At 63.8% G+C, this 56,570-nt stretch carries 52 protein-coding genes and 1 riboswitch (1 of these 53 running past the window's edge); of the genes, 28 read left to right on the top strand and 24 right to left on the bottom strand.

The window, feature by feature from the left end; translation table 11 throughout:
* The coding region (locus B4L76_RS00215; RefSeq protein WP_296229704.1) for a thiamine pyrophosphate-binding protein at nt 1-604 on the bottom strand (604 nt) is incomplete at its 3' end.
* A gap of 181 nt (nt 605-785) precedes the next feature.
* Between B4L76_RS00215 and B4L76_RS00220 the strand changes: the two genes are divergently transcribed.
* Together B4L76_RS00220 and B4L76_RS00225 are read left to right on the top strand one after the other, a co-directional pair.
* The gene (locus tag B4L76_RS00220) at nt 786-1,667 is read left to right on the top strand and encodes a LysR family transcriptional regulator (RefSeq protein WP_186676900.1); all 882 of its coding nucleotides are present in this window, start codon (nt 786-788) and stop codon (nt 1,665-1,667) included.
* Between the two features lie 129 nt (nt 1,668-1,796).
* On the top strand, nt 1,797-2,762 hold the full coding sequence (locus tag B4L76_RS00225) for an endonuclease (RefSeq protein WP_296229705.1): 966 nt from the start codon (nt 1,797-1,799) through the stop codon (nt 2,760-2,762).
* Between the two features lie 77 nt (nt 2,763-2,839).
* Here the strand turns inward: B4L76_RS00225 and B4L76_RS00230 are convergent, their stop codons facing one another.
* The 6 genes from B4L76_RS00230 to B4L76_RS00255 form a co-directional block, all read right to left on the bottom strand.
* Nucleotides 2,840-3,814, bottom strand: coding sequence for a 2-hydroxyacid dehydrogenase (locus B4L76_RS00230; RefSeq protein WP_296229707.1), 975 nt, complete (start codon nt 3,812-3,814; stop codon nt 2,840-2,842).
* A gap of 10 nt (nt 3,815-3,824) precedes the next feature.
* Entirely contained in the window at nt 3,825-5,117 is a 1,293-nt protein-coding gene (locus B4L76_RS00235; RefSeq protein WP_296229708.1) for an MFS transporter, read from the bottom strand.
* Between the two features lie 59 nt (nt 5,118-5,176).
* Nucleotides 5,177-6,127 carry a sugar kinase gene (locus B4L76_RS00240; RefSeq protein ID WP_296229709.1) on the bottom strand — a complete coding sequence of 317 codons (951 nt, stop codon included), beginning with the start codon at nt 6,125-6,127 and terminating at the stop codon, nt 5,177-5,179.
* Nucleotides 6,120-6,911, bottom strand: coding sequence for an AP endonuclease (locus B4L76_RS00245; RefSeq protein ID WP_296229710.1), 792 nt, complete (start codon nt 6,909-6,911; stop codon nt 6,120-6,122). Before B4L76_RS00245 ends, B4L76_RS00240 begins: the two co-directional genes overlap by 8 nt.
* A 66-nt stretch (nt 6,912-6,977) precedes the next feature.
* Nucleotides 6,978-7,997 carry a transcriptional regulator PtxS gene (gene ptxS / locus B4L76_RS00250; RefSeq protein WP_296229711.1) on the bottom strand — a complete coding sequence of 340 codons (1,020 nt, stop codon included), beginning with the start codon at nt 7,995-7,997 and terminating at the stop codon, nt 6,978-6,980.
* Between the two features lie 174 nt (nt 7,998-8,171).
* A complete protein-coding gene (locus B4L76_RS00255) occupies nt 8,172-8,498 on the bottom strand; it encodes a hypothetical protein (RefSeq protein ID WP_296229712.1) in 327 nt (108 codons plus the stop codon).
* A gap of 473 nt (nt 8,499-8,971) precedes the next feature.
* On the opposite strand from B4L76_RS00255, the gene alkB reads away from it, so the two are divergent.
* The 3 genes from alkB to B4L76_RS00270 all read left to right on the top strand — a co-directional run bounded on the left by alkB (nt 8,972) and on the right by B4L76_RS00270 (nt 10,759).
* Entirely contained in the window at nt 8,972-9,619 is a 648-nt protein-coding gene (gene alkB / locus B4L76_RS00260; RefSeq protein ID WP_296229713.1) for a DNA oxidative demethylase AlkB, read from the top strand.
* A gap of 152 nt (nt 9,620-9,771) precedes the next feature.
* Nucleotides 9,772-10,059, top strand: a complete 288-nt coding sequence (locus B4L76_RS00265; protein WP_225777660.1) for a hypothetical protein — start codon at nt 9,772-9,774, stop codon at nt 10,057-10,059.
* A gap of 85 nt (nt 10,060-10,144) precedes the next feature.
* On the top strand, nt 10,145-10,759 hold the full coding sequence (locus tag B4L76_RS00270) for a Yip1 family protein (protein WP_296229715.1): 615 nt from the start codon (nt 10,145-10,147) through the stop codon (nt 10,757-10,759).
* A 20-nt stretch (nt 10,760-10,779) separates the two neighbouring features.
* Here B4L76_RS00270 and B4L76_RS00275 read toward each other — a convergent pair whose 3' ends face one another.
* The 6 genes from B4L76_RS00275 to B4L76_RS00300 all read right to left on the bottom strand — a co-directional run bounded on the left by B4L76_RS00275 (nt 10,780) and on the right by B4L76_RS00300 (nt 15,770).
* Nucleotides 10,780-11,040, bottom strand: coding sequence for a DUF1652 domain-containing protein (locus B4L76_RS00275; protein WP_296229716.1), 261 nt, complete (start codon nt 11,038-11,040; stop codon nt 10,780-10,782).
* A 183-nt stretch (nt 11,041-11,223) separates the two neighbouring features.
* Nucleotides 11,224-12,153 (bottom strand): DNA-3-methyladenine glycosylase family protein, encoded by a 930-nt coding sequence (locus B4L76_RS00280; protein ID WP_296229717.1) that lies wholly within the window; start codon nt 12,151-12,153, stop codon nt 11,224-11,226.
* A gap of 60 nt (nt 12,154-12,213) precedes the next feature.
* Nucleotides 12,214-13,101 carry a pirin family protein gene (locus tag B4L76_RS00285; protein ID WP_296229718.1) on the bottom strand — a complete coding sequence of 296 codons (888 nt, stop codon included), beginning with the start codon at nt 13,099-13,101 and terminating at the stop codon, nt 12,214-12,216.
* A gap of 95 nt (nt 13,102-13,196) precedes the next feature.
* Nucleotides 13,197-14,171 (bottom strand): hypothetical protein, encoded by a 975-nt coding sequence (locus B4L76_RS00290; RefSeq protein WP_296229719.1) that lies wholly within the window; start codon nt 14,169-14,171, stop codon nt 13,197-13,199.
* Nucleotides 14,172-14,234: 63 nt separating this feature from the next.
* The gene (locus B4L76_RS00295; RefSeq protein ID WP_296229720.1) at nt 14,235-15,119 is read right to left on the bottom strand and encodes an alpha/beta fold hydrolase; all 885 of its coding nucleotides are present in this window, start codon (nt 15,117-15,119) and stop codon (nt 14,235-14,237) included.
* A gap of 21 nt (nt 15,120-15,140) precedes the next feature.
* Nucleotides 15,141-15,770, bottom strand: coding sequence for a LysE family translocator (locus B4L76_RS00300; RefSeq protein WP_296229721.1), 630 nt, complete (start codon nt 15,768-15,770; stop codon nt 15,141-15,143).
* A gap of 123 nt (nt 15,771-15,893) precedes the next feature.
* Between B4L76_RS00300 and B4L76_RS00305 the strand changes: the two genes are divergently transcribed.
* The 8 genes from B4L76_RS00305 to B4L76_RS00340 all read left to right on the top strand — a co-directional run bounded on the left by B4L76_RS00305 (nt 15,894) and on the right by B4L76_RS00340 (nt 23,291).
* Nucleotides 15,894-16,373 carry a GNAT family N-acetyltransferase gene (locus tag B4L76_RS00305; protein WP_296229722.1) on the top strand — a complete coding sequence of 160 codons (480 nt, stop codon included), beginning with the start codon at nt 15,894-15,896 and terminating at the stop codon, nt 16,371-16,373.
* Between the two features lie 99 nt (nt 16,374-16,472).
* A riboswitch (cobalamin riboswitch) is annotated at nt 16,473-16,693 on the top strand.
* Nucleotides 16,694-16,785: 92 nt separating this feature from the next.
* A complete protein-coding gene (locus B4L76_RS00310; RefSeq protein ID WP_025339304.1) occupies nt 16,786-16,974 on the top strand; it encodes a CbtB domain-containing protein in 189 nt (62 codons plus the stop codon).
* A 9-nt stretch (nt 16,975-16,983) separates the two neighbouring features.
* The gene (locus tag B4L76_RS00315) at nt 16,984-17,670 is read left to right on the top strand and encodes a CbtA family protein (RefSeq protein ID WP_296229723.1); all 687 of its coding nucleotides are present in this window, start codon (nt 16,984-16,986) and stop codon (nt 17,668-17,670) included.
* A complete protein-coding gene (locus B4L76_RS00320; protein WP_296229724.1) occupies nt 17,670-18,056 on the top strand; it encodes a cobalamin biosynthesis protein in 387 nt (128 codons plus the stop codon). Before B4L76_RS00315 ends, B4L76_RS00320 begins: the two co-directional genes overlap by 1 nt.
* A gap of 32 nt (nt 18,057-18,088) precedes the next feature.
* Nucleotides 18,089-18,841, top strand: a complete 753-nt coding sequence (cobM, locus tag B4L76_RS00325) for a precorrin-4 C(11)-methyltransferase (RefSeq protein WP_296229725.1) — start codon at nt 18,089-18,091, stop codon at nt 18,839-18,841.
* 66 nt (nt 18,842-18,907) lie between these two features.
* On the top strand, nt 18,908-19,159 hold the full coding sequence (locus tag B4L76_RS00330; RefSeq protein WP_296229726.1) for a DUF1272 domain-containing protein: 252 nt from the start codon (nt 18,908-18,910) through the stop codon (nt 19,157-19,159).
* 210 nt (nt 19,160-19,369) lie between these two features.
* Entirely contained in the window at nt 19,370-19,984 is a 615-nt protein-coding gene (locus B4L76_RS00335; protein WP_296229727.1) for a response regulator transcription factor, read from the top strand.
* 13 nt (nt 19,985-19,997) lie between these two features.
* Nucleotides 19,998-23,291 carry a transporter substrate-binding domain-containing protein gene (locus tag B4L76_RS00340; RefSeq protein WP_296229728.1) on the top strand — a complete coding sequence of 1,098 codons (3,294 nt, stop codon included), beginning with the start codon at nt 19,998-20,000 and terminating at the stop codon, nt 23,289-23,291.
* Between the two features lie 122 nt (nt 23,292-23,413).
* Here the strand turns inward: B4L76_RS00340 and B4L76_RS00345 are convergent, their stop codons facing one another.
* Nucleotides 23,414-24,433 carry a LacI family DNA-binding transcriptional regulator gene (locus B4L76_RS00345; protein WP_296229729.1) on the bottom strand — a complete coding sequence of 340 codons (1,020 nt, stop codon included), beginning with the start codon at nt 24,431-24,433 and terminating at the stop codon, nt 23,414-23,416.
* 205 nt (nt 24,434-24,638) lie between these two features.
* On the opposite strand from B4L76_RS00345, the gene B4L76_RS00350 reads away from it, so the two are divergent.
* The 3 genes from B4L76_RS00350 to B4L76_RS00360 all read left to right on the top strand — a co-directional run bounded on the left by B4L76_RS00350 (nt 24,639) and on the right by B4L76_RS00360 (nt 27,014).
* Nucleotides 24,639-25,178: a gluconokinase gene (locus B4L76_RS00350; RefSeq protein ID WP_296229730.1), complete on the top strand. Its 540-nt coding sequence runs from the start codon at nt 24,639-24,641 to the stop codon at nt 25,176-25,178.
* A gap of 105 nt (nt 25,179-25,283) precedes the next feature.
* Complete coding sequence (locus B4L76_RS00355) at nt 25,284-26,636, top strand: GntP family permease (RefSeq protein WP_296229731.1); 1,353 nt, start codon at nt 25,284-25,286, stop codon at nt 26,634-26,636.
* An 84-nt stretch (nt 26,637-26,720) separates the two neighbouring features.
* Complete coding sequence (locus tag B4L76_RS00360; RefSeq protein WP_296229732.1) at nt 26,721-27,014, top strand: hypothetical protein; 294 nt, start codon at nt 26,721-26,723, stop codon at nt 27,012-27,014.
* A 39-nt stretch (nt 27,015-27,053) separates the two neighbouring features.
* Here B4L76_RS00360 and B4L76_RS00365 read toward each other — a convergent pair whose 3' ends face one another.
* From B4L76_RS00365 to B4L76_RS00380, 4 genes are all read right to left on the bottom strand, one after another.
* On the bottom strand, nt 27,054-28,481 hold the full coding sequence (locus B4L76_RS00365) for a sigma-54-dependent transcriptional regulator (protein ID WP_296229733.1): 1,428 nt from the start codon (nt 28,479-28,481) through the stop codon (nt 27,054-27,056).
* Complete coding sequence (locus B4L76_RS00370) at nt 28,450-29,940, bottom strand: sensor histidine kinase (RefSeq protein ID WP_296229734.1); 1,491 nt, start codon at nt 29,938-29,940, stop codon at nt 28,450-28,452. The genes B4L76_RS00365 and B4L76_RS00370 overlap by 32 nt, the downstream gene beginning before the upstream one ends.
* Nucleotides 29,941-30,156: 216 nt before the next feature.
* Complete coding sequence (locus B4L76_RS00375; RefSeq protein WP_296229735.1) at nt 30,157-31,626, bottom strand: sensor histidine kinase; 1,470 nt, start codon at nt 31,624-31,626, stop codon at nt 30,157-30,159.
* Between the two features lie 126 nt (nt 31,627-31,752).
* Entirely contained in the window at nt 31,753-32,343 is a 591-nt protein-coding gene (locus tag B4L76_RS00380) for a lytic transglycosylase domain-containing protein (protein ID WP_296229736.1), read from the bottom strand.
* A gap of 183 nt (nt 32,344-32,526) precedes the next feature.
* Here B4L76_RS00380 and gspG point away from each other — a divergent pair, with 183 nt between their 5' ends.
* From gspG to B4L76_RS00415, 7 genes are all read left to right on the top strand, one after another.
* Nucleotides 32,527-32,952 carry a type II secretion system major pseudopilin GspG gene (gene gspG / locus B4L76_RS00385; RefSeq protein WP_296229737.1) on the top strand — a complete coding sequence of 142 codons (426 nt, stop codon included), beginning with the start codon at nt 32,527-32,529 and terminating at the stop codon, nt 32,950-32,952.
* Between the two features lie 11 nt (nt 32,953-32,963).
* Complete coding sequence (locus B4L76_RS00390; RefSeq protein ID WP_296229738.1) at nt 32,964-34,154, top strand: type II secretion system F family protein; 1,191 nt, start codon at nt 32,964-32,966, stop codon at nt 34,152-34,154.
* Nucleotides 34,155-34,345: 191 nt separating this feature from the next.
* A complete protein-coding gene (gene mexE / locus B4L76_RS00395) occupies nt 34,346-35,587 on the top strand; it encodes a multidrug efflux RND transporter periplasmic adaptor subunit MexE (RefSeq protein ID WP_296229739.1) in 1,242 nt (413 codons plus the stop codon).
* A gap of 12 nt (nt 35,588-35,599) precedes the next feature.
* On the top strand, nt 35,600-38,779 hold the full coding sequence (locus tag B4L76_RS00400) for an efflux RND transporter permease subunit (protein WP_296229740.1): 3,180 nt from the start codon (nt 35,600-35,602) through the stop codon (nt 38,777-38,779).
* A complete protein-coding gene (locus B4L76_RS00405; protein WP_296229741.1) occupies nt 38,776-40,191 on the top strand; it encodes an efflux transporter outer membrane subunit in 1,416 nt (471 codons plus the stop codon). The genes B4L76_RS00400 and B4L76_RS00405 overlap by 4 nt, the downstream gene beginning before the upstream one ends.
* Before the next feature lie 266 nt (nt 40,192-40,457).
* Nucleotides 40,458-41,513: a tetratricopeptide repeat protein gene (locus B4L76_RS00410; RefSeq protein ID WP_296229742.1), complete on the top strand. Its 1,056-nt coding sequence runs from the start codon at nt 40,458-40,460 to the stop codon at nt 41,511-41,513.
* An 80-nt stretch (nt 41,514-41,593) separates the two neighbouring features.
* Entirely contained in the window at nt 41,594-43,207 is a 1,614-nt protein-coding gene (locus tag B4L76_RS00415; protein ID WP_296229743.1) for a response regulator, read from the top strand.
* A 5-nt stretch (nt 43,208-43,212) separates the two neighbouring features.
* Here B4L76_RS00415 and B4L76_RS00420 read toward each other — a convergent pair whose 3' ends face one another.
* Nucleotides 43,213-45,264: an ATP-binding protein gene (locus tag B4L76_RS00420; protein ID WP_296229744.1), complete on the bottom strand. Its 2,052-nt coding sequence runs from the start codon at nt 45,262-45,264 to the stop codon at nt 43,213-43,215.
* A 208-nt stretch (nt 45,265-45,472) separates the two neighbouring features.
* Between B4L76_RS00420 and B4L76_RS00425 the strand changes: the two genes are divergently transcribed.
* On the top strand, nt 45,473-46,159 hold the full coding sequence (locus B4L76_RS00425; RefSeq protein ID WP_296229745.1) for a type 1 glutamine amidotransferase domain-containing protein: 687 nt from the start codon (nt 45,473-45,475) through the stop codon (nt 46,157-46,159).
* Nucleotides 46,160-46,292: 133 nt separating this feature from the next.
* Entirely contained in the window at nt 46,293-47,099 is an 807-nt protein-coding gene (locus tag B4L76_RS00430) for a CSS-motif domain-containing protein (protein ID WP_296229746.1), read from the top strand.
* Nucleotides 47,100-47,118: 19 nt separating this feature from the next.
* Here the strand turns inward: B4L76_RS00430 and hppD are convergent, their stop codons facing one another.
* Nucleotides 47,119-48,195, bottom strand: coding sequence for a 4-hydroxyphenylpyruvate dioxygenase (hppD, locus tag B4L76_RS00435; protein ID WP_296229747.1), 1,077 nt, complete (start codon nt 48,193-48,195; stop codon nt 47,119-47,121).
* 299 nt (nt 48,196-48,494) lie between these two features.
* Here hppD and B4L76_RS00440 point away from each other — a divergent pair, with 299 nt between their 5' ends.
* Nucleotides 48,495-50,081 (top strand): EAL domain-containing protein, encoded by a 1,587-nt coding sequence (locus B4L76_RS00440; RefSeq protein WP_296229748.1) that lies wholly within the window; start codon nt 48,495-48,497, stop codon nt 50,079-50,081.
* Between the two features lie 32 nt (nt 50,082-50,113).
* Nucleotides 50,114-51,001 carry an EamA family transporter RarD gene (gene rarD / locus B4L76_RS00445; protein ID WP_296229749.1) on the top strand — a complete coding sequence of 296 codons (888 nt, stop codon included), beginning with the start codon at nt 50,114-50,116 and terminating at the stop codon, nt 50,999-51,001.
* Here rarD and B4L76_RS00450 read toward each other — a convergent pair.
* Nucleotides 50,964-52,535 (bottom strand): TerC family protein, encoded by a 1,572-nt coding sequence (locus B4L76_RS00450; RefSeq protein ID WP_296229750.1) that lies wholly within the window; start codon nt 52,533-52,535, stop codon nt 50,964-50,966. The genes rarD and B4L76_RS00450 overlap by 38 nt on opposite strands.
* 279 nt (nt 52,536-52,814) lie before the next feature.
* On the opposite strand from B4L76_RS00450, the gene B4L76_RS00455 reads away from it, so the two are divergent.
* The gene (locus tag B4L76_RS00455) at nt 52,815-53,423 is read left to right on the top strand and encodes a LysE family translocator (RefSeq protein WP_296229751.1); all 609 of its coding nucleotides are present in this window, start codon (nt 52,815-52,817) and stop codon (nt 53,421-53,423) included.
* On the opposite strand, the gene B4L76_RS00460 is transcribed toward B4L76_RS00455, so the two are convergent.
* The 3 genes from B4L76_RS00460 to B4L76_RS00470 all read right to left on the bottom strand — a co-directional run.
* The gene (locus B4L76_RS00460) at nt 53,399-54,187 is read right to left on the bottom strand and encodes an AraC family transcriptional regulator (RefSeq protein ID WP_296229752.1); all 789 of its coding nucleotides are present in this window, start codon (nt 54,185-54,187) and stop codon (nt 53,399-53,401) included. The genes B4L76_RS00455 and B4L76_RS00460 overlap by 25 nt on opposite strands.
* Before the next feature lie 36 nt (nt 54,188-54,223).
* Nucleotides 54,224-55,351: a glycosyltransferase 61 family protein gene (locus tag B4L76_RS00465; protein ID WP_296229753.1), complete on the bottom strand. Its 1,128-nt coding sequence runs from the start codon at nt 55,349-55,351 to the stop codon at nt 54,224-54,226.
* A gap of 72 nt (nt 55,352-55,423) precedes the next feature.
* Nucleotides 55,424-56,570, bottom strand: the 3' portion of a protein-coding gene (locus tag B4L76_RS00470; protein ID WP_296229754.1) for a hypothetical protein. 8 nt of this gene lie beyond the right edge of the window; the window shows 1,147 of its 1,155 coding nt (coding positions 9-1,155); its start codon lies off the right edge, out of view; its stop codon occupies nt 55,424-55,426.

The raw sequence follows: 56,570 nt of genomic DNA on the forward strand, positions 1-56,570 counted from the left end.
GGATCGGGTTGCGCGCGTTCACCAGCTTCTGCACGGCCGCCTCGATGGCCACGTGTTCGGCCAAGGGGCGGCGGTGCAGGCTTGGCGGGATCGGCAGTGCGTCGGTCTGCTCGGCGGCGATGTCCTCCGGCAGCTCCAGGTGCACCGCACCCGGCTTTTCTTCTTCAGCCAGGCGGAACGCTTCGCGCATGCGCGACGGAATGTTGTCGGCCGAGGCGAACTGGTGAGTGTACTTGGTGATGGGGTCCATCATGCCGCACACGTCGATGATCTGGAAACGGCCCTGCTTGGACTTCTTGATCGGTTTCTGGCCGGTGATCATCATCATCGGCATGCCGCCCAGGTAGGCGTAGGCGCTGGCGGTAACCAGGTTGGTCGCGCCGGGGCCGAGGGTGGACAGGCTGACGCCGGTCTTGCCGGTCAGGCGGCCGTAGGTGGCAGCCATGAAACCTGCGGACTGCTCGTGACGGGTCAGGACCAGCTTGATCTTCGACTTGCGCAGGGATTCCAGCAGGTCGAGGTTTTCCTCACCGGGAATGCCGAATACATACTCGACACCTTCGTTTTCCAGGCATTGCACAACGACATCGGCGGCCTTGGCCATTTAGGGTACTACCTCAAAATCTTCGTGGGATTGCAGCTTTATCAAGCTGCGTGACTGAGATGTTGCAGGATGTCTCAGTGGCGCGCATCGTAGGCCCTCCGGTTAATAATAAATATATTGTTATGATGCCTGACATCACAGTTCGTTATGAATTCACCCCTCTGATGAGTAGTCCGCGAGCATGAATCTCAAGGCATTGCGTTGCTGCGTCGAAATCGTTCGCCAAGGCAGCTTCACCAAAGCCGCGCAACACCTGCACATCGCCCAGCCGGCGCTGAGCATGGCCGTTACCCGCCTGGAGGAAGAACTGGGCGTGACCTTGTTCAACCGCACCACACGCAAAGTCATTCTCACCGCCGAGGGCGAGCGGTTCCTGCCGCGGATTGCCTCGGCCCTGCGCGAAATGGACGTGGCCCGCCAGGAACTGCGCGACATGGCCGACCTCAAGCGCGGCGAAGTCCGCCTGGGTATTCCACCCATGTTCGGCCTGCACTATGTGCCCGGGTTGATGAACGCCTTCCGCCGGCTCTACCCGGGCATCGCCATGACCGTATTCGAAGGCAGCGCCGAGGACATCGGCCATCGCCTGGAACAGCGGGAAATCGACCTGGCGCTACTGGAATCCAGGCGCGTACCGCCGGACAAGGAATCGATCCTGCTGGGCAGCGACGAAATGCTGGCGTGCATGCACCCCGATCACCCGTATGCCGACAAGGCCTTCCTCACCGCCGAGGACCTGCGCAACACCGACATGGTGGTATTCGACCGCACCTTCGTGCAGCGTCACCTGCTGGATGCGTTCTTCGCCGAACACGGCATCACTTACCAGGTGGCACTGCAGAGCAACTTCGTCTCGCTGGTGGTGCAGGCCGCACTGGACAACATGGGTGTGGCCACCCTGCTGCGCTCGGTGCAGCAGCGCACGCCAGGCATTGTCGGCGTGCCGTTCCGCCCAGCGCAGCTGATGAGCTTCCGCCTGTGCTGGCGGTCGGGGGAATACCTGTCGCTGGCCAGCAAGCGGTTCATCGACTTTGCCGCGCAAACCCATTACCTGGAACGCTGAGGCCAGCTCTTTCACCGCTGAAGCCGGTGGGCTTGCGCGACGCATGAAGGGCCGGCCGTCATTCAGCAGGCTGGCCAGTGTCGGCGAAACCATTACAATGCCTGCTCCTCATCGAAATATGTTTTTCCCATGAAATCACTGCTTTACGCCGCAACCCTACTGTTTTCCTTCACCCTTCCAGCTCTTGCAAGCCCTCCGGCGACCTTCGCCGAGGCCAAAGTGGTGGCCAAGCAGAAGGTGTACCTGGACCAGGCCAGCAGTGCCATGGGCGACCTGTACTGCGGTTGCAAATGGACCTGGGTGGGCAAGTCCGGCGGGCGTATCGACGCCGCCTCGTGCGGCTACCAGACGCGCAAACAGCAAAACCGCGCCGAGCGCACCGAGTGGGAGCACATCGTGCCCGCCTACACCTTCGGCAGCCAGCGCCAGTGCTGGAAGAACGGCGGCCGCGAGCATTGCGTGGACGATGACCCGGTGTTCCGCGCCATGGAAGCCGACCTGTTCAACCTCTACCCGGCGGTGGGCGAGGTCAACGGCGACCGCAGCAACTTCAACTACGCCATGGTGAATGGCAATGCCGGGCAATACGGGCAGTGCAGTACCAAGGTCGACTTCGTGCAGCGTGTCGCCGAACCGCGGGATGCAGTGAAGGGCCTGGTGGCGCGCACCACGTTCTACATGTACGACCGCTACAAGCTGAACATGTCGCGCCAGCAGCAGCAGGTGCTGATGGCCTGGGACCGGCAGTACCCGGTATCGGCCTGGGAGAAGGAGCGTGAGCGCCGCATTGCGGCGATCATGGGGCACGCCAACCCGTTCGTGACCGGCGAGCGCAAATGGACTGCCAACTACAAACCGGTAGGTAGCGGCGTGGTGCAAGCGGTTGCGGCGACGCCTGCCAAGAGCGAAGCCAGGCCGAGCCTGGCCCGCACCGGCCCGGTGGGGGCGGTGCTTGGCAACCGCAACAGCCACGTTTATCACCTGGCCAGCGGCTGCCCGGGGTATACCCAGGTTACCCCGAAGAACCAGGTCACCTTCGCCACCGAGGGTGAGGCGCAAGCGGCGGGTTATCGCAAGGCGGGCAACTGCCGGTAAGCCGGCTTGTATGGTGATACGCGAAGCAGTGGTCGATAGCACCGGCTATGCCGGTGTTCGCGAACATGCCCGCAACCTCAAGCCCTGCGTACCTCATTGACCAGGTTCGCCGGCCGTTCACCTGCCAGTGCGCTGAGCAGGTTATCCACCGCGCAACGTGCCATGGCCTCGCGGGTTTCCTCGGTCGCCGAGCCGATATGCGGGGTCGCCACCACGTTGTCGAGCTGCAGCAGTGGCGAGTCCAACGGTAACGGTTCCTGTACGAACACATCCAGCCCGGCGCCGCGTATGCGCCGCTCACGCAGCGCTTCGACCAGGGCGGCCTCATCCACCACCCGCCCTCGGGAAATGTTCACCAGGATCGCCTCAGGCTTCATCAACGCCAGCTCGCGCCCACCGATCAAGCCTTCTGTGCCGGCACTCAGCGGCACGCTCAGGCACACGAAATCCGCTTGCTGCAACAACGCATCCAGGCTGCACTGCCGCGCACCATGAAGCGCCTCCACTTCAGGCCTGGCACGCCGGCTGTGATACAGCACATGCATGCCGAAGCCGGCTGCGGCGCGTCTGGCCAAGGCCTCGCCGATACGGCCCATGCCGACGATTCCCAGCGTCTTGCCATGCACATCGCTACCGAAATGTGCCGGGCCAAGGCTGGCCTGCCAACGGCCATCGCGGACCCAGTTGGCCAGTTCCACAACCCGCCTGGCGGTAGCCAGGATCAAGGCAAAGCCGGTATCGGCGGTAGTTTCGGTCAACACGTCGGGAGTGTTGGTCAACATCACCCGGCGCCGGTTGAGCTCGGCGATGTCGTAGTTGTCCACACCAACCGAAACGCTGGCGACCACCTCCAGTTGTGGCGCCAGGTCGAGCAGGCTGGCGTCCAGCCGCAGGCTGGCGCCCAGCAGCCCGTGCGCCCCCGGCAAGGCGTCGCGCAGGCGCGCCAGGCCGTCGGGCTGGTTGATATCCACCCAGGTCACCTCGCCGTGCGCTTGCAGGCGCGCCATCAACTGGTCGGACAGGTGTTTGTACAGGACGATTCGCTTCTTCATTGCAGGTTTCCTATTGGCTCATGGCCAGACGTGAACCGCCGCGCTTGGCTCGGCCTGATGTCCGCGACGTATTGAGTGCGACGGTAAGCGCCACTGCGGCAAGCAGCGCGCCACACATGAACAGGTAAGAGGCACCGGGCCCACCGGTAGCGCCATTGAGGTATCCGACCAGCCACGAACCGCCGAACGACCCCAGCGCCCCCATGCTGTTGATCAGCGCCATGGCGCCGCCGGCGACATTGGCTGGCAGGATCTCGGGCACGATCGCGAAGAACGGCCCATAGGGGGCGTACATGCAGGCACCGGCGACCACCAGCAGCGTATACGACAGCCAGAAATGCTGGCTGCCCAGGGCGTACGAGCCATAGAAGGCGACAGCGGCGATCAGCAGCGGCGGCCAGACAAAGCGCTTGCGCTTCTGCAGGCGATCGGACGCCCACGACACACCAACCATGGCCAGTACCGCCGCCAGGTAAGGTACCGACGCCAGCCAGCCGGCCTGCACGATATCGACGTTCGCTGCTTGCTTGAGGATCGACGGCAGCCACAGCACGAAGCCGTACACGCCGATGCTCCAGCAGAAGTACTGCAGCGCAAGGATGATCACCTGTGGCGAGCGGAACGCCTCGCGGTAGTTTTTCACCGGCTTGATGCCTTGCTGTTCGGCAGCCAGCGCTTGCTGCAAGGCGTCCTTTTCCTGCGCACTCAGCCACTTCGCCTGCGCCGGGCGGTCGTCCACCAGGCGCCACCAGAACAACGCCCAGATCACCGCCGGCAAACCTTCGATGATGAACATCCAGCGCCAGTCGTAATGCTTGATCAGATATCCTGATACCACCGACATCCACAGGATGGTCACCGGGTTGCCAAGCATCAGGAAGGTGTTGGCACGCGATCGCTCGGCGCGGGTGAACCAGTGGCACAGGTACACAAGCATCGCCGGCATCACCGCCGCCTCCACCACCCCGAGCAGGAAGCGGATACCGACCAGCATGTAGACGTTGCTGACCATGCCGGTGAGCGTGGCCAGGCCGCCCCAGAGGATCAGGCAGACGAAGATCAGCTTCTTCACGCTGCGCTTCTCGGCGTAGATGGCGCCAGGTACCTGGAAGAAGAAGTAGCCGAGGAAGAACAGCGCCCCCAGCAACGAGGACAGCACAGGCGTGATTTGCAGGTCTTCGGCCATGCCGGAAGCGGCAGCGAAGCCGTAGTTGGCGCGGTCCAGGTAGGCCAGGCTATAGGTGATGAAGACGATCGGGATGAGGTACCACCAGCGGCGAGGTGCCAGGCTTTTCTTTTGCATGTGTGTTTCTCCTGAGCTTGTTGTTTTTGTTGCAACAGGTGATTCGGGGTATGCGCTGTTCACGCGCTGTTGCGCAGTTCGTGAACCTCCAGTTCATGGCGCAGCGGCAGCCCTTCCATGTCGCCCCGCGACTGCACGGCGCGGCTGCCGCACCAGTTGCCGCGTGCCACTGCCTCGGCCACGGGTCGACCTTCCAGCAGCGCGCTGAGCACGCCGACGGCGAAGGCATCGCCGGCGCCGACGGTGTCCACGACCCGGCTGACCGGTACTGGCGCGACCAGGCCTTGGCCTTCGGCGCTACGGAAGTAGGCCCCCGCTTCGCCCAGCTTTATCACCACCCGGGCGACCCCCAGGTCGAGGTAGAACGCGGCGATGTCCGCCGGGGTGTGCTGGCCGGTGAGTAAGCGGCCCTCCTCCAGGCCTGGCAACACCCAGTCAGCCTTGGCCGCCAGCGCATTGATTTCGCGCACCATGCTGGGCTGGTCAGGCCACAGCGAGGGACGCAGGTTGGGATCGAAGGAAATGCTGCGCCCGGCGGCGCGCATGCCATCAACCAGTGCATGGGACAGCGCCCGACAAGCTTCCGACAAGGCCAGCGGGATGCCGGTGGCGTGCAGGTGGCGAGCTTGCAGGCATCCCGGGCTGAGCAGCGCCGGCGACAGTCGGCTGGCCGCCGAGCCGCGCCGGAAGTATTCCACCGCCGGATCACTGCCATCGTCGCAGCGGCCCTTGAGCTGGAAGCCGGTGGGACAGCTGGCATCGACTTCCACGCCCGAGCAATCCAGGCCTTCGCGGCGCAGGCTGTCCAGCACGAAACGGCCAAGCGAGTCGTCGCCCACCCTGCTCAGCCAGCGGACCTTGAAGCCGAGCCGCGCCAGGCCGATGGCCACATTGCTGTCGGCACCAGCGATGCGCTTGCCGAACTGGCTGACACTGGCCAGGTCGCCGGCCTGTTCGGCGACGAACATGGCCATGGTCTCGCCGAAACACAGCACGTCATGTTCACGCATGGCCCGGCACCTCGCGCGATGCGGCACAGCGCCCCAGCGCCGCCAGGTTGCGCACCTGGGCGCCAGTCAGCGCCAGCAGGTCGTCGCTGACCAACGGGTATTCGACGGCGCGCACGACGCCGGGAGTGAACTCGGCCATGAGCGCAGCCCATTCCTGCAGGTCTGCGGCGTTGGGCGGTACGGCAGCCAGGCGGCCATCGGCCAGGCGCTGCACCGCTTTGCAATGGACGTAACGCACCCAGCGGCCCAGCTGGCGTGCGGCCTGTCGGGCAGGCTCGCCCTGCCACTGCCAGTTACCGATGTCGAACGTCATGCCCAGGCTCAGCCCCAAGTCTTCGGCGCGCTGGAGAAACGCCAGCAGCGGCTGGATTCTGCCACCCTGCACCGTCTGGTCGTTCTCGACCAGCAGCAGCGGCCCGGACCCGGACAACAACCGCGCCAGGGCGGCCATATCGCAGCTGTCGCGGTAGTACCCCAGGGAAACCTTCAACGCCATAGCGCCGAGAGCGTGGGCGGATGCCAGCTTGTCTGCGAGTTGCGGGTCAGGCAGGCCCTGCTCGGTCCACAGCTCAACGGGTGTGGAATACAGGCACTCCAGGCGCAACGCAGCCATTGCTGCAGACAGCGCTGCAGTGTCTGGCGCATGGCTGAACAACTCTTCTCGAAGTTCCACGCGGGTAGCGCCAGCGGCGGCCACCAGGTCGAGAAAGCGCGCTTGGCCGTGTCGCCTTACCAGCTCGGCACCATAGCTGGAAAGGCTGATGGAAACGGGGTTTGCGTACATTGTTGTTATCCTTTTGAAACCGGTTTCATTTTTTGCCAGTGTCCACCAGCGGTCGCTCGCCGCCAGTTAACGTGGCTGGGTTGAACCTCGGATGATCAGGTTGGCCTTGAAGTCGATGCGCCTGGCGGCGCCGCTGTCGCCGCGCAATCGGCCGAGCAGGCTCTCGAATGCCGCCACGCCGATACGTTCGGTGGGCTGGGCCAGCGCGGTGATGCCGCTACCGACCAAGGGGTACCAATCGAGGTCGTCGAGAGCGATCAGCCCGACTTCCGCGAACAGGTTGCGCCCGGCCTCGTGCAGCGCCCGGGTCACGGCAAGGGTGGCAATGCCGTTGAAGGTGAAGATGGCCTGCGGACCATGGCCATCGCCTGCGAGGAACGAGGCCAGCTGGCCATCCAGGCCGGAGTTGATTTCCAGCACTTGCTGGCGCATGCCGGGCCGACGGCCGATCGAAGCGCCGAACGCCTCGACCCGCTCCAGCCGCGAGCTGGTGCCATCGAGGGGCTCGGTGACCGCCAGGATATCGCGGTAGCCTTGCGCCTGCAGGTGATCAAGGGCCTGTTCGACCGCATCGACATTGTCCAGGCCGACCAGGTCGACGGGCAGCTCGGGCAGTTGCCGATCGACCAGTACCATGGGGATATCGCGCTGCAGATTGAGCAGTTCGCCGGGATGGTGGCCGAGGGTGTTCACGATCAGCCCTTCGACGTTGTACGACTGCAGGGCCACCAGGTGATGACGCTCCTGCTCGTCGTCGCGGTTGGTATTGCACACCACCAGGCTGTAGCCGTGCTGCCGGCAGGCGGTTTCCACGCCATGCATCACGGCGACCGAATAAGGGTTCAGTATGTCGGCTACCAGCATGCCGATCAGCCGCGTCTGGCCGCGCTTCAAGCCTCGGGCCATCTGGTTGGGACGGTAACCGAGGCGCTCGATGACCTGCTCCAGGCGCTTGGCTGTGGCATCGGCCAGCAACTGCCGATCGCCACCGATATACCGCGAGACGGTGGCCTTGGAAACGCCAGCGACACGCGCTACTTCGCTGATGGTGACCCGTTCGCGGGCATGGGCAGGCGCGTCGGTCATGGGTGGTCCTTATGGTTGTTGTGATTGTGATGAAACCGGTTTCAATACAGCAAACCTGTACACGTTCGTCAAGCCGCCGCTGGTCGGCAAGTCGCCCAGAAGTTGCATTTCAATTTAAGTACCGGAGCTATCGCATTGAAACGCAAGACTTTACTTTAACTACAGTGACTTCTATCAATCGAACGCAGCCCCTGACATCGACTCAACCATCGCTCTCAACGCCCGTGCGGCCATGTAGAATTCGGCCACCCGTTCAGGCGGCAAGTGACACTCCCGGCTCCAGGCCTGAAGCTGATAGGCAAAGAACGTGCACGCCTGCGGCTTGCCGGTCAGTACGTCCTCGATGCGTTGCAACAGGGTGTCCGCCATCTCGTGTCGCCCGGCGAGGTCGGCCGCCCCGAGGACCGCGCCTATCTCCTCGATCAGCCATGCCACCGTCGGCGACGTCCGATAAAGGCTGTCGGCACGCAACGCTTGTGCAGGCGTGAAACTCAACGACATGGCGATGGCCCTCCCACTCGAAAGGATTAGCTCGTGTGGGTAAGAGGTGGCCGATGGCAAAAAAGTGGCATTTATTTTTCTAATTATTTCTGTTGGCGGACGTGGCAACCGGGTTGCCCCGCTGTGGCCCAATGCTGGGGCAACGACCCCATCCGGCACGCCTGAAAATTGTCTGCGGGAAAGGCAAGGCCATTGCAACCAAGGTCTGCAGCCTGAATTCGATACCTGGCATACCTATTGCCGATTTCCTACCAGCTCCAGATCCCCACCCAACAGTACAGCTTTCCCCCTTGAACCGCGGTGCTCCTCTCCCTGGTGCCGCGGTTCCTTTTTTTGCAGCGTCCGTTGTCTTCGCCTGTCGCGGGCGGGCCCACGGCACTGGTACAGGCCTTGAAGACCCTGGGATTTCCACAGATAGGCCAAGCCTGCCAGGCGCATTACAATGGTTGCCATACAACCCAATACCTGAGCACATGATCCAGTCCGACCTCGACCTGTTCGGCCCTCAGGCACAACGCCTGGCCAGTCATACCGTGCTGCTGCCCGGCTTCGCCCTGGCCGAAGTCGAGCCCGTGCTCCATGCGCTGCGCCCGGTACTGCGTGCAGCGCCATTCCGGCACATGCATACCCCGGGCGGCCTGCGCATGGCGGTAGGGCTGAGCAACTGCGGCACGCTGGGTTGGGTCAGCGATGAACAGGGCTACCGTTACAGCCCCTGCGACCCGCTCAGCGGCAACCCCTGGCCCGCCCTGCCCCCGGTATTGCAGGCCCTGGCCACCCGGGCGGCGGCCATGGCCGGTTTCGAAAACTTCGTGCCGGATGCCTGCCTGGTCAACCATTACCTGCCCGGCACCCGCCTGAGCCTGCACCAGGACCGCGACGAACTGGACTTCGACCAACCGATCGTGTCGGTGTCCCTGGGCTTGCCGGCGATATTCCTGTTCGGTAGCCTGCAGCGCGCCGACAAGACTCGGCGCATTGCCCTGAGCCATGGCGATGTGCTGGTTTGGGGCGGCGAAGACCGCTTGCGCTTTCATGGCGTGCTGCCGATCAAACCCGGCGTACATCCGCGTCTGGGAGAACGGCGGATCAACCTGACCCTGCGCAAGGCCGGGCGCTGAGCGGGCCTGTGCAAACTGGATGAACGCGCATGAAACAGGTTGAACATCTTCGCCTGGCAGGCTTCAAAAGATAGGCCATGCCATTTCAGCCTGGAGCCCGCCATGCCCTACCTGTACTCTGCCAACCGTCTTCGCAACGGAGCAGCGCGACCATGAAAATGCCCTGCCGCGCGCCCAGTGCTTCCCTGCAGCTCGATTACGTACGCGACACCCTGTTCGGCCCGGTCGCACAAAGCATGGAATGCCAGTGCCAGATTGCCGCCCTCAACCTGCAAGGTCGCCCGGGCCTGCGCCTGCACATCTGCCCGCCGTTGCCCGACAAGGTTGAACGGGCCCACAGCGTGGCGTTTGTCTGGGACGGACGCAGCTACCACGGCGTGGTTCGCGATCAGGGCAAATGCGGGGATGGCGGCCTGAACCTGCTGCTGGAACTGCAGTAAAGCCGATCGACGGTGACCAACCCGGCTGAACCTGCCGGGGCAGCAGGCCTCCATACAAAAGAGCCCACGCCTCCCGGAGAATGCCATGAACAGTCCGTTGCTCAAGCTCTTCACCCACCCCGCCGACGCCTGGCTGGACATCCGCCGGGCCGAGGAAGACCACCCGCAGCAATACCTGCCGCGCCTGCTGGCCCTGGCGTTGATCCCCGCCATATGCCTGTTCGTCGGCACCACCACCTTCGGCTGGAGCCTCGCCGCCGAGGAACGGGTGCGCCTGAGCATGGGCAGTGCCGCGCAACTGGCGGGCTTGCTCTATGCCACCACGGTGGTCGGGGTGATGCTGATGGGCGTGATGATTCGCTGGATGTCACGTGGCTTCGATACCCAGCCCAGCCTCAACCAGTGCATCGGCTTTGCTGCCTACTGCGCCACGCCCTGGTTCTTCGCCGGCGTGGTCGGCCTGCTGCCGATCCGCTGGCTGGCCGTTGCGGCGCTGCTGGCGGCCTCGGCGTATGCCAGCGTGCTGCTGTATGGCGGCTTGCAGACGTTCCTGCGGCTAAAGAAAGAACAGGCCATGCTGTTCGCGACCTGCGTCTGGGGGGTAGGTCTGTTGCTGCTGGTGACCATCCTGGTGGCGATGATCCTGTTCTGGTTCAATGGCTTGATGCCGGAATATGTGCGCCCGGCCAGCCTCGGCTGACCGGAACGCGACGGGCGCCCTCAGGCAATCGCCTTGAGTGGCGCCGGCTGGGTGCTGCGCAGCGCGTGCAACTGACCTACCAGGTTCACCAGGTCGCGGCAACTGTTCAGGCTTTGCAGCGGGACCCCGCTCAGGGTCACGCCTTCGGCGAGATTCTGACCCTGACCCAGGCGGATGGTCAGGTTGGCGCCGTCCGGGCAGCTGACTTCACAGCGGTCAGGCAGGCAGGCCTGCTCGATGATCTGCCGCATCTCCAGCATCGAAACTCCTATCAACGACATGGTACGACCCTCTCTTTGGGATGGCCTGTTGTGTGAGTACACCTTTGCCAGGCGAAGTGCCAATTGATATTGCGCATGCCGAGGCAGGCCTTCATGCGCCGCAGCAATGATGGTGCCGGAATCCTCTAGCACCTTAGTGGAAGATTGCCGGCGGGGGCCGGGCGTTCGGCTGAGCTGGCAAAGTTAACGACGAACGGTCTCGTCAGGCCCTAGCGATGCCCACAGGTGCTGGGCCGCATAGGCCCGCCACGGCCGCCAGGCCAAGGCCCGTTCGGCCAGTTGCGCCTGCTCCCCTTCCAGTCTGCGTAACGCCTGGACCAAGGCAACATCGCCCAACGGCAAGGCATCCGCCGCACCCGCCTGGCGCAGCGCCAGGTAGTGCGCACTCCATGGGCCGATACCCTTGAGCTGGCACAGCCTGGACAGCAGCGCATCGAGGGTCTGCCCGCGCCGCAGCAAGCCGGGCTCGGCCAGCAAGGCATTGGCCAGCGTGCCCAGGGTTGCGGCACGAGCCCGCGGCATTCCCAGGTTGTCGAACTGCGCCGCCGCCAAAACCGTCGGCGTCGGGAACACGTGGCTCAAGCCCGGCACAGCCAGGCGCAGGGCTTGACCATGGCGCTGCACCAGCCGACCAGCCAGGGTCATGGCCCCAGCTACGCTGATTTGCTGGCCCAGCACGGTGCGCATCGCTTGCTCACAGGCGTCCCAGCCTTGTGGCAAGCGCAAGCCTGGGCGTTGCTGGAGCAAGCGGGCCATGAGCGGGTCGCCAGAAAGCCCCGCGTTGATACACGCAGGGTTGGCATCGAGATCGAAGACCCGCCTCAACCTGGCGATCACGCCGGGCAGCGCCTGCGCCGGAACGCCTTCGAGGCAGATACGCAGGTGTTGATTACCCGAGGGCGTAACGTGCACCACGGCATGCCGGCCGGCAACCACCAGCGAACGGCTGTAGCTGCCGTCCACACAGGTCTCTATGCCGGGAATGCAGCGCGCAGCAAGGAACGCCAGCATCGAAGGCCAGTGGTAAGGGGCACGGTAGCGTAGCCACAGGGTCTCGTGGCGGGCGCCGGGCAACGATCGACGCAACCTGTGCAACGAACTGAGCTTGGCCATGGCTGCATCATGCCAGCAAATGCGCGACCTGTACCGGCCCTGTCGCCGCTGCAGTGTCGATCAGGGGGCCTCGGCATCCCGCGCGGCCTGCATCTGGCCGAACCGTCCGGCATGGAAATCATCGAACGACTGGGCAATCTCCGCCTGGCTGTTCATCACGAACGGGCCGTATCCGACGATCGGCTCATCGATCGGCTCACCGCTGAGCAGCAGCACGCTGGCGCCTTCCAGCGCCTGCACGACAACATCTTCACCCGACCGGTCAAGCAACACCAGGCTGGCCGGGCCAGCTTCGCGCTCGTGGTTGATCTGCACCTTGCCACGCAGCACCGCCAGCGCCGCGTTGCGCCCGGCGGCCACCGGCAGGCGCAGCGTGGCACCGGCATTCAGACGCAAGTCCCAGACATCCATGGCGGTAAAGGTCCGCGCCGGCCCCGAATGCCCGCGATAGTCACCCGCGATCACCCGCAGGCTACCACCCTCACCGTCCAACCTGACCACCGGGATATCCTTGGCCAGCAGTGTCTGGTAACCAGCGGCTGCTCGTTTATCCCGCGCCGGCAGGTTGACCCACAGCTGAACCATTTCCAGCATGCCGCCGCTGCGGGCAAAGCCCGGGGAATGGAACTCCTCATGGATGATGCCATTTGCAGCGGTCATCCATTGCACATCACCGGGGCCGATCAAGCCACCAGCTCCCGTGGAGTCACGGTGCTCCAACTCGCCCTGGTAGACGACAGTCACGGTTTCGAAGCCGCGGTGTGGATGCTGGCCTACGCCGCGCCGCACACTGGTCGGGGTGAATGGATGAGGGCCGGCATAGTCCAGCAACAGAAATGGGCTGATCTTGCTGGCCAGATCGTCGTAGGTGAACAGGCTACGCACCGGGAAGCCATCACCCACCCAATGGGTGTGAGGGCTGCGGTGGATACCCAGTATGCTTTTCATGAAAGGCTCCTGTCTTGGCTGCGATCACCTTATCAGCGATGCCAATCAGGCAGTAGCTGGCGGAAATGACATACATCGTCCCACCTGATGGACAATCAGAAGAACATGGCGTGGAGTATCGGGTGCCCCGGGTATTGCGACCTCAACCAATGCTCCAGTTTCAACGAAAAGGCTTGCCCGCGAACCTGTAGCTTTCGATAAAGCGGATCCGCCATGGCCTGGTCAGGCGTCATTCGGTCCAGATAGCGGCGGTTTTCCGTCGAGGAAATCAATTCGAGAAAGACGGCGTAGTCTTCGAACAGAGCGTCGCTATAGGGGTTGTCAGCGCCGAGCGTGGCCAGGCGCTGCAACGGGGTCAGGGCCAACAACTGGCGAAGGCGGTTGACCTTGGCTGGTGCAGGCAGGCCATGGACTTCGGCAATGGCGACGATGCCGCCTGCGAAAAGCAGTTTTCGGGAAAACCGCAATTTTATATTGCGTACCCCCCAGGCCTTGCCTTCGGCCCTTTTCTCCTCGAAGTTTGCCATCAGGGTCCGGTAGTAGCGAATCAGGTCGTTAAGCAGGAACCTGGCAAGGCCGTGGCCCTGGTCATCAGGGACGTAACGGCGCAGCAGGTCATGCTGCCACCTGGCAAAGGCGGCCTGCCCATACAGGGGGCGGCCTTCGAGCAGCATCAACATGCGCCTGGTCAACGCGGTGCTGCCTTCACGCTTCCACCCCATGTGCTCGCTCAGGTCGGCATAGCCGGCCAGCGCTTCCCGGCCGAACTTGGCCACGTCGCTCTCCCCCGGGTGGCTGACAAGCCGCAGGATGTCACCGACCTGGTGCAGTATCTGGTCCAGACGGTCGATCGGCAAGCTGTTGTCGTGCAGGATGAAGAAGTCGATGTCCGAAACCCGGGAAACTTCGCATCGACCGTAGGAGCCCACGCTGACCACAGCCAGGGGTGAGCGTTCTGCCAACGGTGCCAGCGTGTTGTGCATGGCTTTGCTGAGCGACTCGATTGCCTGGCAGGAGTAGTCGTAGCGCTTTTGCAGATAGGCGGGTTTTAGCAATGTCTGGCTGGTCATGGGCATAGGCTCGGGCAAAGCCCGAGATTACCCACGCCGCCCTGCCCAACGCCGTCTGGAAAACTATCCCGCCGGTTGCTGCAGCAGGAACGCCCGCACGGCATCGGCACAAGCCTCGGGATGTTCCTGCATGAAGCAGTGCCCACCGGCAACCTGCCTGCTGGTCACCCGAGGGTTGAGCGCTGCCAGGCGCTTGACCGAGTGGGGCACGAAGGGGTACGTATGCTCACCATACAAGACCTGTGTGGGTGTACGGATCGCCGCCAGGCTGGCCCAAAGACGTCGGGGAAACGAACTGAATATTTCCACTTCGCGGCTGGGCCGGCATTTGAGCACCACCGCCTCACCGCAATCCCCAATGGCATGTTCGACATACGCTTGGAGCGCTGCATCAGTCCACCCCTTGAAGATACCGCGGCCCTGCAGCGAAGCCAGTGCTGTCTCTCGATCGGGCCAGTGGCTGCGACGGCTGGCAGCCTTGCGTGCGAGGCTGTGGCGCCGGTGCAGGCCAAGCAATGCAGCCGCGCCCATTACCCCGAGCATGCGCCGGCTGAACAACACCGGATCAAGCAGCACGGCACGGCTGAACAGTTGCGGTTCACTGGCCAGGATCAGGCCCGTGAGCACGCCCCCGAAACTGTGCCCAACGGCAAACCGCGGTACCTCGCCATACTCGCCGCGACCGGCGGCGAAGGCTTCCAGCGCCAGCGCCGCGGTACGGTTCCAGCCGCGAAATGCCCCACCATGGTCGCTGTCGCCATGGCCTTGGACATCGCTCAGCCACAGATCGAAATGTTCACCCAGACGCATCAGCATGGGCTGGTAGGACAAGCAGCAAAAGCCGTTGCCGTGCAGGAAATGCAGCAGCGGCCGGCCACTGGCCGGGGTTCGCCAGCCACGCAGGGTGAAGCCTTCAGCGCATTGGTGTGACCAGGGAAGCAACTGCATCGGCTTGGGGTACTCGCGGGCTCAGGAAAACGCCGATTCTACAAACAGCAGCGGGTACAGTGAAATAACCAGCAGCAAGGCCATCAGGACATTGAACAGCATCAGCCAGCGCGGGTTCTGCAACAGGTTGCGCAGGGCGCTGCCGAACATCACCCATACCCCGACGCTGGGCAGGTTGACCAGGGCGAACAGGGCGGCAATCACGATCACATTGGCCACATAGCCTTGCGCCGGCGTGTAGGTGGTAATGGCTCCCACCGCCATCACCCAGGCCTTGGGGTTGACCCACTGAAACGCCGCAGCCCCCCAGAAGCCCAGCGGTTTGCGGGCGGCGGACGAGGCCGTGCCAACCGGCCCGGAGGTGGCGATCTTCCAGGCCAGATACAGCAGGTAGGCCGCGCCACTGTAGCGCAGTACCGTGTACAGCGCCGGCCAGGCCTTGAACACCTCGCCCAGGCCCAGGCCTACGGCGAGCACCATCACCATGAAACCGACGCTGATGCCCATGGCGTGGGGAATCGAGCGGCGCACACCGAAGTTCACCCCCGAGGCCAGCAGCATGGTGTTGTTAGGCCCCGGTGTGATCGAGGACACGAAGGCGAACAGCACGAAGGCAGTCAGCAGGTCGGCAGAGGCAAGCATGGTGGGCATTCCATTTTCTTCATCAGTGCTGTCACACTAACGGAGTCGCCGTGCTGGCGACTGGTACAGTTTCAATAAAATACATAGATACACATCACTGTACCGCCAACATGTGCCCAAGGAAGCCCCGCCATGACCGTCACCATTCGCCCTGCCGTCGCCGCTGATGCCGAGCAGATCCTGGCCTTCATCACCGAGCTGGCCGAGTACGAACGCGCCCGCCACGAGGTGGTCGCCAGTATTGCCGACATCGAGCACAGCCTGTTCGGTGCGGGCAGCACAGTGCACAGCCTGATCTGCGAGCGTGACGGCCAGGCCATCGGTTTCGCCGTGTATTTCTACAGCTACTCGACCTGGCTCGGGCGCAACGGCATCTACCTCGAAGACCTGTACGTGACCCCGGAACAGCGCGGCGACGGCGCCGGTCGGCAATTGCTGCGGCACATTGCCCGCGAAGCGGTGGCCAACCAGTGCGGACGGCTCGAATGGAGCGTGCTGGACTGGAACGAGCCGGCGATAGGCTTCTACCAGTCGCTGGGGGCCGAAGCGCAGGACGAGTGGGTGCGCTACCGGCTGGATGGCGACAAGCTGGCAGCCTTCGCGCGCGGTTGATCCAGCCCTTCGCACCTGGCCGGGCTGTGCTACACCCGCGCGGCGCAACGCGGGGTCGCAGCGGTGCTGGCGATTGACGCCACGCCCAACCCATGCTCTTCTTACACCTCGCGTTCAGGTGCCCCCTTGGGGTGAAACGGGAAACCGGTGCGTCACAGGCCCTCGCTCAGGGCCGGACAAAGCCGGTGCTGCCCCCGCAACGGTAAGCGAGCGAAGCGTCAATACCACTGAGCCCGCAGGCGGGCATGGGAAGGTGACGCTTTCCAGGAGCCCGGCTCCTCCTCGCAAGCCCGGAGACCGGCCTGGCGTTCATGAACACCCCGCGGTGGGCGGGCGCTGTTGCATTCCCCTGGGTAGTCACGCTCGGGGCTGCCGCGCTTGCCCGTTGCCCCAAAAAGCAGAGGAACGCGTCATGCCCGTCACCAGCGCCAAACAACACAGCATTACCACCCCGGTCACCCTCAGCCAGCGTGTCGTCATCGCCGTCGGCGCCAGCCTGTTGGGCCTGTGCCTGGTGTACTTCGCTGGTTTCTCACACATCGAGGCCGTGCACAACGCTGCCCACGACACCCGCCACAGCGCCGCCTTCCCCTGCCACTGAGTACGCCTGATGATCATGCGCATTGCCCGCACCGCGGGTTTCAGCGGGCTGCTTGCGGCCTTGTTGCTGACCCTGTTGCAAAGTTTCTGGGTCGCCTCGCTGATTCTCCAAGCGGAAACCTACGAGTCGTCGGCACCAGCGGCTCATCACGAACATGGCAGCGAGGTGCCAGCCCATGAGCACGACGCCGAAGCCTGGTCACCGGAAGACGGCTGGCAACGGGTACTGTCGACCACCGGTGGCAACCTGGTGGTCGCGGTCGGCTTCGCCCTGATCCTGGCTGCCCTGTACAGCCTGCGCGAACCGCAGCGTATCGGCACCGGGGCACTGTGGGGCCTGGCCGGCTTCGTCGTGTTCTGCCTGGCCCCTACCTTGGGCCTGCCGCCGGAACTGCCAGGCACCGCTGCCGCCGACCTGGGGCAACGCCAGGCCTGGTGGGTCGGCACGGCGAGCGCTACCGCCGCTGGCCTGGCCCTGCTGGTGTTCGCCCGCCACTGGCTGCTGAAAGTGCTGGGCACCGCGCTGCTGGTAATCCCGCATGTGGTTGGCGCGCCACAACCCGAGGTGCATGCAAGCCTCGCCCCTGAAGCGCTGGAAGCCCAGTTCAAGCTGGCCTCCTGGTTGACCAATGCCGCCTTCTGGCTGGCTCTGGGTATGCTCAGCGCCTGGCTGTTCCGCCGCACCCGCCGGGCCTGATGCGGGCTTTTTTCGCCGGCTTCGGCTGCCGCCGGGGTTGCCCGGCGGATGCCCTGGAAGCACTGCTGCGCCAGGCTCTGAACAACCGGGGCCTGGCGCTTGCCGACCTGCATGGCATCGCCAGCGTCAGCCTCAAAGCCGACGAGCCCGGGCTGCAACAGCTGGCCGCACGCCTTGCTGTGCCGCTGGTGCTGTACCATACCCGACAACTGCAAGCCTACGAAGCGCTGCTCAGCCACCGCTCTGCCGCCGCCCATGCCCACAGCGGCTGCTGGGGCGTCGCAGAAAGCGCAGCATTGGCGCTGGCCAGCGAGCGCCGGGGTACCGCCAGGTTGCTGCTGACCCGCCAGGTACTGGGGCCGGCCACCCTCGCCCTGGCTTGGTGAACGTTCCACCGCAACTTCCTGCAAGGACTATCATGACGGTCTATTTCATCGGCGCCGGGCCCGGCGACCCGGAACTGATCACGATCAAGGGGCAAAGGCTGATCCGCCAGTGCCAGGTGATCATCTATGCCGGCTCGCTGGTGCCAGCCGCGGTGCTTGAGGGCCATCAGGCCGATACCGTGATCAACAGCGCCGAACTGCACCTGGAACAGATCATCGCGGCCATGCGCGATGCGCACGAGCAAGGCCGTGACGTCGCCCGGGTACACAGTGGCGACCCCAGCCTGTACGGTGCCATTGGCGAGCAGATCCGCCACCTGCAGGCACTGGGCATCGACTACCAGATCATTCCCGGAGTCACTGCCACAGCGGCCAGCGCCGCCCTGCTCGGCTGCGAACTGACCCTGCCTCAAGTCGCACAAACGGTGATCCTGACCCGCTATGGCGACAGCTCGCCAATGCCGCTTGGCGAGCAACTGGGCGACCTCGCGCGGCATGGCAGCACCCTGGCGATTCACCTGGGAGTCAAGCACCTTCCGCGCATTGTCGATGAGTTGCTGCCGCACTACGGCGCGCAGTGCCCGGTGGCGGTGGTGCATCGCGCCACCTGGCCAGACCAGGACTGGGTGCGCGGCACCCTGGGCAATATCGTCGAGCGCTTGGCAGCCAAGGGCTTTCGGCGCACCGCGCTGATCCTGGTCGGTCATGTTCTGGGCGACACACCATTTGCCGAGTCGGCCTTGTACCGTGCCGGGCACGCCCATCTTTACCGCCCTGGCGAGTGAGCATTGCCAGGCGCGTCGCAGGCGTAGCAGACTCCGTGTTCCCACCTGCGAACAGGAGTCATGCCAATGCTGGAGCTACGCCCCAACTGCGAATGCTGCGATACCGACCTGCCAGGCGACAGCACCAACGCGCTGGTCTGCTCGTTCGAATGTACGTTCTGTCGCGCCTGCGCTGAAACCCGTTTCCACGGCCGTTGCCCGAACTGCTCCGGCCAGCTGGTGGCCCGCCCGCCACGGGTCGGCCAGGCCCTGGCCAATAGTCCCGCCTCCACCCAGCGCGTGAACAAGGCACATCCCGCCTGCACCAGCCCGGCCTGAAAAACCGGCATCGCCGCTTTGCCAGGGCGGTGCCTCCCCTCCTTTGTAGGACTTTTCAACAATAAACGCGGAGGTTTTCAACATTTCTATACTCGGTATTACCAAACGAACAGAATGGTCGTATCGTGCAGCGCGTCCGATAAACCCGATTTGTTGACGTATTCCTGAGTGATCCAGGAAGCGGACCACATCTTGACAGGAGTTTTCCTCATGACAACCGTGCTGATCGTTGACGACCACCCTATCGTCCGGCTGTCCTTGCGCCTACTACTCGAGCGCGAACGTTTCAATGTCGTCGGTGAAGTCGGCAACGGCAGCGAGGTGGCGCAGGTGGCCCGTGAGCTGCGCCCGGATGTAATCGTTCTCGATATCGGCCTGCCTGGGCTGGACGGCATGGAAGTGATCAAGCGCCTGCAATGCATGGAGCCGGTGCCGAAGATCATGGTGCTGACCGGGCAGGCGACCGACCTGTACGTGCGCCGCTGCCTGGACGCGGGGATCGGTGCGTTCGTCACCAAGGAAGAAGAACACGAAGCCCTGCTGTTTGCCCTCAAGGCCCTGGTCAAGGGCTACTCGACCTTTCCGCAGATGTCGGTCAACAGCAACTCCCTGGAAAGCGAGCCGGTGCGCCTGGCCAGCCTCTCCAACCGGGAAATGGAAGTGCTGCGGCGCCTGGCACGGGGCGAGAACAACAAGAATATCGGCACCTGCATGAACCTCAGCGCCAAGACCATCAGCACCTACCGGGGCCGCATCATGGAAAAGCTCAAGACCGAATCCCTGGTGGAAATGGTCGACCTGGCCAAGCGCAACAGCGTCTACTGAGCGCACGGCTGCCATGAAGCGCCTGCTGACAAGCGCCCTTCTGGCCATCGGCCTGTTCAGCTCCGGCGCGCTGCTGGCCAATAGCGAACCCCGCCAGTTGCTGGCCCGCTCGGTCAGCGCCGCCGCGCCACTGGCACTGTCCAGCGAGGACCGGCAATGGCTGCAGCAACGCCAGCGTCTGGTGCTGGGCAGTTCACGGCCCGACTACCCACCGCTGGAAATCAACGTCAGCCAGCGTGACTATGAGGGCCTCAGCGCCGACTACGCAGGCATCATTGCCGAGCAACTAGGTATCGACATCGAAGTGCGCCGTTTCGACAGCCGTCATGAAGCCATCGCTGCGCTGCGGGACGGCCGGATCGACCTGTTGGGCAGTTCCAACGCGTTCGAGGCGGCCGACGCCCAGCTCAGCCTGAGCGCGCGCTATGCCGATGACCTGCCGGTCATCGTTACCCGCGAGGGGTCGAGCCTGAAGAACATCGCCGATCTCGCCGGCCTGCGCCTGGCCATGGTCGACCATTACCTGCCCGCCAGCAGCGTCCGTGCCCTGTACCCGAAAGCCCAACTGAGCCTGTATCGCTCGACCCTCGCCGGGCTGGCCGCCGTCGAGCTGGGTGAAGCCGACGCCTACCTGGGCGATGCCATCAGCACCGATTTCACGATTGGCAAGATTTACCAGGGCACCTTGAAGATCGACCATTTCTGCCCGGTCGCCCCCGGGGGGTTCGCCTTTGCCTTGGCCAATGACAATCCACGCCTGCGCCGGCTGGTGGACGCGGCGCTGGCGCGCATCAGCGATAGCGAACGCCTGAACATCCTGCGCCGCTGGAGCAGCGGTAACACCAGCCTGCTGTTGCAGCGCCATCTCGCCGCACTGACCGATGAGGAAGAGGCCTGGATCGCTGCCAACCCCGACATCAGCGTGCTGATCAACACGTCGCTGGCACCGTTGACTTTCAACGACACCCAGCATCGCCCCAGCGGCATCACCCTCGATCTGCTCAAGCAGATATCGCTGCGCACGGGGTTGCGCTTCAAGCCGATCGAAAGCCCTTCGGCCCAGACCATGATCGAGCGCCTGGTTCGCGGAGACGCGCAAATGATCGGTGCCCTGGGCTATGGCGCAGACCGTTCGAAACAGCTGCGCTATACCCGCCCCTACCTGGTCAGCCCACGGGTACTGGTCTCGCGCAGCGACACCCGGTCAGCGGTGGCGGCCAGCGCGCTGCAGAGCCAGCGCATTGCCCTGATACGCGGCTCTCCGCAACTGGCCCTGCTGCAGCGACGCTATCCGCAGGCCAAGGTGGTCGAAGTGGACAACTCGCTCGGCCTGATGGAGGCCGTGGCCAACGGTGACGCCGACGTTGCCCTGAGCAGCCACATCAATGCTGCCTATTACATCAGCCATGTATTCAAGGACCGTTTGCGCATCGCCAGCGTGCTCGATGACGACCCCGCCGTCGCCGCCTTTGCCGTGGCCGCAGACCAGCCTCAACTGCAGGCGATCCTCGACAAGGCTCTGCTGAGTATTCCCCCGGAAGAGCTTGACCAACTGATCAACCGCTGGCGCACCACCACCCTGGTCAGCGACAGCCCCTGGCGCGACTACCGCACCCTGGCCCTGCAGGTCCTGGTGCTATCGGCCTTGCTGCTGGCCGGGGTGGTGTTCTGGAACAGTTACCTGCGCAAACTCATCAACCAGCGCACCGAGGCCCAACATGCGTTGCAAGCGCAGCTGGCACTGAGCCGGGGCCTGCTGGAGCAACTGCGCCAGGCCAAGGACGACGCCGAGCAGGCCAGCCAGACCAAAAGTACCTTCCTGGCCACCATGAGCCATGAAATCCGCACTCCGATGAATGCCGTGATCGGCCTGCTGGAGTTGGCCCTGGAAGACAGCCGCAGCGGCCGATGCGACCCCCAGACCCTGCAGACCGCCCATGATTCAGCCATCGGCCTGCTTGAGCTGATCGGCGATATCCTGGACATTTCGCGAATCGAATCCGGGCACATCACCCTGCAGCCAGTGCCCACCAACCTGGTCGAACTGGTACGCGCCAGCGTGCGGGTGTTCGAAGGCAATGCCCGGGCCAAAGGCCTGCACCTGCACAGCGAACTGCCTGCTGCGCCGATCTGGGTCCTGGCTGACCCGTTGCGGCTCAAGCAGGTGCTGTCCAACCTGATCAGCAATGCCATCAAATTCACCGACCGTGGCGAAGTGCAGGCCAGCCTGCAGTTTGCGGCGCACGACACTGACCACCTGGCGGTGGTACTGAGCGTGCGTGACACCGGGATCGGTATCAGCCCTGCCGACCAGGCCCGGCTGTTCAATGCGTTCGTCCAGGCCGACGGCCCACGAGCCCGCCAGGGCGCGGGTCTGGGCCTGGTCATCAGCCGCACCCTGGCCGAGTTGATGGGCGGCACCTTGAGCCTGCAAAGCGTAGAAGGCGTGGGCACCATGGTGCAGGTCAACTTGCACCTTCCCACCTGCACGGCACCGCCGCAGGCTGAACAGCATGCCCCAGCGCTGGAAAGCGGCAGCGGCCCGCTGAACATCCTGGTGGTCGACGACTACCCCGCCAACCTGCTGTTGCTGGAGCGCCAGCTGCATACCCTGGGCCATGCCGTGACCCTGGCCGAGAACGGCGAAACCGCTTTGACACGCTGGCAGGCCGAACACTTCGACCTGGTCATAACTGATTGCAGCATGCCGGTCATGGATGGCCATGAGTTGACCCGTCGTATCCGCAGCCTCGAAAGCGAGCGCGGCCTGCCGCCATGTCGCATTCTCGGGGTGACCGCCAACGCCCAGGCCGAGGAGCGTGCCCGCTGCCTGGCCAGCGGCATGGACGAATGCCTGTTCAAACCGATCGGCCTGCGTACACTCAAGACCCATCTGCCCCAGGCCGAGGCCCAGCCGCATCCACAGCAACAGCAACAGCAACAGCCACCAACGCGACCCGGCAGCGGGTTCAACCTCGGCGAACTGCGTCACCTGACCCAGGACGATGAACAACTGGTGCGGCATCTGCTGGAGCAACTGGTGCAAAGCGTCAGCGACGACCTGGCGGCATTGCGTGCACTGGCCGCAGACGCCTCCGGCGAGGCGTTGCGCGCCTTGGCTCACCGGATCAAGGGTGGCGCGAAGATGGTCAAGGTGCGGACACTGGTCAAGGCATGCGAAGCGATCGAACAGGCCCACGAACAGGGCCGCCCAACAGCGCAACTGCGCATGCAGCTGGAGGACAGCCTGCAGGACCTGCTGGTCGAGCTGGGCGATGCACTCAGTGCAATTGCAACGTCGAACTGATCTGGCCAATGGCATCCACCACGTGCCGTGAGCCCTGCTGGCTTTCCATGCTCACCGTGCCCGCCCGGGCTGGCCTTGCTGGTCCGCGCCGCAGCCAACGCTGTTTTTTGCAGCCATGCAGGTCAGGAGCTTTCCCGCACCATCAACTCGAAACCAAGGTCCTGCTGGGCGTTCGCTACCCGCTTGCCGTCGAGCAACGCCAGCAGCGCCTGCGCTGCCCCACGCCCCACGGCGGCCCTGGGAGTGCGGATCGACGTGAGTCGCGGCACCATGTGCGCCGACGCCGGCAGGTCGTTGAAACCGACCATGGCTACCTGCCGCGGCACCTCGACCCCTTGGCGCAAGGCCTGCAGGACCGCGCCCTGGGCCAGATCGTCGTTGCAGAAGAAGATGCCGTCGACGTCCGGCGCCTGCAGCAATAGCTGGCTGAACAGCGCGCTGCCCAGGGCGATGGACGAAGGTTCCGGCGCCAGCACCTCCAGCTCGGGCGCCTGCAGGCCGGCCTCGGCCAGCGCCTGGCGGAAGCCTTCGGCGCGCTGCATTACCCGCGGGTCGAGCTGCGCAGCAATGAACGCCAGGCGCTTGCGCCCGCGCTCGATCAGGTGGCGTGCCGCAGCGCGCCCGGCCTGCTGCTGGGAGAACCCGACTGACAATGCCTCGTCGTCGCCGTTGAGTTCCATCATGTGCACGCAGGGCACGCCGCTGGCCGCCAGCATCTGCCGCGATGCCTCGCTGCGTTCGAAGCCGGTCAACAGCATGCCGCAGGGCTGGTAGGCCAGGTAGTTGCGGATCAGGTTCTCTTCCTCGGCGACGTCGTAGTGGTAGTTGCCGATCAGTACCTCCAGCCCACGCGGGCGCATGACCTCGTGGATTGCCTCCAGGGTGTCGATGAACAGCTGGTTGGACAGCGACGGGATCAATACCACCACCGACTGGCTGCGGGCCGAGGCCAGGGCCCGGGCCGCCGGGTTCGCCACATAGCCCAGGCTCGCTGCTGCGGCCACGACCTTTTCCACCAGCGCCGGGGCAACGGTGCTCACACCACGCAAGGCGCGCGATGCAGTGATCGGGGAAACCCCGGAATGCCTGGCAACTTCTGCCAGGGTGGGACGACCTGTGGTACGCGAGCCGGTGCGAGACATGGATGTTGTAATTTTACTACTTGCAAGGAAAGGGAACGGCCACTAAGGTAGCGCTGTCTCAGGACGCAGGCAATGTAATCTTTGGTCGCAGCCCTCACCGGCTCGCCGCCGAGCGTCCATACTGCGTATGACAAGATCAATAACACCGGGGAGGTGACTGCTCGTCGACGACGAGACAGCGCTATCTCACCCGCAGGAGGTACTGATGAATTCTCCCCTGTCTGCCATCGTGGTGATGGGCGTGGCCGGTTGCGGCAAGAGCTGCATCGGCGCTGCCATCGCCGCCCGAAGCGGTGGCCGCCTGATCGAAGGCGACGCGTTCCACCCTGCCGAAAACATCCGCAAGATGAGCGCTGGCATCCCCTTGGACGACAGCGACCGTGCCGGCTGGCTGGTGCGCCTCGGCCAGGAACTGCAGGCAACCACCCAGGCCGGGGAGCGCCCGATCCTGACCTGTTCGGCACTCAAGCGCCGCTACCGCGAAACCCTGCGCGAGGCCATGCCCGGGCTGGTATTCGTGTTCCTCGAACTGTCGCCAGCCGAGGCCGAAAAACGCGTGCTGGCCCGCCCCGGGCATTTCATGCCGGCAAGCCTCATCGACAGCCAGTTCGCTGCCCTGGAATCGCCTCGTGGCGAACCCCTGACCCTGGCACTGGATGCTACCCAACCCGTCGATGTGCTTGCCGAAGCGGTAGACAGCTGGCTAAAGCGCAGCGGTGAACGGAGCCTGGCACAAAGCGCCTGAGCGGCTTTACCAACCCGGCAAAGACAGCGCTACCTTGCGCTTGGATGCGGGCAACATTGCAAAAAATCTACGCCAAAACAACGATAAGACCGAGGCCTTCAAACCATGTTCGGACTGGCTAATGATACCTTCCTGCTGCTCGACGCGCTGGTTACCATCGTCGGGCTGATCCTGCTGATCACCCACTTCAAAGTTCACCCCTTCGTCGCCCTGACCATCGCGGCCGGCTTCCTTGGCCTGACCTCCGGCATGCCGGTGGCCAAGGTGATGAAATCGTTCCAGGACGGTTTCGGTGGTGTACTGGGCTTCGTCGGCATCGTGCTCGCCTTGGGCACCATGCTCGGCAAGCTGATGGCCGACTCCGGTGGCGCCGACCAGATCGCACAGACGCTGATTCGCGCCTTCGGCAAGAAAAACGTGCACTGGGCGATGATGTTCGCCGCGTTTCTGGTCGGTATCCCGCTGTTCTTCGAGATCGGCTTCGTGCTGCTGATCCCGCTGGTGTTCATCGTTGCCCGGCGCTCCGGCGTGTCGTTGATCAAGATCGGCATTCCGCTGCTGGCCGGGCTGTCGGTGGTGCACGGCCTGGTCCCGCCACACCCGGGCCCGCTGCTGGCCATCGGCATCTTCCATGCCGATATCGGCAAGACCATCTTCTATGGCCTGATCGTGGCACTGCCTACCGCCATCATCGCCGGCCCGCTGTTCGGTAATTTCATTTCCCGCTACATCCCCGGCAGCCCCTCGCAGGAGCTGATGGACCAGATCGCCAAGGAGTCCGACCAGCGCAACCTGCCGAGCTTCACCATCACCCTGGTCACCGTGCTGCTGCCGGTAGTACTGATGCTGCTGAAGACCTTCGCCGACGTGGTACTGCCCGCCGAGCATATCGTGCGCCAGTGGATGGACCTGGTCGGCCACCCCATCACCGCGCTGCTCGCGGCTCTGCTGCTGGCTTTCTACACCTTCGGCGCGGCCCGTGGCTTCAACCGCCAGCAGATCATGAAGATGCTGGACCAGAGCCTGGCACCGACCGCCGCGATCGTGCTGATCGTCGGCGCCGGCGGTGGCTTCAAGCAGATGCTGGTGGACACCGGCGTGGGTAACGTGATCGGGCAGATGGCGGTGCAGGCCGAAATCTCGCCGATTCTGCTGGCCTGGCTGGTGGCCGCGGTGATCCGCATCGCCACCGGTTCCGCCACGGTAGCCACCATTACCGGCGCGGGCATCGTCGCGCCGGTGATTGACCTGGTGCCGGGGGTGAACCGTGAGCTGCTGGTACTGGCCACCGGTGCTGGCTCGCTGATCCTGTCGCATGTCAACGATGCCGGTTTCTGGCTGGTGAAGCAGTACTTCAACATGACCGTGGCGGAAACCTTCAAGACCTGGAGCATGATGGAAACCATCCTGTCGATTGTCGGCATCATCTTCATCCTGTTGCTGTCACTGGTGGTGTGACCGTTGATCGGGGTGATGGCACCCTGTTGCGCCGGGTAGGGCCGAAAGGAAGTAACAACCCTACCCAAAACCAAGGAGCCTGCCATGCCCCGCTCAAGCATCCTGTTGATCGCCCTGTTCGTTGCGCCGCTGGCCCTGGCCGCCGGCACTGGCCCCACCTACCCGGACGACCCGCACAATCCGGCGCCCAAGCCGGGTGTGGACAGCACCCTCAACCCCATCGAGCAGCCCATGCCACGCGATACCGACCCGCGGATCAAGGGCAACGACCCCGACAGCCCGCCGACCAAGCAGAATGACAACCGGGACTTGCCGGGCATGGATGGCAGCGGCTCGGAAGGAACCGGGCGGCAGGGTGGCGCCGATAGCCAGCGTTGATCCATAGCCGGTAGCGTTCACCTACCCTGTGGCGGTGAATCACCACTGGCGCTTGTCCGGCCTGATCAGCCCCAGCTTCTCGATGCGGTAACGCAGCATGTCCCGCGACAGGCCAAGCATGCGCGCGGACTTGGTCACGTTCCAGTCCGTGCGGTCCAGTGTCCTGCACACCAGGTCGCGCTCCATGTCCGGGAGGCTGGTCCCTGGCTCGGGCTCATGCCGGGGTATGTCGAACATCGCAGGCGCCGGTTGCTGCACCATTGGCTCGTCAATCAGCGTCAGGCACAGGTTCAGCTGGTGCGCCTGCACCACGTCATTCGCAGCCAGCAGCACGGTCTGCTCCAGCATGTTGCGCAGCTCACGCACGTTGCCCGGCCAGCTGTAGCCGAGCATCAGGTTTTCCGCTTCGGCGGAAAAGCGCAGGTTCGGCTTGCCATAACGCCTGCCGTGATGGGCCAGGAAATGCCTCGCCAGCAGCAGCACATCCTGGCCACGGGCGTACAGGCGTGGCACTTTCAGGGCTATGATGCGCAGGCGGAAGAACAGGTCGCGGCGGAACTTGCCCTGTTGCACCATCTGCTCGAGGTTGCAATTGGTGGCGCTGATCACCCGCAGGTCGACCTTGCGCTCCTTCACCGCACCTATGCGGCGGATACTGCGGTCCTCCAGCAATTTGAGCAGCTTGGCCTGCAATGTCAGGTCCATCTCGCCAATCTCGTCGAGGAACAGGGTGCCGCCATCGGCCGCCTCTACCAGGCCCACCCGGCGCTCCTTGGCATCGGTAAAGGCGCCCTTCTCGTGCCCGAACAACTCGGCTTCCAGCAGGTTGGCCGGGATCGAGGCGCAGTTGAACTCGATGAACGGCCCTTTGCTGCGTGAACCATCGAAATGCAGGGCACGCGCCACCAGTTCTTTGCCGGTACCGGTTTCGCCTTCGATCAGTACTGGCGGCAAGTCGATGCTGGTCATGCGCCGCTCGGCATCCAGCAGCTGGCGCAACGTGTGCTTGAGGGTAAGCATGCTCGGTGATTCGCCGAGCAACGCCTGCAAGCCGGACTTCTGCGCCTCGCGTTCCTGGTAGAACGACAACGTGCGCTCCATGCGTTCGGTGGCCAGGGCCTTGTCCAGGGTCAGCTTGAGCTCGGCCAGTACCACCGGCTTGGTCAGGTAATGAAAAGCCCCCTCCTTCATGGCCTGTACCGCATCTTCGACATTGCCGTAACCGGTCATCATGATCACTTTCAGGTCCGGCACCTGTGCCACCAGGGTGCGCAGCAGGTCGTGCCCGCTCATGCCCGGCAGCGAGTTGTCGGTCAGCACTGCATCGGGGCGGGCCCGCTTGATGTGCTCCAGCGCCAGTTCCGCGTTGTCGCACACGGCGACCTCGAAGCCCTTGAGGCTGAGGTAGGTACGGATGTTGTCGGCGAGGACTTCATCATCCTCGACTACCAGGATGCTGTGCTCCATGGGCCCCTCCCGCTGCAATGTTGAATGTGAGGCTGACGCGGGTTCCTTCCTCTTCGCGGCTGCTCAGGCTGACCGAACCGCCAAAACGCTCCATGATGCGCTTGACCAAGGCCAGGCCTACGCCAAGTCCGCCCTGCTTGGTGGTGTAGAACGGTTTGAACACCATGCGCTCCTGCTGCTGACTCATGCCCTTGCCGGTGTCGGCCAGGACGAACTCGGCACGCTGGCCATCCTTCACACTGACCTGGGCACGCAGCAGGCCGCCGTCAGGCATGGCTTCCAGGGCATTGGAAAACAGGGAGTTGAGAATCTGCGTGAGCTGCAGCGGCTGGCTGGTCACCCACTGCAAGCCGGGGCCTTCGTAGCGGAAGCGTATGCCGTTGCGTTCGATCTGCTGGGCGAAAGCCAGGCGGGTGTCCTCGATGGCCGCCACCAGGTCCACGGCTTCGGCCTCGTCGCTGGTCGGGCGCAGCGACACCAGAAAATCGCGGACCCAGCGCGACATGCGGTCGACCTGGCTGATGATGTCAGCGATATTCTTTTGCGCCGCAGGGGTGGCGATCTCCTGGGCCAGTTCGGCGCTGGAGCGGATGTTCGCCAGCGGGTTGCGCAGGCTATGCGCCACCGCAGACGACATCTCGCCAAGGGCGACATAGGTTTCATTGGCCACCAGCCGGTCCTGCTGCAGCTGCAGCAGTTGCGCGGCACGCCGCACGATCCAGTACAGGCCGAAGTAGATCAGCGCCCCGCCCACCAGGGTCGAGGCCCAGATCAACACGTAGCCGCGCTGGATGCGCCGGGCCAGGTCCCGGGGCTCCTTGTAGATTTCCACCATGGATAGCACCTGTTCGCCTTGGCTGTCGAACAGCGGAATGTAGTTTTCAATGAACAGCGAACGCGGTTCACGCTGGAATTTCTGCTCTTCGCGGTCATCGTTGGGCTGGTGGTAACTGGCCGAGACGGCCTTGCGCGAGCGGAAAGCGCGGTCGAGGTCGCCATCGGCCTCGATGCGCTGGCCGATCAGCGCCGGGTTGGTCGACCAGGTGATGGTGCGATCGCGGGCATAGACGTTGGCCAACAATATATCCGGCAGGTGCGCGACATGGTCGAGGAATTCCGCCCGGGTCGATTCGGCCAGCGCCGGGGTGAATTGCAAGTGCTGCCGGTCCAGGCGGGGATCGAGCAGCTCGCCCAGGGTGCTGCCCGGGGGTAATTGCGAATGGCGCACCTCGGCCTGTGCGATGGCCTGGATGAACTGAGCGGTCAGCATGGCGTCGCGCTCGACACTGTCGCGCACCACGAAACGTGTCGACACATAACCCAGCCCGCCCGCCACGGCGGCAATGATCAGCAAACTGATCAGCGAGAACCAACGCTGCAGGTTGAACTCGAGCAATGGCATAGCCAGACCGCGAGCGGTCCTGGCCTTGCCATGAACGTCGTTCTCCAGCGTTTTCATGTGCCTTCCACCCCTGCAGCCGCAGCTGCCATGCATTGTCGCGCTCTACCACCGGACAGCAAAAATCCAGCCAGCCATGGAAAAACTACTAATAATCTTTTTTGATCAACAAGTTAGCCAAATTTGTTAAGTCCAGATCGAGGAAAAAGCCCCACATTTGGGGCATTTCACCCAAAACTAATATTTCTAGCAAAAACAAATTCTTACGAAAGGCTCCTAATGTTTTTCAGAAGATTCGAACAGCCGGAAACCTAACGAAACCCGGGTGCCACGGCCTTCGCTGCTGCTAAGCCGGATCGTGCCACCGAAGCGTTCCATGATGCGTTTCACCAGCACCAGCCCCACTCCCAGCCCTCCTTGCTTGGTGGTGAAGAAGGGCCGGAAGGCCATGCGCTGCTGCGCTTCGCTCATGCCCTTGCCATTGTCGCAGAGGCGCAGGGTCAGGCTGCGTCGGTCATGCCGCACCACCTCGACACGCAGCCGCCCACCCTGCTCCATCGACTCCAGGGCGTTGGCGATCAGGCTGCTGAAAACCTGCCGCAGTAGCGTCGGGTGCCCCAGTATCTGCACTGCCGGCAATGCCTGCAGGTCCAGGCTCACCCCGCCGCGTGCCAGCGGCACCGCGTAAGCCTGCAGGCTATCCTGCAAGGCCTGCGGCAGGTCCACCGCCACCGCCTCATCGTCGATCGGGCGCAGCGATTGCAACATCTGCCGGATCCACTGCGACATGCGGTCTACCTGGTTGATGATTTCGTTGACGTTGCGCTGCGCCGGGCCATCGTCGAAGGCCTGCGCCAGTTCGGCGCTGGAACGGATGTTGGCCAAGGGGTTACGCAGGCTGTGGGCCACCGCCGAAGACACCTCCCCCAGCGCCACATAGGTTTCGTTGTTGACCAGGCGCTTCTGCTGCACCGTCAGCAGCCGCGCGGCGCGGTGCATGATGCCGTACAGGCCGAAATAGACCAGGCCGGCGCCGACGGCGATCGCCAGCCAGATCAGGGTCAGCCCACGCTCGATGCGCCCGATCAGGTCATGGGGTTCCTTGTAGATCTCGACCATTGCCGTGACCTGCTCACCATCGGCAGTGAACAGCGGAATGTAGTTCTCGATGAACAGCCGCTCGGGCGGGGTGACGAACTTCCGTTCGGCACGGACCTGTTCGACGTCCTGATAACTGGCCGCAACCCGCATCTTGTACTCGAAGGCCCGATCCAGTTCGGCGTCACCTTCGATCAGCTTGCCGACCAGCGCCGGGTTGGTGGACCAGATAACCGTTCGGTCCGGCGCGTAGATATTGGCCAACAGCATGTCGGGCAGGTGGGCGATGTGGTCGAGGAATTCGCCACGCGCCCTGCGCCGGGCGTCCGGGTCGACGCCGATCAGGTTGTTGCGGTCGTTGCGCGGGTCGAGCAGTTCACCCATGGTATGCACATTGGGGAGCGACAGATGGCGCACTTCGGCGTCGGCGATGGAGGTGATGAACTGCGCGGTGAGCAAGGCATCGCGCTCGACGCTTTCGTCGATGATGAAACGACTGGATATCAGCCCCAGCCCGGCCGCCACCGAGAGAATGACGGCCAGGCTGACCCAGGCGTACCAGCGCAGCAGGTCGAACGGTCTGCGCGAGGTGGCCAGCTCGCTACTGGCAGGCACTTCATCAGTGTCGAAACGAGGAAGGACGTCCATGGCGGACTCCACGACTGGGCACCTTAAGAAGGTTAGCCCAGAGTCGGGGAAGGCATCGCTTCGGCCCGATGGCAGTCGCCGAAGGGTATTGCCTGGTCCCGGCGCGCCTCGGCGCCTGCTGGTGGGTCAGGGGCTGCTGTCTGTCAGGCCCTGCAACCTGCGGTATTCCCGCAACACATCGGGCACATAGCGCCGGGTCTCGGCGAACGGCGGTACCGCGCCGCGGCGTAGCACCGCCTCGGGGCCGGCGTTGTAGGCGGCTACCGCCAGGGTGATGTCGTTGTCGAACAGGTCGAGCATGCGCTTGAGATAGCGCGCCCCGCCCTGCACGTTGTCTTCCGGGTCCAGGCGGTTTTGCACGCCCATCTCACGGGCGGTATCCGGCATCAGCTGCATCAACCCTACCGCGCCGGCCGGTGACCGCGCCTTGGGGTTGTAACCGGACTCGGCCTTGATCACCGCATGCAGTAGCGCCGGCGGAACATCGTGGGCGCGCGCCGCAGCGGCAACCACCCTGGCGTAGGGACGGCCGGTGATCATTTGCGCGTTGGCCGTCCCGGCCTGGCCCTGCGGCTCGCTGATCACAGTCTCGTAAAGGCGCCCGGGTCGATGGACGTTGGTCAGTATATAGCTGCCTTTGGCATCGATGGACACGTACACATCGGCCTGGGCAGCGCCTGCGGCCAGCCAGACCAAACCGAGAATGAGTCCACGCATGTCGGTCGCCTCTTCGTCGTGCCCCCAAACTGGGGGAAATGCCCCGGAAAACCCGAGGTCGATAGCACGACGCAAGCACTGTGCCGCATCCGTTGCGGCATGGCGCAAGGCCCCAACGCAGACGTGCACGGCTGTTGCATGGTGCTTGCACACGCGAGTCCCGATGCAGCGGAGGGCTTCACCATGCAACGCAGAACCACCCCCCAACGTGGCTTCACCCTGCTCGAACTGTTGGTCGTGCTGGTGGTGCTCGGCCTTTTGGCTGGCATCGTTGCGCCCAAGTACTTCAGCCAGCTTGGCCGCTCCGAAGCCAAGGTCGCGCGGGCGCAGATAGAGGGGCTGAGCAAGGCTCTGGACCTGTACCGGCTCGAAGTCGGCCACTACCCCAACAGCGAGCAGGGCCTGCAGGCACTGGTGGTCGCGCCCAGTGGCGAAACGCGCTGGACCGGCCCGTACCTGCAGAAGGCCGTGCCGCAAGACCCATGGGGACGGCCATATATCTACCGGCAGCCCGGCGAGAATGGCGGTGAATACGACCTGCTGTCGATGGGCAGGGACGGCCAGCCGGGTGGCGACGGCGAAAACGCCGAAATCACCAGCTGGCAGTAGGCGGCGCGGCCATGCGCTATGTCCTCAAGGCCCTGGGCAGACAGGGCGTGGTGCAACTGCAGATCGACGCCGAGGACCCCGAGCAGGCCCGCCGTCAGGCCGAGGACCAGGGCCTGCGCGTGCTCAGCCTGCGTGGCCATCGCGGCGCCCTGTGGCACTTGGCCAGGCGCCGCGAGGCCAGCTTCGAGCTGGTGCTGTTCAGCCAGGAACTGGCAACCCTGCTTGGCGCCGGCCTGCCGCTGGTCGACGCCCTGGAAAGCCTGGCGGAAAAATCCCCGGCGGGCGCGACGCGCAAGGTATTGAACCAGCTGGTCCGCCAGTTGTATGAGGGCCATTCGCTGTCCCAGGCCCTGGCCGCGCAACCACGGGCATTCCCGCCGCTTTACGTGGCGCTGGTGCAGTCCAGCGAGCGTACCGGTGCTCTTGCTGATGCCCTCACCCGCTACATCGGCTACCGCCAGCGCCTGGACCTGGTAAGGCAGAAGCTGCTGGGGGCTTCGGTCTACCCCTTGCTGCTGTTGCTGGTGGGCGGTGGCGTGGTGTTGTTCCTGCTGGGCTACGTGGTACCGCGTTTCAGCCAGGTGTTCGAGGGGATGGGCAGCGAGTTGCCCTGGCTTTCCCGCGGCCTCATGCAGGTCGGCCTGTTCCTGCACGCCCGGCAACTGCCACTGGCACTGGGCGGCATCGGCTTGCTCACGCTGCTATGGCTGCTGCGCCGCCAACCGCCGGTGCGGCGCTGGGCTGCCCGCCAGTTGCGGCGTCTGCCGGCGTTGCACCAGCGCTTGCTGAGGTACGAACTGGCACGCTTCTACCGCTCGCTGGGCATCCTCCTGCAAGGCGGCATTCCGGTCCTCAACGCCATGGGTATGGCCCGCGGCCTGCTCGGCAGCGTCGCCGCCCAGGGCCTGGAGCAGGCCTGCCAGCGGGTGGGCGAAGGCCTGCCGCTGTCCGAAGCGCTGGAGGCCGGGCAACTGGTGACGCCGGTCTCGCTGCGCCTGCTGCGGGCCGGTGAGCAGTCCGGCAACCTGGGCGAGATGCTGGAGCGCTGCGCCGATTTTCACGACCAGGAAATCGGCCGCTGGGTGGAATGGTTCGTCAAACTGTTCGAACCGCTGCTGATGACGTTCATCGGCCTGCTGATCGGCCTGATCGTGGTCCTGATGTACATGCCGATCTTCGAGCTGGCATCGAGCATTCACTGAGGTGTGGGGCACCTTCGCCTGCACGCGGCGGGGGCTCTGGAATGCGGCCCGACAGGCAAACCGTGGTTGCCGTCGATGATCGCTGCGCCGATATCATTCCGCGTGATAATAACCTTCGTCCCGTTCGATTCGTGCCTTGCGCGCAAGACACTCACACTCCGCCCACTACTCATATTCTGGCGGAGTTCTCCATGGAACAATCATTCAAACCCTTGCGCTTGCCCCTCGCTGCCCTGGCAGTGATGGTGATCAGCGCTTGCGGCCGAACCCCCGACGCTGTGCAGGCTCCCACCGCGCCGAAGGTCAGTGTGGCCAAGGTGATCGAGCAACCGATCAATGAATGGGACGAGTTCACCGGCCGCCTCGAGGCCCCGGAAACCGTCGAAGTACGCCCGCGGGTGTCCGGCCAGATCGACCTGGTGGCATTCACCGAAGGCGCCCAGGTCAAGAAAGGCGACCTGCTGTTCCAGATCGACCCACGCCCGTTCCAGGCCGAGGTCCGCCGCCTCGAAGCACAACTGCAGCAGGCCAAGGCCACTGCCATCCGCAGTGCCAACGAAGCGCGCCGCGGCGAACGCCTGCGTGACAGCAACGCCATCTCCGCCGAGCTGGCCGAGTCGCGCAGCAGCGCCGCCGCCGAAGCCCGCGCCGGGGTTGATGCGATCCAGGCCCAGCTTGACCTGGCACGCCTCAATCTCAGCTTCACCCGTGTCACCGCGCCGATCAGCGGCCGGGTCAGCCGTGCCCAGTTCACTGCCGGCAATATCGTGACTGCCGATGTCACCCCGCTGACCAGCGTGGTGTCTACCGACAAGGTCTATGCCTACTTCGACGCCGACGAGCGTGTATACCTCAAGTACACCCAGCTGGCCCGCGAAGGTCAGCGTGGCCAGAGCACCCCCGTGTACCTGGGCCTGACCAACGAAACCGGCAACCCGCACCTGGGGCAGATGAACTTCGTCGACAACCAGGTCAACCCGCGCACCGGCACCATCCGCGGCCGGGCAGTGTTCGACAACAGCGACGGCCAGTTCACCCCGGGCCTGTACGCCCGCCTGAAGCTGGTCGGCAGCGCCCAGTACCAGGCCGTGCTGATCAACGACGAAGCGGTTGGCACCGACCTGGGCAAGAAGTTCGTACTGGTGATGGACAAGGACAACAAGGCCACTTACCGCGCCGTCGAGCTGGGGCCGAAGCTGGAAGGCCTGCGTATCGTGCGCAGCGGCCTGGGCAAGGACGACCGCATCGTGGTCAAGGGCCTGCAGCGTGTGCGCCCGGGTTCGCCGGTAACGCCGGAAGAGACGCCAATGGCCAGTGAACAGACCCTCGCCGCCCTCGCCCAGCAGCGCCAGGCCCTGGAGGCCAGCAACCCGGCGCCGAAGGTGGCGGGCAACAATGTGAAAGTCGCCAGCGCCCCGGCGCCACGCGGTTAAGGGACCCCACCGATGAACTTCTCGAAATTCTTCATTACCCGGCCGATCTTCGCCGCAGTGCTGTCGCTGGTGCTGCTGATCGCAGGCTCGATCTCGCTGTTCCAGCTGCCGATCAGCGAATACCCCGAAGTCGTGCCGCCGACCGTAGTGGTGCGTGCCAACTTCCCCGGCGCCAACCCCAAGGTCATCGGCGAAACCGTGGCCGCGCCGCTGGAGCAGGCCATCACCGGCGTGGAGAACATGCTGTACATGTCTTCGCAGTCCACCGCTGACGGCAAGCTGACGCTGACCATCACCTTCGCCCTGGGCACCGACCTGGACAATGCCCAGGTGCAGGTACAGAACCGTGTCACCCGCACCCAGCCCAAGCTGCCCGAGGAAGTGACCCGGATCGGTATCACCGTCGACAAGGCCTCGCCCGACCTGACCATGGTCGTGCACCTGACCTCGCCGGACAACCGCTACGACATGCTCTACTTGTCCAACTACGCCATCCTCAACATCAAGGACGAGCTGGCGCGCCTGGGTGGCGTGGGCGACGTGCAGCTGTTCGGCATGGGCGACTACTCGCTGCGCGTGTGGCTCGACCCGAACAAGACCGCTTCGCGCAACCTCACCGCCAGTGATGTGGTGGCCGCGATCCGCGAGCAGAACCGCCAGGTGGCTGCCGGCCAACTGGGCGCCCCGCCCGCCCCGGGTTCGACCAGCTTCCAGCTGTCGATCAACACCCAGGGCCGCCTGGTCAACGAGGAAGAATTCGAGAACATCATCATTCGTGCCGGTGCCGATGGTGAAATCACCCGCCTGAAGGACATCGCCCGGGTCGAGCTCGGCTCCAGCCAGTACGCCCTGCGCTCGCTGCTGAACAACCAGCCGGCGGTCGCCATCCCGATCTTCCAGCGCCCTGGCTCCAACGCCATCGAGATTTCCGACGAAGTGCGGGCGAAAATGGCCGAGCTGAAGAAGGACTTCCCCGAAGGCATGGACTACAGCATCGTCTATGACCCGACCGTATTCGTCCGCGGCTCCATCGAAGCGGTGGTGCACACCCTGTTCGAAGCGCTGGTGCTGGTGGTGCTGGTGGTGATCCTGTTCCTGCAGACCTGGCGCGCCTCGATCATCCCGCTGCTGGCGGTGCCGGTCTCGCTGATCGGTACCTTCGCGGTCATGCACCTGTTCGGCTTCTCGCTCAACGCGCTGTCATTGTTCGGCCTGGTCCTGGCCATCGGTATCGTGGTGGACGACGCCATCGTGGTGGTGGAAAACGTCGAGCGCAACATCGGCCTGGGCCTGAAACCGCTGGATGCCACGCAAAAGGCCATGGGCGAGGTGACCGGCCCGATCATCGCCACTGCCCTGGTGCTCTGCGCCGTGTTCGTGCCTGCCGCGTTCATTTCCGGCCTGACCGGGCAGTTCTACAAGCAGTTCGCCCTGACCATCGCGATTTCCACGGTGATCTCGGCCTTCAACTCGCTGACCCTGTCGCCGGCCCTGGCAGCGGTGCTGCTCAAGGACCACCATGCGCCCAAGGACCGCTTCTCGCGGTTCCTGGAAAAGCTGCTGGGCAGCTGGCTGTTCGCGCCGTTCAACCGCTTCTTCGACCGCGCTTCCAACCACTACGTCGGTGGCGTGCGCCGGGTCATCCGCTCCAGCGGTATCGCCCTGTTCGTGTATGCCGGCCTGATGGGCCTGACCTACCTGGGCTTCTCGTCCACCCCGACCGGTTTCGTCCCGGCGCAGGACAAGCAGTACCTGGTGGCCTTCGCCCAACTGCCTGACGCCGCCAGCCTCGACCGCACCGAAGCGGTGATCAAGCGCATGAGTGAAATCGCCCTGAAGCAGCCTGGCGTGGCCGACTCGGTAGCCTTCCCTGGCCTGTCGATCAACGGTTTCACCAACAGCCCGAACAGCGGCATCGTGTTCACCCCGCTCAAGCCGTTCGACGAGCGCAAGGACCCAAGCCAGTCCGCTGCGGCGATCGCTGCCGCGCTGAATGCCCAGTTCGCCGATATCCAGGACGCCTACATCGCGATCTTCCCGCCACCACCGGTACAAGGCCTGGGCACCATCGGCGGCTTCCGCCTGCAGATCGAGGACCGCGGCAACCTGGGCTACGAAGCGCTGTACAAGGAAACCCAGAACATCATCGCCAAGAGCCGCAACGTGCCGGAGCTGGCGGGCCTGTTCACCAGCTACCAGGTCAACGTGCCGCAGGTGGATGCGGCCATCGACCGGGAAAAGGCCAAGACCCACGGCGTGGCGATCACCGATATCTTCGATACCCTGCAGGTCTACCTGGGCTCGCTGTACACCAACGACTTCAACCGCTTTGGCCGCACCTACCAGGTCAATGTCCAGGCTGAGCAGCAGTTCCGCCTCGATGCCGAACAGATCGGCCAGCTGAAGGTACGCAACAACCTCGGCGAGATGATCCCGCTGGCGACCTTCCTCAAGGTCAGCGACACCTCCGGGCCGGACCGGGTCATGCACTACAACGGCTTCATCACCGCAGAAATCAACGGCGCTGCGGCCCCGGGCTACAGCTCTGGCCAGGCGGAAGCGGCGATGGAGAAGTTGCTGAAAGCGGAATTGCCCAACGGCATGACCTTCGAATGGACCGACCTGACCTACCAGCAGATCCTGGCGGGCAACACCGCGCTGTTCGTCTTCCCGCTGTGCGTGTTGCTGGCGTTCCTGGTGCTGGCTGCGCAGTATGAAAGCTGGAGCTTGCCGCTGGCGGTGATCCTGATCGTGCCAATGACCCTGCTGTCGGCGATTACCGGAGTCATCATTTCCGGCGGTGATAACAACATCTTCACTCAGATCGGCCTGATCGTGCTGGTGGGCCTGGCGTGCAAGAACGCGATCCTGATCGTCGAGTTCGCCAAGGACAAGCAGGCCGAGGGCCTCGATCCGCTGGCCGCGGTGCTGGAAGCCTGCCGTCTGCGTCTGCGGCCGATCCTGATGACCTCGATCGCGTTCATCATGGGTGTGGTTCCGCTGGTGTTCTCCTCCGGTGCCGGTTCGGAAATGCGCCATGCGATGGGCGTGGCAGTGTTCTCGGGGATGATCGGGGTGACCGTGTTCGGCCTCTTCCTCACCCCAGTGTTCTTCTTCCTGATCCGCCGTTTCGTCGAACGCCGCCAGGCCCGCAAGGCCGAACGCGTCCACTCGCTGGAGAGCCATGCATGAACCTGCTCAAACCCCTGACCCCGAGCCTGTTGGCGCTGGCCCTGGCAGCCTGTGCAGTAGGCCCGGACTACCAGGCACCAGCCACCGAACCCGCGCAGTTGGGCAGCGACGTACAGGCCAAGGCCTACGACCGTAGCCGCTTCGAAAGCCTGTGGTGGAAGCAGTTCGACGACCCGGTACTGAACCAGCTGGTGCAGGCTTCGCTGGACGGCAACCGTGACCTGCGCGTGGCCTTCGCCCGGCTGAAATCGGCGCGCTCGATCCGCGAAGACGCCGAGAACGATCAGTTCCCGGTGGTCACCAGCCGTGCCAGCAGCGATATCGGCAAGGGCCAGATCCCCGGCCAGACCACGCAGCGGGTTAACAGCGAGCGCTACGACCTGGGCCTGGACATGGCCTGGGAGCTTGACCTGTTTGGCCGCATCCAGCGCCAGATCGAAGCCAGCGAAGCCCAGGAAGCGGTGGCTGCGGCCGACCTGCAGCAGCTGCAGGTCAGCCTGATTGCCGAGCTGGTCGATGCCTATGGCCAGCTGCGTGGTGCACAGTTGCGCGAGAAGATCGCCCTGGCCAATCTCAAGACCCAGCAGGAATCGCGGGCCATCACTGAAACCCTGCGGGACGCTGGCGTCGGCAACGACCTCGATGTGGTGCGTGCCGATGCGCGCCTGGCCGGGGTCGAGGCCACGGTGCCACAGCTGCAGGCGGAACAGGCCCGTGCCCGGCACCGTATCGCAACCTTGCTTGGCCAGCGCCCCGAGGCGCTCAGTGTCGACCTGTCGCCCAAGGCTCTGCCGGCAATCGCCAAGGCGCTGCCCGTGGGAGACCCGGGAGAGCTGCTGCGTCGTCGCCCGGACATCCGTAGTGCCGAGCGCCAGTTGGCGGCGGCCACGGCCAATGTCGGCGTGGCCACGGCTGACCTGTTTCCCCGCGTCAGCCTCAGTGGCTTCCTCGGCTTTACTGCCGCCCGCGGTTCGCAGATCGGTTCCTCGGCAGCCAACGCCTGGGCCCTCGGCCCGAGCATCACCTGGGCGGCCTTCGACCTGGGCAGCGTGAGGGCGCGCCTGCGCGGCGCCAAGGCCGATGCCGAAGGGGCGCTGGCCAACTATGAACAGCAGGTTTTGCTGGCCCTGGAAGAATCGGCCAATGCCTTCAGCGATTACGACAAGACCCAGCAGCGGCTGCTGTCGCTGATGCGCCAGAGCGATGCCAGCCGCAAGGCTGCGGAGCTGGCTTCGGTTCGTTACCGCGAGGGTACGGTGGACTACCTGGTGCTGCTCGATGCCGAGCGTGAGCGGCTCAGTGCGGAAGATGCTCAAGCCCAGGGTGAAGTCGAGTTGTACCGCGGCATCGTCTCGATCTACAAGGCCCTGGGCGGCGGCTGGCAACCGGAGGCCGTCGCTAGCGCCCGCTGACTCCCTGTTTCAACGACTCCTTTGGTTGGCTCCTCCCCCAACCGTTTGCCCCGCAGGCCTTGGTTTGCGGGGCTTTTTTATGGCCGCAGAGGAATATCGGGTGCGGGGGGCAAGGGATGGGCATTGCCTGTGAGTTCGGCACCGGGCGGACGGCGCTGGACCTGCGCACCCGCAAAACCCGAGGCAGGCACCTGACAGCCCCCACCCGGTTGCATTTACCCCCCGCCTGCCCCAAGCTCTGCCTTCCCGCCGCCACGGATCGTCCGATGCCCAGACGCAACCGCTACCTGATCGCCCTGCTGCTGTTGATCGTGGTGTCGGCCCTGTTCGGCTATCTGTGGCGCGATGACCAACCGCCGCCGCCAACCTTGCCTGCGCACAGCTACGCCAAGGCCTTGCGCCAGGCCCACGAAGGCCAGCCCGGCGCTGCGCGGGTGTTGTACCAGCAACTGCAACGCAACGACCTGCCTCCGGTCCGGCGTGCCGCCCTGTACGCCGAATTGCCCAACTACCCTTCGCCGCAGGCATTGAAGCTCGCCCGCCAGGACCTCGAACATGGCGACCCGCTAGTACGTCGGGCGGCCATCGCCAGCATCCGCCGCCTGCTGCCGGCGGCGCAGCGCAGCCTGGTGCTTGGCCCGCTGCTGGACGACCAGGAGCAAAGCGTGCGCTTTGCCGCCGTAGATGCCCTGCTGGGTCTCGACCCGGACGCCATCGGCCTGTATTTCGGCCCGTTGCAGGCAGCCCTCGAACAGTATCAACAGGCACTGGAGCAACAATCCCGGGATACTGACGCCCAAGTACACCTGGCGCGCCTGTTCCTCCATGAAAACGACTACAACCACGCCGCCGCCGCTCTGCAGCGAGCCTTGGCGATAGCCCCCGGCAACCTCGATGCATTGGCCACCCAGGTACGCCTGCTGGAACGCCAGGGCCATCATGATGCCTCGCGGCAGGTACTGGCCAAGGCCCTGGCACTGAGTCCCGACTCGGCCTTTCTGCAGTACGAGCTAGGCCTCTGGCTGAACCGTCATGAGCAGCGCGAGTACGCGCTGCTGGCTTTGTCCCGCGCAGTCGAGCTGGACCCGGACAATACCGACTACCGCTACACCCTGGCGGTCACCCTGCATGAGCTGGAACAGGTCGATGCAGCGCAGAAGCAGCTGGAAACTGTGCTCAGTCGGCAACCGGCCAATCGCCGGGCACGGGTGTTGCTGATCCAGTACTGGAAAGAGACCGGCCAGTTGCAGAACGTGCAAGTGCTGTTGGCAGAGCTGGAGCAGCAGAATCCGGACGATCCGGTATTGCAACAAGGCCTGTAGGCCACGCTGTAACTCGGTTGAACCCAGCAGCCTTGACCGAGGTCCAGTGGGTATCGGACCACCCTTGCGGGAGAATTGTTTTGGTCAGTTCGTTGGCGCTGGAACAACGTGCCTTGATCCTCGCGCCCTCGCCGTTAGCCGCAGATATCGATCGGCTGCTCGCTTGCGCCGGCATCGACAGCCTGTGCGCGCCCGACCTGCCCCAGCTACAGGCTTGTCTGGCGGAGAGCGCAGGCCTGGCGATCATTGCCGAGCAGGTATTCGACGCAGGCCCGAGCCCCCTGCTGCAGGCGTTCCTCGACCAGCAACCCAGCTGGTCGGACCTGCCCATCGTGCTTATCCAGGACAATCGCAGCGTTATGACTTCAGGTCACACGCCATTGGGCAATCTGATGTGGCTGGCTGTACCGTTCGAAGATGACCTACTGCTGCAGATGGCCCAGTCCGCGTTGCGCACCCGACGCCGACAGTATCGTGTACGCGATCAGTTGCTAGAACTGCAGCTACGCCTGCAAGCGCAGGGCATATCACCCGGCGAGACGCCGGAGCGCAGCGAGTTCGCCCGCTACCAGGCGCGTAATATGGAGGCCATTGGCCAACTCGCCGGCGGGGTCGCACATGATTTCAACAACCTGCTCACCAGCATCGGCGGCAGTTTCGAGCTAATTGACCGGCGCCTGAAGCAGGGCCGCAGTGACAGCCTCGACACCATGCTGCGCATGGGCCGCGAAGCGGTATCACGCGCCGCCCGGCTGACCCACCGCCTGCTGGCCTTCTCTTCCCGGCAATCGCTGCACAGCCAGCGCATCGACCTGCACCAGTTGCTCCAGGCGAAGCGCCTGGAAGCCTGCGTCAACCCGGCGGTGGCCGTGCAGGTGGACATTACCGAGGGCCTGTGGCCGATAGAGGCCGATAGCCAGCAATTACAGGAGGCGCTCGACAACCTGCTGCTGAATGCCTGCGAAGCCATGCCCAGTGGTGGCCACCTGCGCATCGAGGCGACTAACCAGGCTATCAGTGCCGGGCATGTCACCGACGGCGCCCTGTGTGCCGGTGACTATGTCCGCCTGCGTATCATCGATGACGGCCAAGGCATGGCGCAAAGCACGCTGGCGCACGCTTTCGAGCCGTTCTTCAGTACCAAGGCGATCGGCCAGGGCATCGGCCTCGGCCTGTCGATGGTGTACGGTTTCAGCAAGCAGTCCCGCGGCCATGTCACCCTGCATAGCCAGCTCGGCCAAGGAACCCGGGTGGACCTGTACTTGCCGCGGCACCTGGGCCAGACCCAGGCATCGCATGAGCCGATGCTACCCGTGCAGAATTGCCGGGGCCATCACGTGCTGGTGGTCGAGGACGATCCGGATGTACGCCAGTTACTGTGCCAGGCCCTGCGCGAAGAGGGCTTTGCCTGCCACAGTGGCGCCGATGCCAATGACGGGCTGAAGGTGCTGCGCTCGAGCCAACCCGTCGACCTGCTGCTCACGGATGTCGGCCTGCCCGGCATGAACGGCCGGCAACTGGCCGAGATTGCCCGCAGCCTGCGCCCGCGCTTGCCGGTTCTGTTCATCACCGGCTACGCGGAAACGGCCATGGTCCGCGACGGCTTCCTGGCTGCAGGTATGCACCTGATGGGCAAGCCGTTCGAATTGCAGCAACTGCAGGCATTGGTGACGCAGATTCTGGGCCGGCCCTGAGCCGCTCACTCATCGAGCAGGCGAAGCGCCTCGTTCGCAAGATCCGCCAGCGGAAACGGTTTGTTCATCAATGCCGTGCCTGGCTGGTCAAGCAACTGCGCCTCGATCCGCTGATCCGCGTAGCCGGTGATGAACAGCACCTTCTGCTGCGCAAGCTGCATGCGCATGGCCCTGGCCACTTGTCGACCACTGAAACCACCCGGCAGGCCGATGTCGGTGATCACCAGGTCGAACGGGCCGTCATGGCGGAAGCGCTCCAGCGCGGAATTGGCGTCGCCCGCCTCGGTGACGTCGAAACCACGTTCGACCAGGTACTCGCGCATCACCGCGCGCAAACCCAGTTCATCATCGACCAGCAGCAGGCGCTCTCCGCACGCCATGCGCTGCGCGCGCTGGATCACCCGCGGCGGCTCGGGGACCGGCTCATGGCACCTTGGAAAAAGCATGGAAACCCGGGTGCCCTGGTTCGGCGTCGATTCGATCCAGGCGTAGCCTCCCGACTGGCCGACGAAGCCATACACCATCGACAAGCCAAGCCCGGACCCGCGCCCGATGGGCTTGGTGGTGAAGAAAGGCTCAAAGGCCCTGGCGATGTCCGCTGCCGGCATGCCATGACCATCATCTTCGACATGCAAGGCTACATAATCGCCGGGCGGCAAGCCGTGTTCATCCGGAAACCAGGCCTTCAGGCGCTCGTTGACACTGTGCAATGTGACATTGCCCCGGTCCAGACAGGCTTCGCGAGCGTTGGTGCAGAGGTTGATCAAGGCATTTTCGAGCTGGGGAACATCGAGGCATACCGCCCACGGCGTCACATCCAGCTGCCAGTGCAGACCCATCTCTGCGCCCAATGCCCTGAGCAGCAGAGGTTCGCTCAAGCGCAACTGCCGGTTGAAATCCAGCACCTTCGGGGCCAGGGGCTGATGCCGTGAAAAGGCCAGCAGGCGATGGGTCAGCTCCATCGCGCGCAGCACCGAATCGCGGGCCAGTTCTACATAAGCCTCGACCCGCTCCAGGCGCCCTTGCTGAAAGCGGCGCTGCAACAGTTCGAGACTACCGCCAATACCGGACAGTAAATTATTCATTTCGTGGCCGACGCCGCCGGCCAACTGACCGACTACTTCCAGGCGTTGATGGTTGCGCATCAATGCTTCGGATTGTCGGGCGGCTTCCTCACGGTCTTCGGTGATGTCTCGGCCAACCGCGGTCAACAGGCTGCCATCGAAACGCGCGCTCCAGCGAAACCAGTGATAATGGCCATCACGGTGACGCAGGCGTGTCTCGATCTGCTCGGTAGCGTGGTACTGCAGGAACCCGCTAACGGCCACCTGTACTTCCGCACGGTCGGCCGGATGAACCAGGTCCAGCACCAGCGCATCACGTACCTGCTCTTCCGTCCAGCCCAGGATGCGGTACCAGGCGGGGTTGGCGGCACACATCCGCAGTTCGGGGGTCACGGTCATCATCGCGTCACGCGACAATTGCCAGAACTGCTCACGCTCGGCCACATGCCGTTCGATCTGCAATTCGAAACTACGTGCCTGTTCGCGCCAATGACGGTGGGCGTCGAGGTCGGCGGTGGTCTCGATCACGGTGTGCAGGAGCCCTGCCACGCTACCCAGTTCATCGTGCAACGGGGCATACCCGAACGCACACCAGAGCGGCTCGGCACCTGCGCCGCAGGTGATACGCAGCGGTGGGTCCTCGACAAAACTCGAGCGCCCCTCAAGAGCCTTGAATACCCACGGCCCCATGTGTGGCCAGACATCGCTCCATAATGCCTCGAAGGCCATGCCCAACGCATCCGGGGCAACGGGCCGCAACGCCCGGTAGGCTTCATTGTGAACCACGCAAAGATCAGGCCCCCAGACCACGGCACATGGGAATGGAGACAGGTGCATGATGTCGACCGCGATACGCAGCGATGCCGGCCAGCGCGGCCATGGCCCGAGCGAAGTCCGGCCCCAGTCGAACTGCGCAATCCGTTCGGCAATCGTCTCGGCCGGCGGCGCAGCAGGCGGTTGCAGAGCCACCTGCGACGCGGACTGGTACGGCATACCGTTTGCGACCAATTATTCTCACCCCGCTGTGCTCAAGGCTGATCATGGGCGTCGCCTCCCCGGACGGGCTCGCCCATGAATGCTGTTCAAGTTAGCACAACGCACACCAGGCGCTATGACGTACCTGCAGCGGACGGCTATGCTCATTAGGTTTTCCCGAGCCAGAGCGCAACGGCCCATTCAGGTTGCCGACAGGAGCGTGGTCATGAGCAAGAAAATGCTGGTGGTGCTGACCAATACGGCCAAGTATCCGACCCTCAGGCGGGCAACCGGATTGTGGCTGGGAGAAGCCGTGCACTTTGTTGATCAGGTCGAAAAGGCCGGCTACACGGTCGACTATGTGAGCCCCCTGGGTGGCTACGTACCCATCGACCCGCAAAGCCTGCAAATGGCTCCCGAGCTCGACTGGCAGTGGTATGACGACAAACGCTTCATGACCCGCCTGGGTAACACCTTGAGCCCTGGCCGGGTGAAGGCCACCGAGTACAGCGTTATCTACTACACCGGCGGCCATGGGGTGATGTATGACTTTGCCGATAACCAGCCGCTGCAGGAACTGGCGCGCCAGGTTTATGAGAATAACGGCATTGTTGCTGCAGTCTGCCACGGTGTTGTCGGCCTGCTGAACATCAAGCTCAGCGACCATAGCCTGTTGTTGAAGGAGCGCAAGGTGACCGGCTTCTCCAACACCGAGGAGAAGCTCGCCGAACTGGACAAGGTGGTCCCGTTCCTGACCGAGAACGAACTGGGTGCCCGCGGCGGTCTCTACAGCAAGCATGAGGACCCATGGATGCCGTATGTGGTGGACGACGGCCGGCTGATTACCGGGCAGAACCCGGCATCCACAGCCCTGCTGGCCGAGAAGGTGCTGGCGAAACTGAAACAGCGGTGAAGCTGACAACGAGGTTCGGCTTTTCCGTAACGTGGTAACTCTTGTCACCTACAGCCGAAGCTCAATCAATGCCCATAGGATCGATGTTGACTTGTTCACCCCGAACAGCATGGGTCAACGGAGCGGCATGCCTATGGCAAATATCAAGATTCATTTTATCGACTGGCGGAAATTGTTGCTGATTCTGGCCATCGGCGTAATACCCGTGCTATCCGGGCTGCTGATGATGGACTATCAGTTGGACAGGAAACTCGAAGAAAACGCCAAGATTTCAGTTCTGGAGGCGGTTTTCAGCATCGACCAGGCGCTGGGCCGCATGGAGGCAAGCCTGGAAACAGTCCTGCCGTTGGCTGGCAAACCCTGTGCCGAAGTGCTGGATGAGCTGGACCAGAGAGTCGCCAACAGCCCACACCTTCGCTCATTGGCACTGACCCGCGAGAAACAAGCGTATTGTGCGACGGACATGGACCCCTTGGAGTACCTCTCCGCTTTTTCCGGGTCCGGGCAACAGGCGAAGCTGGCATTCGACGCCCCTTCGTCGCCCAACGCGGCAATCATCAAGATCCAGAAACCGCACAGCGACCCCGGGGTCATCGCCACAGCTTATGGACGCTTGCTGCGCGACGAACTACGCGGCTTCCAGGACGGCTTGACCTTGCTGCTGGAATTCAACGGGCAATACATCTGGAGCGATGGGGACAGCCGCGATCCACAACGTCCCTCCCAAGCCGAATATCGCCAGCGGGCAGTCTCGGAAAAATACGGCTACGTGGTGATCGGTGGCTACGCCAAAGGGTATACGGCGCAGGAGTTCCGCGTCTCCCTGCACCAGGTGCTCCCCTCGCTGGCACTGGTCGGGGTCGCCAGCATGTTCATCATGTATCTGGGCTTGGCCAGAACGCGCAAGAGAAGGGGTAACACCGCCGCCATCGATCCATGACGGCGGTACCCCTGGGCTATCAGTCGGTGCTCAGTACACCACGGCGTACCTGGTCACGCTCGATGGATTCGAACAGTGCCTTGAAGTTACCCTCACCAAAGCCATCATCGCCCTTGCGCTGGATGAACTCGAAGAACACCGGCCCGAGCAGGGTTTCCGAGAAGATCTGCAACAGCAGGCGCTTGTCGCCTGGCTGCGAGGCACCATCGAGCAAAATGCCCCGTGCCTTCAGTTCGTCGACTGGCTCGCCATGGCCAGGGAGGCGTTCTTCCAGCATTTCGTAATAAGTTTGCGGCGGCGCAGTCATGAAGCGCATGCCAAGGCCTTTCAGGGAATCCCAGGTCTTGAGCAGGTCGTCGGTCAGGAAGGCCACGTGCTGGATGCCTTCGCCGTTGAACTGCATCAGGAACTCTTCGATCTGCCCGGCGCCCTTCGAAGATTCTTCGTTGAGCGGGATGCGGATCATCCCATCCGGTGCGGTCATGGCCTTGGAAGTCAGGCCAGTGTATTCGCCCTTGATATCGAAGTAGCGGATTTCGCGGAAGTTGAACAGTTTCTCGTAGAAGCCCGCCCAGTACGCCATGCGCCCACGATAGACGTTGTGGGTGAGGTGATCGATGATCTTCAGGCCGGCACCCACCGGGTTACGGTCCACACCTTCGATGAACTTGAAGTCGATATCGTAGATCGAGCTGCCCTCTTCGAAGCGGTCGATCAGGTACAACGGTGCACCACCGATACCCTTGATGGCCGGCAGGCGCAGCTCCATCGGCCCGGTTTCGATTTCCACCGGCTGCGCCCCCAGCTCCAGGGCACGGGCATACGCCTCATGGGCGTTGCGCACGCGGAAGGCCATGCCGCACACCGACGGGCCATGTTCGGCGGCGAAGTAGGAGGCGATGCTCTTGGGTTCGTTGTTCAGGATCAGGTTGATGCCACCCTGGCGATACAGGTGCACATCCTTGGAACGGTGGGTAGCCACCTTGGTGAAGCCCAGCATCTGGAATACCGGCTCGAGTACGCCAGGTGTCGGCGAAGCCAGTTCGATGAATTCGAAGCCCATCAGGCCCATTGGATTGTCGAAGATATCAGCCATGTTCGTGTCCTCATCTACAGCGAAAATTTACAGGTTGCGCGGGATGTCGAACAGAAACGGCGGTGAGCAGGGAATTCCGCGCACGCTGCGGGCGAGGAAGTCACCTATGATCAGCTTGAACCCATGATATGTCATATGGACCCATTCTCGGCGGGCTTGATCCTTCAACATTGAAGGACCTTATTGTTGTATTCGTAAACCGATTCTACAGGGCGTAAATTCGTTTGTCGCGTTTTTAGTTACTCACCCATGCCGACAAACGGCTATCCTCTCGTTATTCTTTTTGCAGACCAGCCAGCATGCCCCTTACCGCTAAACGTCGCGCCGGCCTGACCTGGCGCACCCTGCTGCCTTGGGTCGTCGGCGTGCTGCCAGTGGTGTGCGGCCTGGCCGTGATGCACTGGCAGGTCGAACGCGAGATGCAGGCCAGCAGCCAAGCCACTACCCGCCAGGTGGTGGCGCATGTCGAACGTATTCTCGACAACCTGGCAAGCGCTGCCGATGCCCTGCTGCCGCTTGCCGGCAGCCCGTGCGAGCAGGTCAAGCTCAGATTGCGCGCAGAAGTCACGCGCAACGCCTTCGTCCGCTCGACCAACCTGTTCAGGCACGACACCCTTTATTGTTCTTCGCTGTTCGGCGACTTCGACGAGCCGGTCAACGCCGGCGACTACGCCGACGGCAAGCTGTGGCTGATGGATGGCAACTCGGTCACCCCGGGCCACCCACTGCTGGTCTACCGGGTCAGCAAGGGTGACCAAGGCGCGATCAGCACGGTGGACGGTGAGCACCTGCTTACTGCGCTGCGCCTGATCGGTCCTGACGAAGTGCTGCAGATTCGCGTAGGCAATGCCTGGCTGGGCAAGGATGGCATCGTACGCCAGGGCCAGCCACCCGCTGCGGCCAAGGCGAATGTGCAGTTTGGCTCGACGCGCTACCCGTTCAGCGTGCAGGGTGGCTATGGCAGCGACAGGCGAGGCCAGCTCTGGCGCAACCACTACCCCGCCCTGTTCGGCTTGCTGCTGGTGCTGGGGGCGGTTTCCGCGCTGGTGTGCCGCTGGCAGATACGCCGTATCACCTCGCCCCGTGCCGAACTGCGCCGGGCCCTGGAGGCCGACGAATTCCTGCCGTATTTCCAGCCGGTGGTACGCAAGGGTGACTACCGCTGGGCCGGCGCCGAAGTGCTGATGCGCTGGAACCACCCGCAGGAAGGTCTGGTGAGGCCCGACCTGTTCATCCCCTACGCCGAACACAGCGGGCAGATCGTCGCCATGACCCGCGCCCTGATGACCCATACTGCGCAGAGCCTGGCGCCGTATGCCGGGCTGCTGGACGACGGCTTTCATATCGGCATCAACATCACCGCCGACCATTGCCGCGACTTCAGCCTGCTGGACGATTGCCGCACCTTCCTCCAGCATTTCCCGCCTGGGCGGGTGGTGCTGACCCTGGAGCTGACCGAGCGCAAGCTGATCGCGGCCACCCCGGTCACCCTGGAGCTGTTCGAAAAGCTGGACGCCATGGGAGTGAAAATTGCCCTTGACGACTTCGGTACCGGCCAGTCCAGCCTCAATTACCTGCGCCAGTTCAAGGTCGACTACCTGAAGATCGACCAGAGCTTCGTCGCCATGATCGGTGGCGACGCGTTGTCGGTGCATATCCTCGACACCATCATCGAGCTGTCGGCCAAGCTGGGGCTGGGCATCGTCGCCGAGGGGGTCGAAACCGAAGCCCAACGCGACTACCTGGCCCGTCACGACGTGGATTTCCAGCAGGGCTACCTGTACGCCAGGCCCATGCCGGCGGCCGCGTTCCTCGAAGCGCTGGCCACACATGCGGGCGCATCGCGGTTGCCGCAAGCTGCGCCCCCTGAGATCATGCGCGGCTGATCCAGTCGCTCAACTCCCAATTCGAGGCATTCGTGTCAAAAGGCATTCTTTCGTCGGTCATGGCGTCCTGTCTGTTCGCCGTGATGTACTTCTATACCTCGCTGCTCACGCCACTCGACGGCGAGGAAATCTTTGGCTGGCGCACGCTGTTGACCTTGCCTTGCCTCACCCTGTTCATGCTTGCCTCGAAAGACTGGAAGCGGGTGGGCGAACTACACGCCCGGGTAAAACGCACCCCACTGCTGGCGCTGGGCATGCTCGGCACGTCGTGGCTGATGGGGGTGCAACTGTGGCTGTTTCTCTGGGCGCCCCTGCACGGGCGCAGCCTGGAAGTGTCGATGGGTTACTTCCTGCTGCCGCTGGCCATGGTGCTGACCGGGCGGCTGGTCTACGGCGAGCGGCTGTCCCGCCTGCAGAAGGTGGCGGTGGCGTGTGCCGCGCTGGGCGTAGGCCACGAGCTGTTCCAGCATGGCAGTTTTGCCTGGGAAACCCTGGTGGTAACGATCGGCTACCCCATCTACTTCGTGTTGCGCCGGCGCTGCCGTACAGACCACCTGGGTGGCCTGTGGTGCGACATGTGCCTGCTGTTGCCCTGGGCGTTGTATTTCGTCATCCAGGGGCCGCTTTCGACCACCGACCTGCAGGCACACCCCGGGCTGTATGCGCTGATTCCGCTCCTCGGAGCGATCAGCGCTTCAGCCCTGATCGCCTATGTCCTGGCCAGCCGCTTGCTGCCTTTCAGCCTGTTCGGCCTGCTCAGTTATGTCGAACCGGTGCTGCTGGTGGGCGTGGCGCTGCTGCTCGGCGAAACCATCGGCCCGGACCAATGGCTGACCTACCTGCCGATCTGGGCTGCGGTGCTGGTGCTGATCGTCGAAGGCATCAGGCACTTGCTGCGTCAGCGTCGCCGTTCGGTGTAAGCCGGACCTGGCGCACGCGCCGTTCTTCCACAGCCTCCACGGTCAGCGTCCAGCCATTCCAGGCCAGGCGATCGCCGACTATCGGCAGGCGGTCAAGCAGGCTCATCACCAGGCCCGCAAGGGTCTGGTAGTCCTCGGTGGCGCGGGCGCTGAACCCGGTGCGTGCCTGCACCTGGCTCAGGTTCACCGCACCGCTGACCACGAAGCCCGCGCCGTCCTGGACGATGCCTGGCCCTTCAACCTCGCTGGCATCGGGCAGTTCACCGGCAATCGACTCAAGGATGTCGGTCATGGTCAGCAGGCCGGTAAAGTCACCGAACTCGTTGACCACGAAGGCAATGTGGGTGGATTGGCCACGCATCTGTTCCAGGGCGTTGAGTATGCTGAAGCGTTCCAGCAGGTTCAACGGCGCCCGTGCCATGCCCTCCAGGTCCGGCTGGTTGCCCAGAAGCAGTTCCTTGAGCAGTTCCTTCTTGTGCACGAAGCCCAGCGGCTCGTCCACCCGGCCATCACGGATCAACGGCAGACGCGAGTATGGCGAGTTGGCCAAGGCCTGGGCGATGACGTCGGCCGGCTGTGCCAGGTCGATCACATCGACCTCGGCGCGGGCGGTCATCACCGTGCGGATCGGCCGCTCGGCCAGGTTCAGCACGCCGCTGATCATCACCCGCTCGCGGCGGTCGAACACGACCTGTTCCCCGCCGCCGTCGACCAGGTCGGCGATCTCTTCGCCCACCTCGTCAGCCTCGACCCGGCGGCCACCCAGCAAGCGCAGCACGGCATGCGCAGTACGCTCACGCAGCGGCCGATGCTGCTGCAGGCTGCGCTTGCGGCGGGCCCGGGCCAGCTGGTTGAACAGCTCGATCAGGATGGAGAAGCCGATTGCCGCGTACAGGTAGCCCTTCGGAATATGGAACCCCAGGCCTTCGGCGGTCAGGCTGAAGCCGATCATCATCAGGAAGCCCAGGCACAGCATGATCACCGTGGGGTGGGCGTTGACGAAGCGGGTCAGCGGCTTGCTGGCGACGATCATGATGCCGATCGAGAAGATCACCGCGATCATCATCACCGATAGCTGTTCAACCATGCCCACAGCAGTGATGACAGCGTCCAGCGAGAACACCGCGTCGAGCACCACGATCTGCGCCACGATCGGCCAGAATACGGCATGGCGTACCGCGCCGCTGGCCTGGGCCACATGGCCTTCCAGGCGTTCATGCAGCTCCATGGTGGCCTTGAACAGCAGGAACACGCCACCGAACAGCATGATCAGGTCACGGCCGGAGAAATGCTTGTCGAACACCTCGAACAACGGCGCGGTCAGGGTGACCATCCAGGAAATGCCGGCCAACAGGCCCAGGCGCATGATCAGCGCCAGGCTCAGGCCGATCACTCGCGCGCGGTCGCGCTGATGCGGTGGCAGCTTGTCGGCGAGGATGGCAATGAACACCAGGTTGTCGATACCCAGCACCAACTCGAGGACGATAAGCGTCAACAGGCCTAGCCAGGCCGTGGGGTCGGCTAGCCATTCCATTAGCGGATACTCATGTGGGCAGCGTCACGAGGACGGGGGAAGGGAGGCCGTGAAGGCCGAAAACCGGGGGGCTCCGCGAAGGTGCTCATACAGACCTTGATTGCAAGTAGGGAACAGGATCGTACAGGCTGAACATTCAACCTCGATAACAGAAAACTATTACAAAACCTGTAACAAGCCCGCAGGCAAAAATGCGCTGGGCACTGGGTACTTTTCTTCAATATCACCGCCTGCCGATGGCCGAGGATAACGGCCTCCCCCAAGCAAACGGAGCTCCGCATGAGCCTGTCACTGTCCATGGCCGCCTTCGCACTGGCGGCTTCCATTTCCCCCGGCCCGGTCAACATCGTCGCGCTGGGCAGTGGTGCCCGTCATGGCCTGCGCGCCAGCCTGGCCCATGTGGCTGGCGCCACGCTGGGCTTCTGTCTGCTGCTGGTACTGGTCGGCCTGGGTGTGCACCAGTTGCTGTTGCGCTGGCCACTGCTGGGCCTGCTGTTGCACTGGGGCGGAGTGGCGTTTCTGCTGTACATGGCATGGAAGCTGGCTGGCGACGACGGGCAACTGGGCAGCACGCACCTGTTCCGGGCGCCCTCGGCGTGGCACGGCGCAGCCATGCAATGGCTCAACCCAAAGGCCTGGCTGGCAGCAGTGGCTGGCGTCGGCGCCTACACCGCAGGTGAGCAACAGTTGCTGTGGCTGTTTGCCTGGATCTATGCACCGATCTGTTTCCTCTCGGTAGCCAGCTGGGCGTGGGCAGGCAGCGTGATTCGGCAGTACCTGGGAGACCCTCGGCACCTGCGCCTGCTGAATCGGGGCCTGGCGCTGTTGCTGCTAGCCAGTGCGGTCTATCTGCTCATGCAAGGTCAGCAAGCGGCAGCCTTGCGGTAATGCCCGGGGGTCGTCGCCAGGTGCTGCTTGAAGGCCCGCTGCAGGTGCGCCTGGTCGGCAAACCCGGCCTCCTGCGCAACCTCGGCAATTGCCCGCCCTTGGCGCAACTGCGCCCTGGCCAGTTGCACGCGCTGGTCGAGCAGGTAGCCATGCGGTGTCAGGCCGAAGCGCTGGCGGAACGCCCGGATCAGGTAGGAGCGTGACAAGCCGCAGGCTGCACAGATGTCTTCCAGGCTCAGCGGGTCGCTGCGATGCGCACGTATGAAGGCTGCCGCGGCGTCCAGGCGCGGGTTACCTGCGTCTTGCACGTCGGCGCTACCGGCCTCAAGCAGAGATGGCAAGGCGGCAAACAGCGCTGCCAGGCGGTTTTCCCGGTCTGCCAGGCTGACGTCGAAAAGGTCGGCGAACACCTGCAACAGCTGTCGGTACAGCGCTGGCGAGCGGCTCCAGGCCTGGACCGGCAAGGTAAAACCCTGCGCCTGCAGCCAGGGCATATCGACAAACAGCATCAGGTACGACCACGGCTTCCCTGCGATGGGATTGCAGGCGTGAACCACGCCTGGGTTCATCAGCACCGTGGTACCGGCCTCCACCTCGATGTGCCGGTCCGCGTTGCGGTAGGTGCTGCGCCCTCCGGTGATCACCCCGAGGGAAAAGCTCTCGTGGGAATGCGCGGCATAGCACACCTGACGCCCATCCCCTACCCGTCGGGCCTCGACGAAGGGCAATGCCGGATCGCGCCAGAACCTTGATACTTCGATCATCCCCCGCCCCGCTCGCCGCTGCCATGCATCCGGATACTACACACTTTGCCGGGGGAACAGGTCGAGCGTCCGTTCCACTTCGCCGATATCGACGGTGAAACCATTGCCTTCCGGGGTCCCGACCACAAAGCCGAAATGCTGGTCGTCACGATCCGTCAGATACTTGTAGTAGCTGACGAACCGGTTCGGCGGTTGCAAAGTCAGCAGGCAACCGCCGGGTTGCAGTACGTTCAAGCCGTGCACCAGCTGGCTACCCTCCACGCCAATCACCACCCTTGCCCCGGCGCAAGCCGCCACGATATCGGGTACATCGGACTTCAACGGATCGACGATGCGAAAACCGCGGGTGGCCCGCAAGTGCTCGGCCAGCGCCAGCTCATTGCGCAACAGGCGCAAGTCGCCGTCGCCCCCGCGCAGCAGGAACACGCCAGGGTGCGGGGCATGCGCCACGTGCGCCAGCAACTTGTCGCCCATGGCCCGGTAGCGGACATGCCGGCTGCGGTTGTTGCCCTGGTCATCGAACAGCACAAGTTCGCGGAAGTACGCGCTGCGCAGGCGTAGCGGTTTCATCTCCAGCCAGTCTTCATAGGCCGGCGCCTGGGCATACAACGGGAACCTCGCCGACGGCGCGGTGGTCACCGGTACGCCCTCGTTGCAGGCCAGCGCATAGGTTGGGCAGTCTTCCGCGATCCAGGTGCCGAACCAGGTATTGCCATTCTGCGTGCAGTAGATCGCCGCGCGATCGACTTCGTAGTCCACGCTGATGGTCGGAAAGGGTCTGGGCTTGAGCGACAGCCAGTGGCAGGCCCTGCCCTTGTACAATGCCCCCTCGACCAGCCACACATCCTTGATCAGGTAACCGCGGGTAGGCGCTTGCTGCACGCTGATGCCACCCTGCATGGTCGGGCCCGGATGCACGTACGGATAAAAGCGCTTGCCCTCCCAGCCCGTCACCCGCTCCAGCTGGCCTGGCAGGTAGAAGGCCGGTGGAGAGACCGTGAGCTCACCAGGAGCGATCTCCCAACTCCTGGCTGCAATGCTTCTGAGGTCGGTGACGCCGTGCCTGCCCAGGCGTTTGCGCAGCATGTAGCGGTAGGCAGCCAGGGTCCAGGTGTGCTGCCGGGCGAGCGGCGATGCACTGAACTGCGAGCTATTGCTCTCCATGAAGCGTCCTCCCTAGGTGACGAAGCCAAAAACCTGGCACGGCGCGCCCGGTCAACACAGCCTCGACAGCTTTCAGCTGCACATGACCCGCTCCATGGTGGGCGGTGACTGCAGGTTGGCGTAACGGCTGCGCAAGGTTTCCAGGAACGATTCACCCGCGCCGTTACTGCCATAGAGATAGATCTTGTGCACACCGCCAAACACCATTTCCTGATAGCGACTGGCCACTTCCTCGTCACTCGGGCCGTCGGGCAGCCCCAGATGCAAGGTGAGTTTGCCGCCTTCCACCGCAAACATCGGTGTGTCCCAGAGAAACTTCGCTGTGCCGGTCCGGGGCAGGCGGACAAACAGATAGGCATGGTTGCCCAGCGAATCGATATCACCACCGCGGCGGCGCTTCCATTTCAACAGGCCGTCATCCGGGCGCGCCAGGCAAAGGCCGATGTCGTAATAATCAAACCCCTGCTCCAGTGCCCACTCCAACGCCATGAACGTAGTGATCGAATTCACCTCGCGCAACTTGCGCGCATCGGAGAACACCGCCTCGCAATAGCCGAAACGCAATGTGCTCCAATAACGTTTGCCACCGCGCACCACTTCGCAGCCCAGGTGGCAGCCAATCACCTCATCGTCCAAGGTGATCAGGTCGAGCCGGCCAATGCTCCTGGCAATGCGAAACACCTCTGCCGTGGGGAACTGTGCGGCATGAATACCCTGCCTGGCGCTGGCATAGGGGCGCAGAAGGTCGCGGTCAGCCATGGCGATCTCCTCGTCGGCCAGGGCCTGGCGCATGCGGTACAGGGGCCGATGCTTGCGAATGCTGCGTCTGAGCTCACTGTCGTAGCGCGCCGTTATGGCCTCCAGCGGACGGCCCAGCGGCACCACGGCACTTATATAATGCGGCACCGACAACGCCCCCGCCGTCGGCATTTCGCTGATCACCACGCGGTGATCGGCTGCCTTCGGCGCATTTGTGCTGTCGATGGTTGCGGTACTGCCCTGGCCCTTGCCAGCGACCAGCAGCTTGGCCATTTCCCTTTGCTGCTTCCGCCCGATATAGACAATTTCGTAGGGGCTTTCCTGCTGCAAGCGGAACCTGGCAACTTCCCAACGCCAGAAACAGGCACGCGCCAGGCCCTCACGCACGCGGCTGGAAAAATGTCTCATCTCGTAGCGTATCGAGGGCGAAATGTGTTTTCGCGCCAATGCCGTCAAGGTC

Origin of the sequence: Pseudomonas sp. UBA4617 (genome assembly GCF_002386445.1) — a bacterium.
In the GTDB taxonomy this organism is placed as follows: Bacteria; Pseudomonadota; Gammaproteobacteria; order Pseudomonadales; family Pseudomonadaceae; genus Aquipseudomonas.

Coding starts and splice junctions, on each gene's coding strand:
- B4L76_RS00230 (WP_296229707.1), bottom strand. CDS start 3,814: ATGAAGAAGCGAATCGTCCTGTACAAACACCTGTCCGACCAGTTGATG.
- B4L76_RS00245 (WP_296229710.1), bottom strand. CDS start 6,911: ATGTACGCAAACCCCGTTTCCATCAGCCTTTCCAGCTATGGTGCCGAG.
- B4L76_RS00330 (WP_296229726.1), top strand. CDS start 18,908: ATGCTGGAGCTACGCCCCAACTGCGAATGCTGCGATACCGACCTGCCA.
- B4L76_RS00355 (WP_296229731.1), top strand. CDS start 25,284: ATGTTCGGACTGGCTAATGATACCTTCCTGCTGCTCGACGCGCTGGTT.
- B4L76_RS00400 (WP_296229740.1), top strand. CDS start 35,600: ATGAACTTCTCGAAATTCTTCATTACCCGGCCGATCTTCGCCGCAGTG.
- B4L76_RS00375 (WP_296229735.1), bottom strand. CDS start 31,626: ATGGACGTCCTTCCTCGTTTCGACACTGATGAAGTGCCTGCCAGTAGC.
- alkB (WP_296229713.1), top strand. CDS start 8,972: ATGATCCAGTCCGACCTCGACCTGTTCGGCCCTCAGGCACAACGCCTG.
- B4L76_RS00275 (WP_296229716.1), bottom strand. CDS start 11,040: ATGTCGTTGATAGGAGTTTCGATGCTGGAGATGCGGCAGATCATCGAG.
- B4L76_RS00440 (WP_296229748.1), top strand. CDS start 48,495: ATGCCCCTTACCGCTAAACGTCGCGCCGGCCTGACCTGGCGCACCCTG.
- B4L76_RS00405 (WP_296229741.1), top strand. CDS start 38,776: ATGAACCTGCTCAAACCCCTGACCCCGAGCCTGTTGGCGCTGGCCCTG.
- B4L76_RS00425 (WP_296229745.1), top strand. CDS start 45,473: ATGAGCAAGAAAATGCTGGTGGTGCTGACCAATACGGCCAAGTATCCG.
- B4L76_RS00320 (WP_296229724.1), top strand. CDS start 17,670: ATGCGGGCTTTTTTCGCCGGCTTCGGCTGCCGCCGGGGTTGCCCGGCG.
- B4L76_RS00365 (WP_296229733.1), bottom strand. CDS start 28,481: ATGGAGCACAGCATCCTGGTAGTCGAGGATGATGAAGTCCTCGCCGAC.
- ptxS (WP_296229711.1), bottom strand. CDS start 7,997: ATGACCGACGCGCCTGCCCATGCCCGCGAACGGGTCACCATCAGCGAA.
- B4L76_RS00350 (WP_296229730.1), top strand. CDS start 24,639: ATGAATTCTCCCCTGTCTGCCATCGTGGTGATGGGCGTGGCCGGTTGC.
- B4L76_RS00335 (WP_296229727.1), top strand. CDS start 19,370: ATGACAACCGTGCTGATCGTTGACGACCACCCTATCGTCCGGCTGTCC.
- B4L76_RS00285 (WP_296229718.1), bottom strand. CDS start 13,101: ATGAAAAGCATACTGGGTATCCACCGCAGCCCTCACACCCATTGGGTG.
- B4L76_RS00455 (WP_296229751.1), top strand. CDS start 52,815: ATGAGCCTGTCACTGTCCATGGCCGCCTTCGCACTGGCGGCTTCCATT.
- B4L76_RS00225 (WP_296229705.1), top strand. CDS start 1,797: ATGAAATCACTGCTTTACGCCGCAACCCTACTGTTTTCCTTCACCCTT.
- B4L76_RS00450 (WP_296229750.1), bottom strand. CDS start 52,535: ATGGAATGGCTAGCCGACCCCACGGCCTGGCTAGGCCTGTTGACGCTT.
- B4L76_RS00255 (WP_296229712.1), bottom strand. CDS start 8,498: ATGTCGTTGAGTTTCACGCCTGCACAAGCGTTGCGTGCCGACAGCCTT.
- B4L76_RS00220 (WP_186676900.1), top strand. CDS start 786: ATGAATCTCAAGGCATTGCGTTGCTGCGTCGAAATCGTTCGCCAAGGC.
- B4L76_RS00235 (WP_296229708.1), bottom strand. CDS start 5,117: ATGCAAAAGAAAAGCCTGGCACCTCGCCGCTGGTGGTACCTCATCCCG.
- B4L76_RS00300 (WP_296229721.1), bottom strand. CDS start 15,770: ATGCCCACCATGCTTGCCTCTGCCGACCTGCTGACTGCCTTCGTGCTG.
- hppD (WP_296229747.1), bottom strand. CDS start 48,195: ATGGCTGATATCTTCGACAATCCAATGGGCCTGATGGGCTTCGAATTC.
- mexE (WP_296229739.1), top strand. CDS start 34,346: ATGGAACAATCATTCAAACCCTTGCGCTTGCCCCTCGCTGCCCTGGCA.
- B4L76_RS00465 (WP_296229753.1), bottom strand. CDS start 55,351: ATGGAGAGCAATAGCTCGCAGTTCAGTGCATCGCCGCTCGCCCGGCAG.
- B4L76_RS00315 (WP_296229723.1), top strand. CDS start 16,984: ATGATCATGCGCATTGCCCGCACCGCGGGTTTCAGCGGGCTGCTTGCG.
- B4L76_RS00305 (WP_296229722.1), top strand. CDS start 15,894: ATGACCGTCACCATTCGCCCTGCCGTCGCCGCTGATGCCGAGCAGATC.
- B4L76_RS00290 (WP_296229719.1), bottom strand. CDS start 14,171: ATGACCAGCCAGACATTGCTAAAACCCGCCTATCTGCAAAAGCGCTAC.
- B4L76_RS00380 (WP_296229736.1), bottom strand. CDS start 32,343: ATGCGTGGACTCATTCTCGGTTTGGTCTGGCTGGCCGCAGGCGCTGCC.
- B4L76_RS00345 (WP_296229729.1), bottom strand. CDS start 24,433: ATGTCTCGCACCGGCTCGCGTACCACAGGTCGTCCCACCCTGGCAGAA.
- B4L76_RS00340 (WP_296229728.1), top strand. CDS start 19,998: ATGAAGCGCCTGCTGACAAGCGCCCTTCTGGCCATCGGCCTGTTCAGC.
- B4L76_RS00360 (WP_296229732.1), top strand. CDS start 26,721: ATGCCCCGCTCAAGCATCCTGTTGATCGCCCTGTTCGTTGCGCCGCTG.
- B4L76_RS00280 (WP_296229717.1), bottom strand. CDS start 12,153: ATGGCCAAGCTCAGTTCGTTGCACAGGTTGCGTCGATCGTTGCCCGGC.
- B4L76_RS00270 (WP_296229715.1), top strand. CDS start 10,145: ATGAACAGTCCGTTGCTCAAGCTCTTCACCCACCCCGCCGACGCCTGG.
- B4L76_RS00310 (WP_025339304.1), top strand. CDS start 16,786: ATGCCCGTCACCAGCGCCAAACAACACAGCATTACCACCCCGGTCACC.
- B4L76_RS00410 (WP_296229742.1), top strand. CDS start 40,458: ATGCCCAGACGCAACCGCTACCTGATCGCCCTGCTGCTGTTGATCGTG.
- B4L76_RS00240 (WP_296229709.1), bottom strand. CDS start 6,127: ATGCGTGAACATGACGTGCTGTGTTTCGGCGAGACCATGGCCATGTTC.
- cobM (WP_296229725.1), top strand. CDS start 18,089: ATGACGGTCTATTTCATCGGCGCCGGGCCCGGCGACCCGGAACTGATC.
- B4L76_RS00430 (WP_296229746.1), top strand. CDS start 46,293: ATGGCAAATATCAAGATTCATTTTATCGACTGGCGGAAATTGTTGCTG.
- B4L76_RS00420 (WP_296229744.1), bottom strand. CDS start 45,264: ATGCCGTACCAGTCCGCGTCGCAGGTGGCTCTGCAACCGCCTGCTGCG.
- B4L76_RS00295 (WP_296229720.1), bottom strand. CDS start 15,119: ATGCAGTTGCTTCCCTGGTCACACCAATGCGCTGAAGGCTTCACCCTG.
- B4L76_RS00370 (WP_296229734.1), bottom strand. CDS start 29,940: ATGAAAACGCTGGAGAACGACGTTCATGGCAAGGCCAGGACCGCTCGC.
- B4L76_RS00265 (WP_225777660.1), top strand. CDS start 9,772: ATGAAAATGCCCTGCCGCGCGCCCAGTGCTTCCCTGCAGCTCGATTAC.
- B4L76_RS00460 (WP_296229752.1), bottom strand. CDS start 54,187: ATGATCGAAGTATCAAGGTTCTGGCGCGATCCGGCATTGCCCTTCGTC.
- B4L76_RS00390 (WP_296229738.1), top strand. CDS start 32,964: ATGCGCTATGTCCTCAAGGCCCTGGGCAGACAGGGCGTGGTGCAACTG.
- gspG (WP_296229737.1), top strand. CDS start 32,527: ATGCAACGCAGAACCACCCCCCAACGTGGCTTCACCCTGCTCGAACTG.